Raw genomic sequence first — 42,986 nt, 5'->3', positions numbered from 1 at the left:
CGCCGATTCCGCTTGCGCTCCACCCTTGACAGGCCCGCCTCCACCGCAGTGACCTTCTTGACCGGGCGGCCCAGGGGGTGGGGCTCACGGGGAGGACCCATCGTGTGCCCGGTCTTCCTGCCGGGTGCGGACTGGTTCGTTTGGGGCTCGGTCATGAGGGGAGGGCGCCGCCTGCCAGGCCGGCTTGGCTCCGGATCCTGGGCGGCCGTCGTGCCGTCTGCGGACTGGTTCGCGCAGGGCGCCGCCGGATGGAAGGAGCGGGGGTGCGCGATCGGTCCGGGAATGGGTCCCGGTCTCGTCAGGCGTCAGGCGGACGGTGAACTGGCTCACTGGCCAGTGTGAATCGGACCGGGCCACCTCATCGGCTCCGGTCGGGCCGGAGGGGGTGGGGACCTACTTCGGCAAGGTTGCGTTTGCCTGTGCCGTGCGCCCCCCTTGTGCCAGAACACAACTTTGCCGAAGTAGGCCCCCGACCCCCGGGGCCTGGCCCCCGAGTCTGGCAAACGGTCAGCGGCAATCGCGCTAGTGAGGATCCGGGTGCGGCCGGGCCAGCGTTGACCGATGCCGGATGACGGATGGTGGATGACGCGTCGCGGGTCGGGGGGCGGCGGCGATGAAGGGGAGGCGGCCGGGGTGTGTGTGACTGGCGTGGTCTCGCAGCCCTCCCACACCCTCACTCCATCCCGGCATATCGGTCATATCGGGTGCCGAGAGGGCTGATTGGGGGCGGGATCCAGGAAAGTCCCGCGGAATGGCCCCAGATGGCGGCGTGTCGTGGGACTTTCCCCCAAGCCTGCACCAAAGCCCCCTTCGGGAAGCCCCTTCAGGAAGTCCCCTCGGGAAGTCCCCTCGGGCGATCCCTGACCCCCTCACGGGACCTCTGCCGTCTGCCACCGAAGCAGCCCTGCCCTCCCTCCGCCGGTCGCCGGGCGGCCTCACCGGGTGACCGAGCTCCACCGAACCAGTCCGCAGACGGCACGACGGCCGCCCAGGGTCCGGAGCCAAGCCGGCCTGGCAGGCGGCGCCCTCCCCTCATGACCGAGCCGCACCGAACCAGTCCGCAGACGGCCGGACGGCCCGGCACCGCCACCGGAGCCAGGCCGGCCTGTCGGGCGGCTCCCCCTCGCCTGACCGAGCCGTACCGAACCAGTCCGCACCCGGCACGAAGACCGAACCGCCCCACCGGTCCTCCCCGTGAGCCCCACCCCCTGGGCCGCCCGGTCAAGAAGGTCTCTGCGGTGGAGGTGGGCCTGTCAAGGGTGGAGCGCAAGCGGAATCGGCGAAGCCGACGCCCGTAGGGCGCCCTTTACAGGGGCGCCGGAACCGCCACACTCCGCAGAAGCCGGGCGGCCCCGGCCACCATCAACGACACCGGCCCACCCAAAGCACCCTGCCCCTACCGAGCCCCGCCTGGCTCAGCGGGGCATCCAGTGGGCCATTTCCCGGGCCCGTGTGTCGAGCGCGGTGATGTCGGGTGACGGGGCGGCCCAGGGGCGGCCGGGCGTTTGAACGTCCTGCTGGGCGTCGCCGCACGCGTGGGCGGACACCGATTCGGGCATCTCCACCTCGATTCCCGCACGCCACGCAAGCGCGAGCGCCGTCGCCGCGAAACCCTCGGAGAGCGCGAGGATCACGGAGTGCCCCGTCCGGCAGTGCCAGGCGACCAGGCCCCGTGTGAACTCCGCGTACACCGCCGGATCCACCTCGAGCGTGTCCGGGTCACCCCAATGCCTTCCCTGGCCGATTCCCGAGGGCAGGCCGAGCTCCGCCTCGAAGACCTCTAGCTGCCGCAGGAAGAGGCGGCCGGCACCGTTCGATGGGTTCCACAGCGTTTCGTCACCGATGTCGAAGTACATGCTCATCGCACGTCCCCCTGCTCAGCGGTACTCCATCTCGTACTCATCGCCCACCACCGCCGTCCGCTCGAACCCCGCCCTGCGATACGCCGCCTCCGCCCGGGCGTTGTCCACGTGGACGAAGAGCCGTACGCGGGTGATGTCCCGCTGGGCCAGGGCCCAGGCGACGGCCGCGCGGAACAGGTTCGGGGCGACCGTGCCGCCTCGGTGTTCCTCCCGTACGAAGACGGCGACGACGTGCGCCTGACGGTGCTCGATGGGCCGCCCTGTGAAGTCCTCGGTCCCGGGCTCCTCGACGAGTACCGTCACCGAACCCGCCCAGTCGCCGCGTGGCCCCTCCGCCACGAACTGCCTGTTCGGCCCGCCCTCGGAGCTGCCGGCAGCGCGGTCCTTCCAGAACTGGTCCGGCTGGGCCGCCGCCTGCTCGTACGTCTCCAGGAACGCGATGGGCGCCGCCGGGTCGCGCAGGGCCTCCAGGCGGAGCCGCTTGGCCGCGGGCCAGTCGTCGGCGTGGATTTCCCTGACCGTGTAGTCGCTGGTGATGGCCTAGATCCCTTCGACTCCCTCGACGAAGTGGTCGAACTCGCCCGCCTGTACGCCGAGTACGAAGGCGTCCCACTTCTTCTGGGTGGTGGTGACGACGTTCTCCGGGTCGCTGGTCTCCCGGAGGTACACCGCGTCGCCCGGGCCGAAGGCGATTTCGATCCAGGGGCCGGGGCCTTGCTCGCCCTCGGGGGCGGCGCGGATCCAGTCGAGGTCAGTGGGGATGGATTCGGGCATGGGGGCCTTCCTGGGGGCGAGGGTTCGCAGGAGCACCTCGAAAGCCGCCGGTCGTGCGGCGAGTATCGCTCCGCTGGGGTCGGCGCTTTCGGTCAGATGGAGTGTTGTGCCGGTGGGGGATGCGGCCATTTGTACGCAGGAGTCACCTTGGCCGCAGTACGAGGAGCGCTGCCAGTCGAGGGCACGGGGCATGTTGTTCCCTTCAGAGTTCGTGGATCAGGTTGCGGATGAGATCCCGTGACTTCGTCGGGTCCAGGGAGAGGTCCTCAACTCTGTCGAGAAGCACGCGGTACATCTCCAACTGGGCCTCGGCATCAAGGAACGCGGGCCCGTGCGACTGGTCCAGGTGGACGGTGTCCAGCTGCGGGACCTGGCCGCTGGAGTAGAAGAGCGACTGCCCCGACCCGGGGAAGGACCCGGCGGCGAACGGAAGGACCTTGACCGTGACGTGGTCCCGCTCGCTCATGTCCAGCAGGTGCTGCAACTGCCCCTTGGCGACGACAGCTCCGCCGAACTGCATCCGCAGGGCCGCCTCGTGGATGATCGCCAGGTACGGGCTCGGCCGATCTCCGAAGAGGACGGCCTGCCGTTTGACCCGGAACGACACCCGGTGCTCCACGTCCGGCGGCGTGAACTCGGGGACGACCTGCCGGAACAGCTCGCGGGCGTGCTCGGCGGTCTGGAGCAGCCCGGGGATGTGAACCGTGATGGCCGTACGCAACCGCGTGGCGTGGTGCTCGACTTCGGCGAGATCCAGCAGTCCGGCGGGCAGGATCTCTCGGTACTCCTCCCACCACCCACGCTTGCGGTCGCCCGTCATGTCGGCGATGGCCTCGATGAGTGCCTTGTCCGAGCACTTGTATTGGCGGGCCAGCACCCGCACACGCTCCGGGCTGACGCCAAGCCGCCCGGACTCCATGTTGCTGACCTGGTTCTGCTTCACGCCGAGCAGCTTTCCTGCCTCCGTCGACGTGAGACCGGCACGTTCACGGAGCTTGCGCAGCTCACTGCCCAGCCGGAGTTGACGTCCCGTCGGGTTGGTTCTCACGGGCGCGCTCGCCTCTCCTCTGTCCAGTCACTCACACGAGTGGCCGTGAAGAACTTTGCAGGGTTTCGATTAACAGCTTAACCAGACGTCGCTACGTTACGAGTGGCGCCAACCCCCGGAAGCACCCCGCTCGACGGAGCGGCAACGTCACCGGACACAGATCCGTACCGCGACCAACTGCCATCCCTGAACGGAGAGTTCCATGCTCCCCACAACCGTATCCCCGCCCTGGGCCTACACCCTCCAACTCCCCCACGACCCCCGCGCCCCCTCCGTCTCCGCGAGGCCGCCCCGCAGGGGATCCGCGTCGCCGTGTGGGACTCCAACCCGCAGATCCCGCCCGGATTCGGCGGCACCGGTGGGCCGCCCGCCCCCGTGGACGCCGAGAGCGGGCGGGGGCTGGAGCTCGTGCGGGCCTGCGCGGACGCATGGGGCGCGGTTCCGCTCGGCGGTGGGCCCAGCGGCAAGCTGCTCTGGGCCGAGTGCGCCCGGAAGTGACCTGGCGCGCACGGGCCAAGATCACCCTTAGGCGTAGGCGCCCCCTCTACACTTACCCGCGGTGGACTCCCGTGTGCTGAGGGGTGGTTGACGGTGCGTAAGGCTTGGCTGGTCGCAGCCGTCAGTATGGGCGGGGCGATGAGTTTCGTCGCCCTGCTCGTCGTGGGGACGTACATGGCCGCCGGGAGCATCGCGAGCGGGGCCGGGCAGGGGAACGTCGGGCTGGCGAAGGGGGCCGTGCCCGCCACCTATCAGCCGCTCGTGCAGAAGTGGGGGAATCTCTGCAAGGCCATCAACCCCGCGCTGCTCGCCGCCCAGCTGTATCAGGAGAGCGGGTTCAATCCCAACGCCAAGAGTCCGGCGAAGGCTCAGGGGATAGCGCAGTTCATTCCGGGGACCTGGGCCACGCACGGGCTTGACGGGGACGGGGACGGGGACCGGGATGTCTGGGATCCGCAGGACGCCATTCCGTCCGCCGCTTCGTACGACTGCAAACTCGCCAGTTATGTGAAGGACGCGCCCGGCAACCCGACCAAGAACATGCTCGCCGCTTACAACGCCGGCGCGTACGCCGTCATCAAGTACGGCGGCGTACCCCCTTACCGCGAGACCCAGAATTACGTGAAGACCATCACGACCCTGGAGAAGAGCTTCGCCCGGCCCGTCGGACGGGTGCAGCCCTCGCAGCAGGCCGCCGGAGCCATCTACTACGCGCAGAAGAAGCTCGGCACCGAGTATCTGTGGGGCGGTAATGGAACCGCCGAGCAGAACGGAAGATTCGACTGTTCCGGACTTACCCTCGCCGCCTATCGCAGCGTCGGCATCACGCTGCCCCGCGTCGCCAACGATCAGTACAACGCGGGGCCGCATCCGAAACGGGACGAGCTTCTCCCCGGTGACCTGGTGTTCTTCTCCGACGACCTCACCAATTCCCGGGCCATCCGGCACGTCGGGATCTATGTCGGCGGCGGCTACATGATCGACGCGCCGCGACCGGGCGCCGTGATCCGCTTCGACCCGATCGATACGCCGGACTATTTTGGCGCGACTCGTGTCACGGAGGACGGGGCGAAGGCCCTGCCGGACAAGCCGTCGGCCGCCTGAGGGAACACCCGAGGGAACGCCCGAGGGAAGCCGAACCGGGGGCGTGCGCTGGGTGTACGCGGGGTGTGATGTGGCTTGAACTCTCCGTCAGCGCGCCCCCCTGAGCTGCGGTGATGAGTCTCTCTTCGGTAACGTCTGAGTGATCATTCGGTGGAGAGCGGAACGTAGTGGAGGGGGCCATGCGTTCCCTTGACTGGACGCGACTGAACGTGACTGAACGGCGAGACCCACCCAGCAGGCAGCACTGACCACGCAGCGAGCGGCACTGATCACGGGGGTTGATGGAGGGCGTACGAAATGTGCGCCCACAACTAGTAGACCGATGCGAAGACAAGGGGCCGCGGCACCATGGCTGGACTCGATACAACCGGGTCGAACCCCGACGTCAGCCTGCTCTACGACATCAACGGCCTGGCCGAGGATTCGCCGGGCTGGTTGGCGAAGTCGATGGAATTCATCGGTGAGTACGGGCTGTTGCTCGCGCTCGTCCTGCTGGTCGTCTGGTGCTGGTGGGGGCAGCGGAAGAGAGGGTCGCTCGATGAGGCGGCCGCTTCCGTGGCCGCCGTCGTATGGGCGCCGCTTGCCGCCGGGATCGCGGTGCTCGTAAATGTGCCGATCCGCGGATTTGTGGAACGGCCTCGGCCTTTCAAGGTCCATGACGGGCTTGAGGTCCTTGTCGACGGAAAGACCGACTTCTCCTTTGTGAGCGATCACGCGACGTTGGCGATGGCTCTGGGTGCCGGGCTTTTCGTCGCCAACCGGAAGTTCGGTCTGGCGGGCATTGCGATCGCACTGGTCGAAGGGTTCTGCCGGGTCTTCATGGGCGTGCACTATCCGACCGATGTCGTGGGCGGGTTCGCGCTGGGCACTGCCGTGGCGTTGCTGCTTTCCCCGCTGGCCATGGCCCTGCTGACGCCGCTGGCTAAGGCTGTCGGGCGGTCCGGGCGGGGTGCGTGGCTGGTGTGGGCCGGGCCGCGGGAGGTGGCGGCGGTGGCTCAGCCCCGCTCGGCGTCGTCGGCTGTGGCGCCGGACGACCGGGACCTGGCGGCCTAGCGTCGTCCGCCGCCTCGCGGCGGCGGCGCAGCAGCCACCAGCCGGTGCCGGCGGCCGCGGCAGAGACGCCGGCCGAGGCGGCGGCGAGGGGGCCGGCCTCGGGGTGTTCCCGGGTGGCGGCGTGGGCGGTGGGCGCGGAGAGGGCAAGGACGGCCGCGGTGGCCGCGGCCGAGGCCGCTATTCGTGAGGTCATGCCTTCAGGGCAGCGGGGTCCTGCGCAGTGGGCCACCCGAGGGCGTGTCGCGGGGGCTGTTCGAGTTGCGGTGTCGTTCGTCTGGGGTACCGGCGACTCTCCCGGCCACGGAGGACCGAAGAGCCAGATCGCCTGCTTGCAGAAGAGCTAGATCGCCTGCTTGTAGTCGAACACCCGCGACGGGTCATACCGCCGCTTCAGCTTCTGCAGGCGCGGTGCCGCATCCCCGTAGTACGCCTTGCGCCAGTCGCGGAGGGTCGGGTCCGCGTAGTTCTGGTAGGCCGCGCCCGAGGCGTAGCGGGACATCGCGGCATGGGCGGTTTTCAGCCAGGCCTGGGCGCCGGTGCCGGAGGTTCCGGGGCGCCACGACGCGATGTACTGGGCCAGCATCCGCGAGCGGCGGTGGACGAACGCCGTGGCGCCCGGATCCACCCGGTTGATCGCGCCGCCGAGTGCCGTCAGCGCGATGCTGCCCGCGCTCGCCCCCGTCACGTTCTCGATCTGCGTCAGCATCGCCCGCACCCCGGCCGAGGACAGCGAGCGGTCGAAGAAGTCCGAACTCGCCGCGTACGTCTCGCGGTTGAGCGCTCCCTGCGGGCTGCGGCCCGGCGTCGAACCCGGCAGATGACACTGCGCGTCCGAGGAGAAGGAGGCGCAGCCCGCGTAGACCTCCATCGACTCCTCGTAGGAGCGGCGCTTCAGGGACACGCTGCGCGCCGGCGCGCCGATCTTGTCCGCCAGGCGGTCCACCGCGTTCTGGAGGTCGCCGTACGTGCCCAGGGAGAAGCACGCGACCGACACCGTCGGCGTACCCCCCGGCGTGTTCGCCAGGTGCGCCGAGGACCATATTTCGTCCGGCTGGTCCGGGCCCCACTCCTGCCACGCCTTGATCACCGCGGCCGCCTTCGACCACGGCCACGTCATGTACGCAGAGACCCCCTGCGGAGCGGCGTGCGTGCGGAACTCAAGGCCCGTCACCACCCCGAAGTTCCCGTTCCCCGCGCCCCGCAGCGCCCAGAACAGGTCCTTGTTCTCGCTCTTGTCGGCCCGCAGCTCCTTGCCGTCCGCCGTGATCAGCGTCGCCGCCGTCAGGCTGTCGCAGGTCAGGCCGTACGCCCGGGAGACCACACCGTGGCCGCCGCCGAGCGTCAGGCCCGAGACGCCCACGGTCGGGCAGGAGCCCGCGGGAATCGTCACGCCCTTCGCGGCGAGCGCGCGGTAGACGTCGATCAGCTTCGCCCCCGCGCCGACCGTCGCCGCCCCGCCGCCCGCGCGTATCTTGTTCAGCTTCGATACGTCGATGATCAGGCGGCCCGTGCCGGAGGACCAACCCCCGTAGGAATGGCCGCCGTTGCGGATCGATATCGGCACGTCATGGGCCCGCGCGTACTTCATCGTCGTACGGATGTCGTCCGCGTTCGCCACGTACGCGACCGCCGTCGGCTTCAGGCTGTCGTAACGGGTGTTGTAGAGCTGACGGGCCGCCGCCCACTGCGCCTCGCCGGGCTTGACCAGCGTGCCGTCCAGGTCCTTGCCGAGGGCGGTCAGGTTCGCCGCGGCCGACGTGGCGGCGCTCGACGTGCGGATGGGGGTGCCCGAGCGGGACGCCGAGCCACGCGGAGCGGCACCGCCGCCCGAACCACTGCAGCCCGCCACTGTCAGTGCCGCCGCTGCCGCAGCCGTCGTACCGATGAACGTCCGTCGCTCCATGACGCGCCTCCCCGTTGCTTCCCGGAGTACGAGACGGCGTACGGGGCGCCTGGGTTCCGCGAGCCGGGGCTACGCCTCCGAGGCGTGCGACTCCGCGTCCGTCCGCGCCTTGCTGCGTGCCCTGCGCGCCGGTCCGCGCCAGCCGCAGCTGCAGCGCGCCGCGCAGAAGCGGCCCTGCTCGATCGTCGTCGTGCGGTGCGGTTCCTGTCCCTGCTGCTCGGCCACCGCTCCACCGTACCCACCCTGGGCCGACGCTCTTCCGCGTGACGGGTCAACGTACCGGTCGTTACACGAGGCGACAGGGGGACACGGCTCCGCACGGGAAGGCTTGGGGGTAGGCAGGCGATGGGTCAGCGGCACAGGCGCACAGGCGGGGCGGTGGTCACGGCCGCCGCGGTGGGTCTCATGGCTGTCGCCACGGGCTGTTCGGGCAGCGGGGCCGCCGCCGACGACAGCCCGAGCGCCGAGGACGCCGTCGACGCGGTGCGCGGCTCCGCGGACACGCTGGTCCGGGCGGGCAGCTCCAAGGCCCGTACGTCCATGGAGATGGCGAGCGGCGGGACCCGCGTCACCATCCGAGGGCATGGTGCGTACGACTTCAGGAAGCAGCTGGGGCGGTTCGTGGTGGTGCTGCCGAAGGACCCGGCGGGCGCGGAGGAGCACCGGCCCATCACGGAGCTGATGGCGAGCGGCGCGCTCTACATGAAGAACCGCGGCGCCGGGGTGCCCGCCGACAAGTGGGTGCGGATCGACACGGCGACGCTCTCGGACGGCAATCTCGTCACCGGCGGCGCGACCGATCCGCTGGCCGCGGCGGAGCTGCTGCGGGGCGCGAGCAAGGCGACGTACGTGGGCGAGACGAAGGTCGCGGGTGTGCCGGTGCGGCACTACCGGGGCAGCGCCGATCTGCCGCGTGCGTCGCGGGCGGCCTCGGAGGGGCAGCGGAAGGCGCTGGGGGCGGCGGCGAAAGGGTTCAGCAAGGGGCGGGTGCCGTTCGACGCCTACCTCGACGAACAGGGGCGGCTGCGGAAGCTGCGCCAGGAGTTCAGCGTCTCGAACGCGGCGGTGGCGTCGACCACTCTGCTGTACGACTTCGGGGTGCGGGTGGACGTGCGGCTGCCGGCGAGCGAGGACATCTTCGCGGGGAAGATCGCCGAGAAATAGCGGCGCGCACGGCGGCTTGCCGGGGCGGGTACGGGGTACGCGGCTAGTCGCGTCCGGCGGTATGGAAATGGTCCGTCCGTGCCATGCGCGGCGTGTAGGGCGCTCCCTACTCTAGGAAGTCGGTACCGCCAGGACCGCCGGGAAGCACGGTCCGAAGGCCACACGGCCGTCAGGCCGACAGGTCGCAAGGTCGCAAGGTCGCAAGGTCAGGAAGAGGTGATGCACGTGGCTCTGGGACGCGGTACGACTGTTCAGGACCACGTCGCCCTCGCCGAGATCGAGTTGTGCGGCGAACTCATCATCGCTGCGTCCGCCGCGCGGGGCGAACGGCTCAGTGCCGATCGCATCGACGAGGTTCTGAATGTCTCCACGGAGAGCGTCTCCAGGGAGACGGAACAGCGGGCCGGGGAGCGGGACTAGTCCCGCCACCACCCTCGGCCGGGGGGGGCACGGCCCGGGCCCCGCCGTGTCTCACGTACGCAGCCGGTGTCTCACGTACGCATCATGCGGGCGATGGCCTTCGTGGCCTCCTCGACCTTCGCGTCGATCTCCGCGCCGCCCTTGACCGCCGCGTCGGCGACGCAGTGCCGCAGGTGCTCCTCAAGGAGCTGGAGGGCGAAGGACTGCAGGGCCTTCGTGCTCGCCGACACCTGCGTGAGTATGTCGATGCAGTAGGTGTCCTCCTCGACCATGCGCTGCAGGCCGCGGATCTGGCCCTCGATGCGGCGCAGCCGCTTGAGGTGCTCGTCCTTCTGCTTGTGGTAGCCGTGCACGCCCTGGTCGTGGCCCGCGTGCTCGGAGGGCGCCTCGGTGGTGGTGGCCACGCCGGCCGCCTCGGTGGTCGTCATCGCGTCCTCCTGCTGGACAGTGCCTGGACAGTCACTGGCTTCCCTATACCCCGGGTGGGTATAGGATACTCGATTCCCCGGGGGGTGTGCTGATCACTGTGCCTGATGGGCGACACTGGGGTCTGGCCGGTTAGCCGTGGCCGGATGATGCGCCTAGCATCAGCCTGACCGAATCCAAAGCACCCCGAGGACCCCACGTGCGCTTTCGTCTGACCCCCAGGGAGACGAGCTTCTACGACATGTTCGCCGCATCCGCGGACAACATTGTCACGGGCTCGAAGCTCCTTATGGAACTGCTCGGGGCGGACGCCTCCGCCCGAGCCGAGATCGCAGAGCGTATGCGGGCAGCGGAGCACGCTGGAGACGACGCGACCCACGCGATCTTCCACCAGCTGAACTCCTCCTTCATCACGCCGTTCGACCGCGAGGACATCTACTCCCTCGCTTCGTCCCTCGACGACATCATGGACTTCATGGAGGAGGCCGTCGACCTGGTCGTCCTCTATCAGGTCGAGGAGCTCCCCAAGGGTGTCGAGCAGCAGATCGAGGTCCTTTCGCGGGCCGCCGAGCTGACCGCCGAGGCCATGCCGAATCTGCGGACCATGGACAACCTCACCGAGTACTGGATCGAGGTCAACCGTCTGGAGAACCAGGCCGACCAGATTCACCGCAAGCTCCTCGCGCACCTTTTCAACGGCAAGTACGACGCCATTGAGGTGCTGAAGCTCAAGCAGATCGTCGATGTGCTCGAAGAGGCAGCCGACGCGTTCGAGCACGTGGCCAACACGGTGGAGACCATCGCGGTCAAGGAGTCCTGATCCCCTCCATGGACACCTTTGCTTTGATCGTGACGATCGGCGTCGCGCTCGGATTTACGTATACGAATGGCTTTCACGACTCCGCGAACGCCATCGCCACGTCCGTTTCCACGCGTGCGCTGACGCCGCGCGCGGCGCTCGCCATGGCCGCGGTGATGAACCTCGCCGGTGCCTTCATGGGCAGCGGGGTCGCCAAGACCGTCAGTGAGGGGATCATCGAGACCCCGCACGGCGACAAGGGGATGTGGATCCTCTTCGCGGCGCTCATCGGCGCCATCGTGTGGAACCTCATCACCTGGTACTTCGGACTCCCCTCGTCCTCGTCGCACGCGCTGTTCGGCGGAATGGTCGGCGCGGCGCTCGCGGGCGGCATCGGGGTCATCTGGTCCGGGGTCGTCGACAAGATCGTCATTCCGATGTTCCTGTCGCCGCTGGTCGGCCTCGTCGCCGGTTACCTGGTGATGTGCGCGATCATGTGGATGTTCCGCAAGTCCAACCCGCACAAGGCCAAGCGCGGATTCCGTATCGCGCAGACCGTGTCGGCGGCGGGAATGGCCCTCGGTCACGGTCTGCAGGACGCCCAGAAGACGATGGGCATCGTGGTAATGGCCCTCGTCATCTCCGATGTGCAGAGCGCGGACGCGCCGATCCCGGTGTGGGTCAAGATCGCCTGTGCGGTGATGCTGTCGGCCGGTACGTACGCGGGCGGCTGGCGCATCATGCGCACCCTCGGCCGCAAGATCATCGAGCTGGACCCGCCGCAGGGCTTCGCCGCCGAGACCACCGGCGCGGGCATCATGTTCACGACCGCGTTCATGTTCCACGCGCCGATCTCGACGACTCACGTCATCACCTCCGCGATCATGGGTGTGGGCGCGACGAAGCGGGTGAACGCGGTGCGCTGGGGTGTCGCCAAGAACATCATCCTGGGCTGGTTCATCACGATGCCCGCGGCTGCTTTGGTCGCTGCGCTCAGCTTCTGGATCGTGAATCTGGCGTTCTTGTAGTTCTTTGGCTGCGGGCCCGTTTCGGCTGGTCGCGCAGTTCCCCGCGCCCCTGCGGGGCACGGAAAGGCCCGCCCCCCGGGAGCCAGGGGGCGGGCCTTTCTTGTTGCCCCTGCGGTGGCACCGCCATGCAGCACCGCGGGGAGTCGGGGGATCTGCCTGACGGCCTAGCCGAAGCGGCCCGAGATGTAGTCCTCGGTCGCCTGCACCGACGGGTTGGAGAAGATCCGCTCCGTCTCGTCGATCTCGACGAGCTTGCCGGGCTGGCCGACCGCCGCGAGGTTGAAGAACGCCGTACGGTCCGAGACGCGCGCCGCCTGCTGCATGTTGTGCGTCACGATGACGATCGTGAAGCGCTCCTTCAGCTCGCCGATCAGGTCCTCGATGGCGAGGGTGGAGATCGGGTCGAGGGCCGAGCAGGGCTCGTCCATCAGGAGCACCTGCGGCTCGACCGCGATGGCGCGGGCGATGCACAGACGCTGCTGCTGACCGCCGGAGAGGCCCGAACCCGGCTTGTTCAGGCGGTCCTTGACCTCGTTCCAGAGGTTGGCGCCCTTGAGGGACTTCTCGACGATGGCGCTGAGTTCGGCCTTCTTGTACGAGCCGTTGAGCCGCAGGCCCGCCGCCACGTTGTCGAAGATCGACATCGTCGGGAACGGGTTCGGGCGCTGGAAGACCATGCCGACCGTGCGGCGCACCGCGACCGGGTCGACCCCGGTGCCGTACAGGTCCTCGTCGTCCAGGAGCACCTTGCCCTCGACGCGGCCGCCGGGGGTGACCTCGTGCATGCGGTTCAGGGTGCGCAGGAAGGTGGACTTGCCGCAGCCGGACGGGCCGATGAAGGCGGTCACGGAGCGCGGCTCCACGGTCATCGAGATGTCCTCGATGGCCTTGTGGGCACTGTAGTAAGCGGTCAGGCCCGATACGTCGATTCGCTTGGCCATGGGGATCACTGCTTTCGGGGGGTACGAGAGGGTCGCTGAGGTGGCTCCGTTTCCGTGGAGCCGCCCTATGGCCGCGTCAGCGGCCCGTCTTGGGGGCCTTCCAGCGGGCTACGCCGCGGGCCGCCAGGTTGAGGATCATGATGAAGCCGATGAGGGTGAGCGCCGCGGCCCAGGCACGGTCGTAACCGGCCTCGTTGCCCGCCGCGTACTGCTGGTAGATGTACAGCGGCAGCGACGCCTGCGAGCCCTCGAAGGGGTTCGTGTTGATCAGGGGGTTCACCCAGACCAGGAGCAGCACCGGCGCGGTCTCACCGGCGATACGGGCGACGGCGAGCATGACGCCCGTCGTGATGCCGCCGATCGCGGTGGGCAGGACCACCTTCAGGATGGTCCGCCACTTCGGTACGCCCAGGGCGAGCGAGGCCTCGCGCAGCTCGTTCGGTACGAGCTTGAGCATCTCCTCGGTGGAGCGCACGACCACCGGCATCATCAGGATGGCGAGCGCCATGGCGCCGGCCCAGCCGGAGAAGTCGAAGCCCAGGATCAGGATCCAGAAGCTGAGGACGAACAGGCCCGCGACGATCGACGGGATGCCGGTCATGACGTCCACGAAGAACGTGACGACCTTGGCGAGCCTCCCGCGTCCGTACTCGACGAGGTAGATCGCGGTGAGCAGGCCGATCGGTACGGCGATCACGGAGGCCAGGAGCACCTGCTCCAGGGTGCCGATGAGGGCGTGGTAGACACCGCCGCCCACCTCGTCGTCGGCGACGACACCCATCGAGTGGGTCAGGAAGTAGACGTCGAAGACCTTGATGCCGCGCTGCACGGTCTCGTAGATCAGCGAGGCCAGCGGGACGACGGCCAGCAGGAAGCCGACCCACACCAGCGAGGTCGCGAGGCGGTCCTTGGCCTGGCGGGCGCCTTCGACACTCACCGCGAGGACGTACGACGCGACGATGAAGAGGAGGGCGGCGATCAGGCCCCACTGCACACGGCTGTCCAGGCCGGCCCCGACGCCGACGGCGATCGCGGCGGCGGCCGAGCCGACGGCGACGGCCACCGGCGACCAGCGCGGCAGTGTCGCGGCCTTGAGCGTCGAGGGACGCTTGACCAGCGGATTGGGCGGGGTGGGTGTCGTGGTGCTCATGCGTTGGCCCCCGAGTACTCCTTGCGGCGCGCGATGATCATGCGGGCCGCGCCGTTGACCAGCAGCGTGATGATGAAGAGGACCAGACCGGACGCGATCAGGGCGTCCTGGCCGTACTCGCTCGCCTCGTTGAACTTGCTGGCGATGTTCTGGGCGAACGTGCCGCCGCCGAAGTCGAGCACGGAGGCCTGGATCACGAAGGTCGGGGAGAGCACGGTGGCGACGGCGATCGTCTCGCCGAGCGCGCGGCCGAGGCCCAGCATCGAGGCGGAGATGATGCCCGAGCGGGCGAAGGGGAGCACCGACATGCGGATGGTCTCCCAGCGCGTGGCGCCGAGCGCGAGCGCGGCCTCCTCGTGCATCTTCGGGACCTGGAGGAAGACCTCGCGGCTCACGTTCGTGATGATCGGCAGGATCATGATGGCGAGCAGGATGCCGACGGTCATCAGGGAGCGCGGGGCGCCGCCCTGGTACTCGAAGATCCCGGTCCAGCCGAAGTAGTCGTCGAGCCAGCTGTAGAGGCCGGTCAGGTTGGGCGCGACCACGAGGGCGCCCCAGAGGCCGTAGACGATCGAGGGCACGGCGGCCAGCAGGTCGATCACGAAGGCGATCGGGGTGGCCAGCCTGCGTGGCGCGTAGTGCGAGATGAACAGCGCGATGCCGATCGCGACGGGGACGGCGATCAGCAGGGCGATCACCGAGCTCACGACGGTGCCGAAGACCAGGACGGCGATGCCGAAGTACGGCTTGCCGCCGGTGGTGGCACCGGCCGGGTCCCACTCGAAGGTGGTGAGGAAGTTGCCGGTGTTGTCGGCGAGGGCGATCGTCGTGCGGTACGTCAGGAACACGGCGATGGCGGCCATGATCGTGAGCAGCGCGATGCCGGAACCTCGGGAGAGGCCGACGAAGATCTTGTCGCCGAGACGGCCGGCGCCTCGGGCGGCCGCCTTGCTCAGGGGAGCCGCGGGCTGCACGTCGTCGACGGGTGGAGGTGCGGTCGTATTGCTTGGTATATCCATGGGGTTCTCCGGTCTGCGGAGGCGCACTGCGCTTCAGGCAGGCGCTCCGTGGCGGCGGTGCACCGGACGGTGCGGCCGGCCCGGTCCTGCGGGGCCGGCCGCACTCGGTTCAGCTAGCTCAGGCCCGCGACGGTCGTGCGGACCTTGGCGATGATCTCGGCCGGGATCGGCGCGTAGTCGTTCTCCTTGAGGACGTTCTGGCCGTCCTCGCTGGCGATGTAGGTCAGGAAGGACTTGGTGGCGGCGAGGGTCTCGGCCTTGTTGCCCTTCTCGCAGACGATCTCGTACGTCACGAGGGTGATCGGGTAGGCGCCCTCGGCGGTGGGCTTGTAGTTCAGCTCCAGCGCGAGGTCCTTGCCCTTGCCGACGACCTTGGCCTCGGAGATGGCCTTGGAGGCGTTGTCGACGGTGGCCTTCACCGGCTCCTTGGCGTCCGTCTTCAGGTCGACGGTCTTGATGCCCTCGCCCGCGTAGGAGAGCTCGAAGTAGGAGATGGCGCCGGCGGTCTGCTTGACCTGGGCCGAGACACCGGAGGAGCCGTTGGCGGACTGGCCGCCCTTGGCCTCCCAGGACTTGCCCGGCTCGTACGACCAGGCGTCGGGAGCGGCGCCCTTGAGGTACTTGGTGAAGTTGTCCGTGGTGCCGGACTCGTCCGAGCGGTGGAAGGCCTGGACCTTGGTGCCGGGGAGCTTGGCGTCGGGGTTCAGCTTCTGGATGGCCTTGTCGTCCCAGGTCTTGATCTTGTTGTCGAAGATCTTGGCGAGGGTCTCGGCGTCCAGGACGAGGTTGTCCACACCCGGCACGTTGTAACCGACGGCGATCGGGCCGCCGACCATCGGCAGGTCGATGGCCTGGCTGTCCTTGCAGACCTTCTTCGACTTCTCGACCTCCTCCGGCTTGAGCGCCGAGTCGGAGCCCGCGAAGGCGGTCTGGCCCTGCGTGAACGCGGTGATGCCGGCGCCGGAACCCGTCGGGTTGTAGTTCAGCTGGACGTCCTTGCAGGCGGTCGAGTAGACCTTGCGCCAGGCGTCGATCGCGTTCTTCTGCGCGGACGAACCGGAGGCCGCGAGCTGGCCCTTGGCGTCATCACACTTGATGTTGGCGTTGGCGTTCGTCTCCTTGCCGCTGCCACCGCCCGAACTGCTCGTGTCGTCGGAGCCGCACGCCGTGAGGGCCAGGGCGCCGGAGACGGCGATGGCGCCGAGCGAAAGGGCGCGGAGCCGGTTCTTGCGCTGAAGCTTCACTTTCGGAGTTCCTTCCGGGAGCCGCCGTCCTTGGGGTGGCGGCGTGCGAGGTCTTACGTCGTTTCGGTCTTACGTCGTGTTGTAAGGCCGAAATTAGGCAGGGCAGGTGAAGCGGCCGATGGGCACGAGTGAACGGCGGGTGAACCTCGGCGGTCGGCCTGGTTAGAGAATCTGCCACGGAAAGTGACGGCGTAATCACGCAGGGTTGAGAACGCTGAGCAGGGCGTCGACGAGCCGCTGGTCACGCGGCTGGGTGAGGCGGTTGCGGGCGGCGGCCGGGGGCAGCCAGCGGATGCGGTCGACCTCGCTGTTGGGCACGAAGCGGCCCTCGGCCGCCTCGGCGGCCCAGTAGCTGACTTCCTTGGGGCGGCCCTGGGCGAGATAGCGGACCGTGGGGAGGCGGGCGCCGGGGACGCAGCGGTGGCCGGTCTCCTCCTCGACCTCCCGCAGCGCCCCGGCGAGGGGGTCCTCGGCGCGCTTCAGCTTGCCCTTCGGGTGCGACCAGTCGTCGTACTTCGGCCGGTGGACCAGACAGATCTCCAGCTCCCCGTCGAACGGGGAGCGGCGCCACAGGACGCAGCCCGCGGCGCGGATGGGGTCGCTGCCGGTCGTCATGGCGTGCGGACCGCCTCCCGCAGCCAGGCCTGGTGGAAGTCGAAGCGGGCCGCCTCGACCTCGTGCCGCTGGTCGGCGTGCAGGACGCCGAGCGCGTACGCCGTCGCGGGGGCGATGCGGGGGGTGCGGGCCGCCGCCGCCGCTGCCGCCGCGGCTTCGGCGGCCTCGCGGTGGCGGTCCAGGGCGTGGCCCGCGTCGGCGAGGCGGAGGTCCGGCTGCCGGTCCGCCGCTTCCGTGCTCAGGAGGACTTCCCGGGCGTACCGGTGCAGGCGGAGGAGGGCGCGGGTCTTCAGCCAGGGGGCGTCCTGGGCCTCGGGGGCCTCGGCCGCGGCGAGGCCGTGCACCAGGGCCTCGGCGTTGTACGGGTGGCCCGCCTGGCCGAGGGGGAGGGCGGCGACGGCTTCGGCGAGGTTCTCCTCGGCTTTCGCCGCCAGCTGTTTGAGGTCGCCCCTGCTGCCGCTGAGGGGGACCTCGCTGGCGAGTACGGCCACGTTGTCCGCGACGGCGTGGAAGCGGGAGGAGCCGAAGGCTTGCAGCGCGGTGGAGTGGGCCCGCGTCCGCGCGAGGGTGAGCTGACGCTCCAGGAGGGCTGCGGCTTTGGCCGCGCCGACCGTCAAACCCCTTGGCGCACCGCCCTGTTGATCGGCGCCCGGCGCTTGGGGCTGTGCCCACCCTCCCCCACTCTCAACTCCGTTCGAGCGGGGGGACCCCCCTCGCCTTGCGGAACGCCTGCCCACAGCGATGGCGGCCGCCTCCTCTGTAGGAGGTGGAACAGTCGGCGTGCCCGACAAGCGGTGCAATGCCTCCAGCAACCGCTCCAAGCGGGACGCGTACGCGTGCTCGCGGGCCAACGTGCCGGAGAGCCACGCCAGTTCGGGGCGGAGTTCCGTCGCCCACTCCTGGTCCAGGAGCGGGCGGAACGTGTGCAGCGTGCCGCCGATGCGGCGGGCCGCGCGGCGCAGGGCGCGGGCCGCCTCCAGGGACTCCTCGGCGCCCTGCGCGTCCGTCGTCGACTCACGGTGCAGCCGCAGCGAGCGGAGGAACTCCGTTGCCTGGCCCCGCAGATGGGCGGCGAGGACCTCGCCCGCCGTCGACTCGTCAAGGTGTAGCTGTGCCACGCCGGCGCCTCCGGGCGTCTATGAGCATCTCCTGTACGTTGCGCAGGGGCTGGCCCTCCGGATCCAGCGCGTGCCGGGTCCAGTTGCCGTCCGCGCCCAGGTGCCAGGAGGCGGTGGTGTCCGACATGCCGGTCTCCAGGAGCCGGTTGAGCGCCGCCCGGTGTGCCGGGTCGGTCACCCTGACCAGTGCCTCGATACGACGGTCGAGGTTGCGGTGCATCATGTCGGCGCTGCCGATCCACACCTCGGGCTCCCCGCCGTTGCCGAAGGCGAAGACGCGGGAGTGTTCGAGGAAGCGGCCGAGGACCGAACGCACCCGGATCGTCTCCGAGAGCCCGGCCACGCCCGGCCGCACCGCGCAGATCCCGCGTACCCACACGTCGACCGGGACTCCGGCCTGCGAGGCGCGGTAGAGGGAGTCCACCACCGCCTCGTCGACCATCGAGTTGACCTTGATGCGTACGTAGGCGGGGCGGCCCGCGCGGTGGTGCTGTATCTCCTTGTTCACGCGGGAGATCAGACCGTCGCGCAGGGACTTGGGGGCGACGAGCAGCCGCCGGTAGGTCTCGCGGCGCGAGTAGCCGGAGAGCCGGTTGAAGAGGTCGGACAGGTCGGCGCCCACCTCCTGCTTGGCGGTGAGCAGCCCGAGGTCCTCGTAGAGCCGGGCCGTCTTCGGGTGGTAGTTGCCCGTCCCTACATGGGAGTAGCGGACGAGCGACTCGCCCTCCTGGCGGACCACGAGCGACAGCTTGCAGTGCGTCTTCAGGCCGACCAGGCCGTAGACGACATGGCAGCCCGCCTCCTCCAGCTTGCGCGCCCACTTGATGTTGGCCTGCTCGTCGAAGCGGGCCTTGATCTCGACGAGGACGAGCACCTGCTTGCCGGACTCGGCGGCGTCGATGAGCGCGTCGACTATCGGGGAGTCGCCGGAGGTCCGGTACAGCGTCTGCTTGATCGCGAGCACGTCCGGGTCGGCGGCCGCCTGCTCCAGGAAGGCCTGCACGGACGTCGAGAACGAGTCGTACGGGTGGTGCAGGAGTACGTCGCGTTCGCGAAGGGCAGCGAAGATGTCGGGGGCGGACGCCGACTCGACCTCGGCCAGGTCGCGGTGCGTGCCCGCGATGAACTTGGGGTACTTCAGCTCGGGCCGGTCGAGCGCCGCGATGCCGAAGAGCCCGGTCAGGTCGAGCGGGCCGGGCAGCGGGTAGACCTCGGCCTCGCTGATCTTCAGCTCGCGCACGAGCAGATCGAGCACGTTCCGGTCGATGGACTCCTCGACCTCAAGGCGCACCGGCGGCCCGAAGCGGCGCCGCATGAGCTCCTTCTCCAGGGCCTGGAGCAGGTTCTCGGCGTCGTCCTCCTCCACCTCCAGGTCCTCGTTCCGGGTGAGCCGGAACATGTGGTGCTCCTGGATCTCCATGCCCGGGAACAGCTCCGCGAGGTGCGCGGGCGCGGCGATGACGTCCTCGATGGGGACGTACCGCTGAGGCGATGCCTCAAGGAAGCGGGAGAGCAGCGGCGGAACCTTCACACGGGCAAAGTGAGTGTGCCCCGAGACCGGGTTGCGCACGACCACGGCCAGGTTCAGCGACAGCCCCGAGATGTACGGGAAGGGGTGCGCGGGGTCCACGGCCAGCGGGGTCAGGACGGGGAAGATCTGCTGCCGGAAGAGCGTGAAGAGGCGGGACTGCTCCTTCTCGGTCAGCTCGTTCCAGCGGACCAGGTGGATGCCCTCGTCGGCCAGTCCGGGGGCGACGTCCTCCTGGTAGCAGGCGGCGTGCCGGGCCATGAGCTCGCGGGAGCGGTTCCAGATCAGCTCCAGGACCTCACGGGGCTGCAGGCCTGAGGCCGAACGGGTGGCGACACCGGTCGCGATACGTCGCTTCAGGCCGGCCACCCGGACCATGAAGAACTCGTCGAGGTTCGAGGCGAAGATCGCGAGGAAGTTCGCCCGCTCCAGGAGCGGGGTGTGCGGATCCTCGGCCAGCTCCAGGACGCGCTCGTTGAAGGCGAGCCAGCTGCGCTCCCGGTCCAGGAAGCGCCCCTGCGGAAGCTCGGCGCCGTCGTGTCCTACCTGGCCGTCCTCGTCGTACGCGTCGAGATCCGCGTCGATGTCGGGGTCGAGATCCGACACCGCGGCGGCGAGCGTGTGCGGGCGGTGCGCGGCGATCGAGCCCACGGAGGGCTGGGCGTGCTGGACCTGTCCTTGCGTGCTGGGCTGGCTCATGGCCCCATTCTTCCGCGCGGGGACCCCGATGGGCGCGTCGGAGAGTGCCGGGGTGAGGCGAAGCTTCCCGTTCATGGGGGGAGGGTCGGGCACGGCGGGCTGCATTGAGCGAGGGTCGCAAGCCAGTCTGAATCGTTGGTTACGGAGACATGACGTGTGGGACATGTGCCGGGGACTCCCGGACGTCTACACGTCCGGAGGTCTGTCCGTTGCTCGTCCGGGGGTCGGTCCGATCCGCGTCCGGGGGCCGGCCCGCACCGCCCAACTCCCCTTCTTCTACGACATGTTCGGCGAGGGCCGCGTGCCGCTCCGCGCCGCGGCGGGGGCGTCTTTCGTCAAGGGCCCGGCGATCTTGTAAGGTCTGCGGCTCAGCATTGACGTGAACACGCACGGAAGTCGGGGGACTTACCTTGTCCAATTCATCCTTCAGCCGCCAGTCGCCCCTGATGAAGGTGGTGGTCCTGCTCATCGCGGCGGTCATCGCCGGCGTCTGGTGGTACACGAGCCGCGGCAACACCACGGGCCCCGGCAGCGAGTCCGCCAAGGCGCCCGCGGTCGCCGAGGTCGGTGACTGCGTAGAGAACAAGGGGTCCGACGGCAGCCCCGACATGGAGCTCATCGACTGCTCTAGCGCCAAGGCCGAGTACAAGGTCGCGAGCAAGTACGAGGCCGAGTGCAAGCCGGGCCAGTCGCAGTACCAGGAGACGCGGCGGGGGCGGGTGCAGTTCGAGATGTGCCTTACGCCGGTTGAGCCGAAGTAGCCGAAGCGGCCGAAGCAGCGGTGGCCGAAGGGGCGCGGGAGAGCCCGCGCCCCTTCGGGGTGCTCAGGACTCCGTCCGGTACATCAAGTCCGTCTCGTGCGTGATGAACCCCAGCCGCTCGTAGACGCTCACCGCCGCCTTGTTGTCCGCGTCGACGTACAGCATCGCCGTCGGCAGCCCCGCCGCCGCGAGGTGATTCAGGCCGATCGTGGTCAGCGCCTTGCCGAGGCCGCCGCCCTGCGCCCCGGAGCGCACGCCGACGACATACACCTCTCCCAGGCCCTCCTCGGTGTGCACCTTGGTCCAGTGGAAGCCGACCAGCTCGCCGTCCTTCTCCGCGAGGAAGAAGCCCGCCGGGTCGAACCACGGCTCGGCCTTGCGGTCGTCCAGGTCGCGCTGGGTGAGGGAGCCCTGCTCGGGGTGGTGCGCGAACGCGTCGGCGTTCACCGCGAGCCAGGCGGCGTCGTCATCGCCGGGCACGAAGGTACGTACGGAGACACCCTCGGGGAGCACCGGCTCGGGCAGGTCGAGATCGCCCAAGGAGCGCCGCATCTGCCGCAGTTCGCGGAAGAGCGTGAGCCCGAGGACCTGCGCCAGATGCCGGGCGGCGGAGTGCCCGCCGTGCGCCCACACCCGCAGCCGGCGGCCGGACTCCGCGAGCAGCGCCGTGCCGAGCGCGCGGCCGTGCCCGCGGCCCCGGTGCGCGGGGTGCACGACCAGCTCGGCGGCGGGCGCCTCGATCGGGTCGGTGTCCTCCAGCTGCGCGTACCCGACGAACTCGCCGTCGACCGTCAGCAGCAGATGCCGCACCCCTTGCCGCGCACCTCCCCGCAACTGCAGCCGCCCCTGCTCGGAGACGGCCTGCTGGCCGTCCGCGCGGGCGGCGTCCGCGATGAGCCCGAGCACGGCTTCGGCCTGGTCGGGGGCGAGGGCGTCGACGGTGTCGATCTGCCGCATGGGGGCGGGAGGCTGCTGCTCGTCAGTCATGGTGTCGAGGGTACGGCGAGCGCAGGTCCCGGAGCAGTTCACCGGACGTACGCGATGCCGTCCGGGGCCGGTGTCCGGGGCCGGTGTCCAGGGCCGGTGTCCAGGACCGGTGTCCGGTTCGCCCCGAGCGTCCGGAACGCCCCCGATGGCAACCGGCCCGTAACCCGCAACCCCCTGTCGTGCTACGCGCGTTGACCCTAGGCTGCGCACGGAGTTTCACAGCCTCCAGCCGCCTCTCACCTCACCCAGGGGGACACGTGTCAACCACAGCACAGCCACCACAGCCGCCCCGGCCCAGACGCCGGACCACGCGCGTGCTCGCCGCTGCCGCCGGTCTCGCGACGCTCGGCGCACTGGCCGCGGCGCTGCCGGCGAACGCGGGGCAGGACCACGCGGGCGGGGGTACGAAGAAGCGCACGGTCGACGTGCAGCTGCTGTCCTTCAACGACTTCCACGGCAATCTGCAGCCCCCGGCCGGGTCCTCGGGCCAGGTGACGGAGAAGCAGCCGGACGGGACCGAGAAGAAGATCGACGCGGGCGGCGCCGAGTACCTCGCCACGTCCCTCCGCACGGCCCGCAAGGACAAGCCGTACACCGTCACGGCGGCGGCCGGCGACCTCATCGGCGCGAGCCCGCTCCTCTCCGGCCTCTTCCACGACGAGCCGACGATCGAGGCGATGAACAAGCTGGACCTCGACGTCACCAGCGTCGGGAACCACGAGTTCGACGAGGGGGCCAAGGAGCTGGCCCGTATGCAGAACGGCGGCTGTCACCCCAAGGACGGCTGCTTCGAGGAGGGCAAGGAGTTCAAGGGGGCCGACTACCCCTATCTCGCGGCGAACGTGACCGACGAGAAGACGGACAAGCCCATCCTCAAGCCGTACTGGGTGTGGAAGCACAAGGGCGTGAAGATCGGCTTCATCGGCGTGACCCTTGAGGGCACCCCGGACATCGTCTCCGCCGACGGCGTCAAGGGGCTCAAGTTCCACGACGAGATCAAGACGGTCAACAAGTACGCCAAGGAGCTCGACAAGCAGGGCGTGAAGTCGATCGTCACGCTGATCCACGAGGGCGGTTCCCCGGCCTCGCAGAGCTACAACTACGACTGCGACTCCCCGGGCGCGGGCGACGGCATCTCCGGCCCCATCACCGACATCGCCAAGGGCATCACGCCCAAGGTCGACGCCCTGGTCACGGGCCACACGCACTCCGCTTACGTCTGCACGATCCCGGACCCGGCGGGCAAGCCGAGGATGGTCACGTCGGCATCGTCGTACGGAAAGCTGTACACGGACACGACGCTCACGTACGACCGCAAGACGAAGGACATAGTCCGTACGTCGGTGAAGTCCGCGAACCACGTCGTCAGCCGCGACCAGGCCAAGGCGGCGGACATGACCTCGCTGATCGGGCGCTGGAACAAGCTCGCGGAGCCGGTCGCCAACAAGCCGGTCGGCTACATCTCGGCGGACATCCCCGGCCGCGGCTCCGGCGCCCCCGAGGCCCCGCTCGGCGACCTGATCGCGGACGCGCAGCTCGCCCACGCCAAGTCCCTCGACCCCGAGGCCGACCTGGCGCTGATGAACCCGGGCGGCATCCGCTCCGACCTCGTCTTCAAGGCGAGCGGCAGTGAGGGCGACGGGGTGGTGACGTACGGCGAGGGCTTCACCGTGCAGCCGTTCAGCAACACGGTCAATCTGGTCGACCTGACCGGCGCGCAGATCATCACCGGCCTGAAGCAGCAGGTGAGCGGCCCGAACGAGGCATCCCCGAAGATTCTCCAGGTCTCGGACGGCCTGACGTACACGCTCGACCTGACCAAGTCGGGCGCGGACCGCGTCGTCACCGACTCGATCAAGCTGAACGGCAAGGCGATAGATCCGGCCACGACCTACCGTGTGGCGATGAACTCGTTCCTCGCGGGCGGCGGCGACGGCTTCGCGGAGCTGGGCAAGGGCGCGAAGCCGCTGGTCGGCGGCGATGACCTGAAGGCGCTCAACGACTACCTGACCGCCAACTCCTCGGCGGACAAGCCGATCGCGCCGCCGAAGGCGGACAGGATCACGGTCGTGAAGTGACAGGATCACGGTCGTGAAGTGAGGGGTCGAGCGGGCCGCTGAGTGAACGGCGCGTAAATAAGGCGCATTCGTAAGTGGCCGAAACCGGCTCTTACTGGTGGTAAGGCTTGGGGTGGGGTGTGAACGTATGGTGAAATCAGCTGATGCGTTCCCCCCACCGCATAGCCACGCTTCCGTCCGATCACAACCAGGCCTACCCGTCTGATGGTTGGCAGGACGAATCGGTTCCCCCGGAAGCGCAGGCGATGCCCGAAGCGCCCGCCGAGACGACCGCTCCGCTCAATCCGTACGACGAACTGGGCGCCCTCGCACCGAACCCGCTGGAGGAGTTCCTCCACGAGACGGCCGACGACGACGCCGACGACTCCGAAGCGCCTTGGCAGCCCCCGAACCACCGCCGCGGCAGCCGCCGCCGCAACCGGTTCGCCGGGCTTCCGATCGCCGGAAAGCTGGTCGTCGCGCTGCTCGTCGCCACCGCCTTCCTCGCCCTGGGCGACCGCTGGGCCCTGCTCTACGCCGAGCACGAGGCCGCGGAGAAGCTCAAGGAGTCCATGCACCTGAGCGCGGCGCCCGAGGTCGACATCGAGGGCTTTCCCTTCCTGACCCAGGTGCTCGACCAGCGCATCGACAAAGTCAAGGTCACCGTCCCCGACGTCGCGGCCGACCGGATCTCGCTGGCCCAGGTGACGGCGACGGCCAACGACGTACAGATCAACGGCGACGGCCCCACCGACATCAAGGGCGCCCTCATCCGGGAGATGCACGGCGAGGTGCTGCTCTCCTTCGAGGACCTCAACCGTGAACTGGGCGCGTCCCAGGTCACGTTCAGCGGCCATGGCCGCGACCAGGTGCTCGCGCGCGGTACGTTGCCCGTGGCGGGCCATGACCTGAAGGTGCGGGCCGACGCCCGTATCCAGCGCAACGGCGACCGCGGCATCTCCACCGACATCGGCCGGATGAGCCTGCAGATCGGCGACCTGGCGACGTACCGTCCCGGCGTCCGCGACTCCGAGGGCCTGCACCTGAGCCGCAGCTCCGTGGAGAAGCTCAACGAGGAGACGGCGAAGGCGAAGGCGCTCCTCTCCGTCCCCTCGATCGTGAAGCGGATCGGCGTGCCGGACTCGGTCATCAGCGCGGCGCTCCAGAGCGACGCGAAGCTGAACGAGCTGGTCGGCTCCCCGAGGTTCATCAACGACGTGATGGGCCTGAACCTCATCGACGTGGCGATGGGTCACCCCGAGCTCCTGAAGAAGCTGGGCCTGGACCCCGCCCTCCTGAAGGGCCTCTCCGAGCTGACGCGCCCGGTACTCGCCGACCGCCTCACGCTCGCCTTCCGGCTGCCGAAGCTGCCGGGGGCGGGGAACGTGTGGCTGAAGGACGTGAGCGTCCAGAAGGACGGGATCAGGGTGCAGCTGATCGGTGCGGGCCTGGGAATCGGCAACTAGCCCCGGCTCGTCCCAGTCGCCTCAGTCGCCTCGGTCGTCACCGGTACCGCTGACGGTCTCGCCGGCGCGGGCCTGGTGCCTTCGATCGTGGCCGGGGCCGATGCACCACCGGCCCACCAGAAGCTCCCGCCCGACCGGCGTTCACCGGTGGGGAGCAGGCGGAGCCCCGAGATGCAGGGGCAGCGCGCCCCGGGACAGCGCGCAGAGCCCTGCCCGCGCCGCCAGCCCCTACTGCTCCACGAACTCGTCCGTCAGTACGCAGCCCTCCACCAGCGCCGGGGCCGTCCTTACGTCTCCGTACGGCTTGAAGTTCGGGTTGCAGTTCAGTTCCAGGAGGCCCGAGGCCGAGAGGTCGCGGACCGTGTCGTCGTCCGGGGCTATCACCACGAAGTCCCTGCCGATGGCGAAGCCGCCCTCGACGTCCGCGAGTTCGTCGTCCTTCATCTCCTCGGCGAGGTCCGCCTTGTACGCCGTCTGGAACTGCTTCATGTCGCTGGTCTTGAAGACCCGCATATAGCTGCCCCCGCCGTCGTCGCAGGTCCCCCGGAACTGCACGCCCCACGACGCGTCGAACTTCTCGTCCATCGGGTAGTAGCGCTCGTCGGAGGGGTCGATGCTGTACCGCTCGCACGTGGTGAACCGCTGGAGGTACTCACCCGCCGCCATGACGGTCTTCGCCTCCGGCAGGTTCTCCAGCATCATCTTCTGACGCGCCTCGGGGCCTCCGCTGGCACCGCCGTTGCGGGCAGACCCCGCACCAGAATCAACGCTGGGCGTCGGAGCGGTCGAGCCACCGCCCGAGCCGGAGCCCGAGCCCGAGTCCGAGCCGGGGTCCGAGCCGGAGTCCGAGCCGGAGCCCGCCACCGCGCCGGCTATCGCCCCCGCCTCCGACGCCCCCGCGGCCTCGTCCTCCCCCTCACACCCCGTCACCGTCAGAGCAAGTACCGCCGCCGCACCGACAACTGCCGCCCGCCTGGACCTCGTACGCATGATGGTGTGATCCGTTCCCCCGCCGATTCATGACGCCGGGACCTTAGAGCAAGCGCATGTGCATGATCAAACCGCCCCCCGCGCGTCCCACTCCGGCATTCCAGGCAAGGGGCGTTTCAGCAGGTCAGACCCCCTGGAAGCATTCCAGCGTCCCGGATGGGACGGCAGCTCTTGCCGCCGCGGGGGACCGCCCCGTTGGCTGTGATCACGACAGCCCAGCAGCACCAGCAGCTACTCCGGGGGGACCCATGAACAAGCGCACCCGCAAGTCCGTCATCGCCGCCATCGGCCTCGTCGCCGCCCTCTCGCTCACCGCCTGCAACGGTGACGACAACGCCTCGTCGGACACCTCGGCCGACACCTCCGCCAGCTCCCCCGTCGACTCGGGCGGCAAGGGAAGCGACAACAGCGGCAACAACGGCAGCGGAGGCAACAGCGACGACAAGGGCAGCGGAGGCACCGGCTCCGGCGAAAGCGGCGGCAACACCGACCAAGGCTCCAGCGACCAAGGCACCGCCGGTCAAGGCACCGCCGCCGGCACCGGCGACAACAGCGACGGCGAGATCGACATCTGCCGTACCGACGAGCTCGAAGTGAACGCCCTCGACAACTCCACCGACAAGACGGAAGGCGTCGTCACCGTCGTCTTCAAGAACGGCGGCGGGCGCGACTGCTCCATCAGCGGCTACGCCGGCGTCGACCTGAAGGCGTCCACGGGCGACACCCTCTCCGTCGACCGCAACGGCGAGGCCCCGCACCCCGACATCCTGAAGGACGGCGAGTCCGCCGCCTTCAACATCACGTTCCCGATCAACAACTCCGGCGGCTCCGGGGTGAACATCACCAACCTCGTCGTCACCCCGCCGAACGAGACCAAGCACGTCACCCTCGACTGGCCCGCGGGCTCGCTCCCCGTGACGGACGGCGAGAGCGGCGGCCCGAAGCTGGAGATCAGCCCCGTCGGCAAGGTCAGCGACTCCCCCGCCGGCTGAAGAGCCCGGCCGGGACAGCAGCGGCCGCCCCGCCACCTCGCTAAGAGGCGGCCCGCTGAGGCACCACCCGGATGCCGAACTCGTACGACCCGATGGACTGCGCGATGCCGATGAAGAGCAGCGCGAAGTGCTCCTGACCCCGCGCCGTCCTGATGCCTCCCAGATCGAGCTGGGAGGCATCGGGCCACCCCAGGTCGCCCAGCAGCCCCCGCGTCGTGCCCTTGGCGGCGTCGTCCTCGCCCGAGAGGAAGACCGTGCTCGGCCCCTCCAGGCTCTCCGGGGCCGTCATCACGACCGAGTCCACTGTGGCGAGCGTCTTGACCACCCGCGTCTCGGGATAGGCCGCCTGAATCTCCTCGCTCAGGCTGTGGTTGGGGTGCGAGAGGTCCATGTCCCCGATGAAGCCGACACCGATGTCGACCAGCACCTTCCCGGCGATCGCGGCCCCGCCGATCTCCTTCAGTACGTCCATCGAGGCCGTACCCGGCGTCGCGTTCACCACCACCTCGCCGTGCGCGGCGGCCTCCCCGACCCCGACGACGGCGAACCCCGCCAGCTCCCCGGCCGCACCCCGCTCCTCGGGCGAACGCGATCCCAGTACGACGTCGTGCCCCGCCGCGCTCCAGCCGGTCGCCAGTGCGCGCGCCACATTTCCGGTACCCAGCAGTCCAATTCGCATGGCAGCGACGCTAACCAGCCCTGGGGGAAAGGTGATCGGGCCGCGGCCCCAACCCCGGTCGGCCCGGCGGCGTACTCCCGAAGACCGAGCCGCGGCTAGGCGGCGGCCGGGCTGAAGATCTTCGCCAGGTGGTAGTCCAGCGTCTCGCGTACGTCCTCCAGCGTGCGCCGCCCGTGGAGCACGTCGCCCCCGAGCCCCACCGCCCCCGCCACCAGCAGATCCGCCTCGCGTCGCGCGTTCAGGGACGGTGCCGTCTGCCCGTCCGCCTGTGCCGTCGCGATGAAGTCGGCGACCAGGTCCTCCAGGGGGTGGTCGTCGCTCAGGAAGACCGCCGCGATGGCGGGGTCGGTGAGGCTGCGGGCGTAGTACGCGGAGAACACCCGCAGCGCCATGGTCCGTTGGGCGTCCAGGGGGAGGAACTCGTCGAGCAGTCCCCGGAGCACTCCGCGCAGGTCCGCCGGGTCGAAGCGGATGCGGGTGCGGGCCAGGCGTTCGTTCTCGCCGTGCAGCATGTGCAGGGCGGCGACCAGGAGTTGGTGCTTGCTGCCGAAGTGGTACTGCACCACGCGCAGCGACACCCCCGCCTCCGCCGCGATCTCCCGCATGCTCGCAGCGTCGAGACCCCGCTCGGCCGCGATGCGCCAGACCGCCTCCGCGATCTGGCGGCGCCGCTTGTCCGACCGCACGCTCGTCGGCGTGGGCGCGGGGCGCTCGGCCGCCGGCTCGGGGGGCAGCTTGCGGCGCCGGTACGCCCTCGCCTGACAGCTGCGGGAGCAGTAGAGGGCGGGGCGGCCACGCTTGCCCGCGGGGCTCATCTCGGTACGGCAGAGGGTGCAGCGGGTCTTGCCGCGGGCCCCGCCTCGGGCCTCGCCAGGAGCCATCTTTTCGTCACGCACATCCCCCACTATAGAACTTAGAATGTGTGACGTAATAGAGAGTTCAAGGCTTCAGCAAAGGGAATTCCGTCACCCTCGCTGATACGTTCGTAACGTGAAATTCGACTTCCTGCAGATCGTCGGCGCGGTTCTGATGTGTTTCTCCGCGCAGGGCGGCATCCGACTGTTCCTCGACCACGACTACGACGGCATGCTCGGCTGGCTCCCCGGCGACTTCCCGGTCCTCATGGCCGCGTACGTCGTCGCCCTCGCCGCCGGCGTCCTCCTGACCGGCTGGTCCCACACGCGGGCGAAAGCGCTCGGCCGGCGCGGTTGACGGGTGTCCAACTTTCCCCGATCGTAGGGGAATTGGGCGTAAATCAACGCCCTGCATGCACGGCTGGGGGGAGCCGAAATGCAACCTGGGGACCAGCACGACCGGCAGGGCGAACAGAGCCAGCAGGACCAACAGGGCCAGCACGACGCCGTACCAGGCCAGTTCGGCCCGCCGCCACCCGCCACACCTCCGCCCCCGCCCCCGCCTCCCCCAGCCCCACCCACCATCGGCCCACCACCACCCCTCGCACCCCTCGCACCCCCGGCACCCCCACCGCCCCCACCCGACGCCCTCCACGCCCTCTCCACCGCCCTGCTCAACCTCAGCGGCCTCGGCCTCGGCTACGTCCTGCTGAAGCGGTGGCTGCCCGCCGCCCTCTGCTGGGCCGCGACCGCCGCGCTCCTCTTCGTGGCGCTGCCCGCAGATGTCGACGGCGTCCCCGGCGGCGTAGTCATCGGCTACGTCGCCTTCCTGGTCCTCGCCGCCGCCGACGGAGCCCGCCGCGCCCTGCGGACTCACCGGCACTGGCCGCTGCGCGCACCGCTCGCCGTCGGGCTCGGCCTGGTCCTGCTCGCCGTACCGGCCGGCGGCGTCGTCGCCTACGACGCCGCCCGTGACGACGCCGTCGAGGAGATGCTGCTCGACCGGCTCGACAAGGCCGACAGGAAGGTCGCGGCCGCCGACGGCCGCCCCTTCGGCTCCGCCGAGGACGACTACCGCTCCGCCCTCGCCGTCTACCGCGACCTCGGCGACGACCACCCCGGCTCCAAGGCCGCCGAACGCCTCCCGGACAGCCTGAAGACGTACTACGAGACCGTCGCCACGCCCTACGAGAAGCGCGAGTACTGCGACGCCCTCGAACCCCTCAAGTACCTCCGAACCCTCCCCGACGACCTCGGCAAGGACCGCCTCGGCGCCCTCGCCACCTGGCCCGACGACCGGCTCGCCACCTCGCTGTACGAATGCGGCGCCCAGGGCCTCGGCACAGGATCGGGCGGCAGCGACGAGTTCGGCGAGCTGCTGCGCACCTTCCCCGACTCCGACCAGGCCGGGAAGGTCGAGCCCGCCATCCGCGACGCCATCGACCGGCGCGCGGCGGACCTGAAGGGCTCCGACCCCTGCAAGGCCACCGACGAGCTCCGCAGCATCGGCTCCACCGCCGAGGCCCTCCCCGACGACGCGGGCAGCACACTCTCCGGCGACGCCGACAGCGCCGTCGAGTCCGGTACGTACGCCTGCGGGGTCGACGAATTCGAGGACGGCAGGTTCGGCGAGTCCGCGAAGACCCTCAACGACTTCGCCGACACCTACCGGGGCAACGGCAAGCGCGACCGCGCCAAGCAGATCGCCATCGCCGCCGAGATCGCCGCCGCCCGCCCGCAGGCCGGCCGCAGCCTCCCGCCGACGAAGAGTCCGGGCGGGTCGAGGCTCCAGTACGTCGTCGAGAACGGCGGCCCCGGCGAGCTGGAGGTCCTCTACACCGGGCCCACCACCGGCACCCTCAAGCTGAAGTCGTGCGGCGGCTGCAAGACGTACCCGACCAAGGCCCAGGGGAAGAAGGCCTGCCTCGCGGGCAACGGCTACCCGAAGAAGACCCTGCGCCTGCCGCCCGGCGACTACCACTTCCTCTACAAGCGCGGCTCCAGCGGCGTCGGCAGCGTCCGCAACAACACCGAGGGCAGCAAGGTGCAGCCCGGCTACCGGTACACCGACTGCTCGTACGTCGTGACGGGCGGCGGGGGTCTGGGGGACCTGGACGACCTCGACGGCCTCGACGACCTCGACGGCCTGGAGGACCTGTAGGGCTTGTGGGGCTTGTGGGGCTTTAGCGCCGGGAGGACCACCTGTCGGACCCGGTTGGCCCCGACGGCCGTACGTGACCGATGATGTGAGACCTGGTCAGAGGGCACGCCGGGCCGTCATTGCCCGGCGTCACCCAGCGTGATACACAGAGTGACCATACGTTTCAGCCAACGAATGACGCCAAGTCGACATGCACTGGCCCGTTTGTCGGCGAGAATGAGCTGTCCTCTGTACTGCGGTAGGCAGAGGTGACAGAACAACCCACTAGGGGCGGTGAGTTACACATGCTTATGGCAGCCGAAAAGGGCGACATCACCACCATCATCGGCGGGATCGCCCCCGACTGGGGGCCCTTCGGGAGCCTGGGCAACGAGGCGCGGGTGATGATCGAGGTCGTGATGGCGATCGCCATCCTCCTCTGCCTCGGCATTGCGATCTGGGGCGCGGCCAAACAGCGCATCGGCGCGACGGCCCTGCGCGACACGTTCAGCGCGGAGCAGGGCAAGGGGCTGATCATCGCGGGCCTGACCGGCGTGTTCATCATCGGCTCACTCGGCACGGTCTTCACCATCGTGTACGGGATGGCGGTCTAGCCGCCTCTTCCCCTCCCTCAGGCCTCGTCCCCACGTCCCCTCTCCCTGTCCCCCTCCACACCACCCATCCGTCGTGCCCACCGGCTGAGGTTGCAACTCCCTGATGTCGAGTCACCACACCGCGCCCGCGCGGGAACCAGCACGGCTACCGTCGTACGTGGCGGTTCACCGAGAGGTTGAGGGGGCGTACGCGGCATGAGTCCCGACGACGAGCGGAACGACGGCCTCTTCGGCGGATCGGGCGAGACGCGGACGCGGCTCCCCGAGGGCGAGGGGGGCGGCCATGACGTGTACGGGGGGGCGCGCAGATCCGGCCGTTCTTCCCGATCCTCGTCACGGAGTCTGGTGACGGTGGTGGGGGTGGTCGTGCTGCTGGTTGCGGCGATCGCATTTGCCAACCGGAGCGACGACGATTCCTCTTCAGGGGACGGGGACGGCAAGAAGGCGGGGGCGGCGGCGACGGCCCCCTCCGGGGAGCGGCCTGTCGATGGGAAGACGTCGGGGATTCCTTCGGGGTTCGCGAAGAGTGAGCAGGGGGCGCAGTCGGCTGCGGCGAACTACGCGGTGGCGCTCGGCTCGGCGGACATGTTCAAGACCGACCTGCGCCACACCATCGTCGACACCGTGTACACGCCGGAAGTCGCCGCTCAGCGGCAGGGTTCGCTGGACAAGGTGTACTCCGGCAAGGAGTTCCTGACCGGCATCGGCCTGAACCCCGACGGCAGCGCGCCGAGCGGCACGACGTTCGTCTCACGGATCATCCCCGTGGGCACCAAGGCCACGAAGCTCAGCGGCGACTCCGCGACGGTGGAGATCTGGTACTCCTCGCTCTTCGGCCTCGCCGGGGAGAGCGCCAAGAACCCCGTATCCGAGAGCTGGTACACGAACACGTACGAGCTGCGGTGGGTCGGTGGCGACTGGAAGGTCGCCGACTTCAAGCAGAAGGACGGGCCCGTCCCCGTCGGGCGTGACCAGAGGGCCTCAACAGCCGACGACATGGCGAAGGCTGTGGAGGAGTACGGAGGGTTCACCTATGCCCGTTAGCAATCGCCGCCGCACCCTCACGCTCGCAGCAGCCGTCACGACTGTGCAGACCGCAACCGTGCTGTTCGCGGCGCAGGCCTTCGCCGCGCCCGAACCCAAGGACGACGATCCCTGCGATCTGATCCGGGGCCCTGCCAAGGAGTACTGCGAAAAAGGCCAAGACGGCGGCAGCGCCGGCGGTGACGGCAAGTACCCCACCGACGACCCCATCAGCTCCAACCTCGACCCCCTCTCCTCCCTCGCGAAGGGCTGCGCGGACGCCGCATCCTGGACCGTGGACAAGCTGTCCTCCGCCGTGAAGGAGACCGCCGAGGTCGACTTCACGAACCCGAACTTCCTCCAGCAGTACGCCGTCGTCTTCGCCGCGTCGACCGTCCTCACCCTCCTCCTCTGGCTCCTCGCGGTGGCGAAGCGCGCCGTACGCGGCGTCCCCCTGCACACCGCCCTCTCCGAAGCCATCGGCTTCCTGTGGCTGACGGTGCTCGCCTCCGCGTTCACGCCGCTGATCCTCTACACCGTCGTATCCGCGACGGACGGCATCACGGACGTCATCGCGAAGACGACGGGCGGTCAGACGGACACGTTCTTCGGGACGTTCTCCGGGGCGCTGAAGAAGGGCGAGGACATCGGCGGCGGGCCGATCATGCTGATCGTCGTCTCGCTGGTGTCGATCCTCGCCGCGGGCGTGCTGTGGCTGGAGCTCGTGCTGCGCGCCGCGCTGTTGTACGTCGGCGCGCTGCTCGGCACCGTCGTCTACGCGGGGCTCGTCGACAAGAACCTGTGGACGCACGTCCGCCGCTGGGCGGGGATCATGATCGCGGTGATCCTGGTCAAACCCATCATCGTGATTGTCCTCGGCCTCGCCGGGGCGCTCTCCGCCGATGACGGGCCCGACTCCTTCTCCGCCGTCGTCTCCGGACTCTCGATCATCCTGCTCGCCATCTTCGCGAGCGCCATGATCTACCGGTTCGTCCCGGGCTTCGGGGACGAGATCGCCAATTCGCGGAACAACCGGATCATGCGCGGCGCCGAGAACAAGGCCGCCGCCGTCATCAGCTCCCCCGCGTCCCTCGTCTCCCAGGGCATCAAGACCCACAGCTCCCGTGGCAGCGGCGGAGGCGGCGGCAGCCAGGCGCAGCCCGCCAACGCCGCGAGCGGCGGCATGGCCGCCCACAGCAGCCGCAGCTCCTCAGGCGGAGGCGGCGGCTCCTCGAACGGCGGCGGATCTGTCCCCTCCGCCGCACCCGCTCCCCGCAACAGCGCGACCAGCACCCCGCACGCGCGCAACCGCGGCTCAGGCGGCGGAACAGGCGGATCAGGAAGCAGCTCACGCAACAACCGCTCAGGAGGTGAAGGGCGTTCATGACCACCCAGTCCCACGTGTCCCAGCCGGTCGCGCCCCGCCGCACATATCTCATCGGCCGTGCGCGGCCGAACGCGATCGTCGGCAAGAACCGGGAGACCGGAGAGATCGCGCTGATCATCGCGGGGGCCTTCCTCGGGATGATGTGCGGACTCCTCGTCCCCGTCCTCTCCCTGCGCATCGTGCTGCTCATGGGCTTCCCGATGCTGGCCATCGCGGCGGTCTACGTCCCGTACAAGGGGCGGACGTTCTTTAAGTGGTTCGAGATCAATCGCAGTTACAAGCGGTCGCTCAAGCGCGGGACCGCCTATCGCTCCGCCGCCCCCGAAGCGGGCGTCCGCTTCGACGGCAAGGAGGTCGAGGTCGGCCCGCCGCCCGGCATCGGGCGCATCAGCTGGCTCGCCGCGCCCTTCGGGCCCGACGAGATCGCCGTACTGCTGCACGCCGACCGCAGGACCGTCACTGCCGCCATCGAGATCGAGGGTCCTGGCGTCGGCCTGCGCGACAGCGAGGACCAGGAGGCCCTCGTCGACCGGTTCGGGACGCTGCTCAAGCATGTCGCCAACGGGGACGGGTTCGTGACCCGGCTTCAGATGCTGGCCCGCACTCTGCCCGCCGACCCCGACGCGCACGCCAAGGACGTCAGCCAGCGCGGCGACGACCGCGCGCTGCCCTGGCTGCAGCAGTCGTACGACCAGCTCCAGTCGATGGTCTCCACCAGCAGCGAGCAGCACCGGGCGTATCTCGTCGCCTGCATGCACTACTCACGCGACCTCGCCGCCGAGGCCCAGGCGATGGCCCGCGCGGCCCGCCCGCACGGCGGCCGGAAGCTCGACAAGGACGCCGGACTCGCCGTCGTCATGGCGCGTGAGCTGACGGACATCTGCTCGCGGCTTCAGGAAGCCGACATCCGGGTGCGCCAGCCCCTCGGGCAGGGCCGCCTCGCGTCCCTGGTCCACTCCATGTACGACCCGGACCACCCCATCGACCACATCCAGGCGATGACGAAGCGCAACGCCTGGCCCGCCGAGCTCGACGCCATGGAGCCCACCTACCTCCAGGCCAAGACCCGCGAGTCCTCCACCCGCGCCCCCTGGTGCCACGCCACGGCATGGGTGAAGGAGTGGCCGATGACGCCCGTGGGGGTCAACTTCCTCGCGCCGCTGCTCGTCCACACCCCGGACGTCATCCGGACGGTCGCCGTGACGATGGACCTCGAACCCACCGAGGTCGCCATCGAGCGCATGCTGACGGAGAAGACCAACGACGAGGCGGAGGCCAGCCGCCAGGCCAAGCTGAACCGCACGGTCGACCCGCGCGACATCGCCTCGCACTCCCGCCTCGACCAGCGCGGCGAGGACCTGGCGAGCGGCGCGGCGGGCGTCAACCTCGTCGGCTACATCACGGTCTCCTCCCGCTCCCCGGAGGCCCTCGCGCGCGACAAGCGCACCATCAGGGCCTCCGCCGGCAAGTCGTATCTGAAGCTGGAGTGGTGCGACCGCGAGCACCACAGGGCCTTCGTCAACACGCTGCCGTTCGCGACCGGCATCCGACGCTAGAGGCGAGGGCTGCCACCATGCGGGATCCGCTGACCATCCTCACCGACTCCTTCACGTCCTTCCTCTTCGGGAAGGTCGAGACGACCAGACTCCCCGTGCGTACGTCGACGGGGCAGGCCCAGGCGGTCTATCTGCCGACGGCCGCGCCGGGCCTCGGCGACTCGGGCGTGATCATCGGGCGCGAGGTGTACTCCGGCAAGGGGTACATCTACGACCCCTTCCAGCTGTACGGACAGCAGCTCCCGGCCCCGCACTGGCTGGTGCTCGGCGAGTCCGGCAACGGCAAGTCGGCGCTGGAGAAGACGTACGTCCTGCGGCAGCTGCGCTTCAAGGACCGGCAGGTCGTCGTCCTCGACGCGCAGGGCGAGGACGGGGTGGGCGAATGGAACCTCATCGCCCAGGAGCTGGGGATAACCCCCATCCGCCTCGACCCGACGGCCGCCCTGGACATGGGCATCCGCCTCAACCCGCTCGACCCGGCGATCACGACCACCGGGCAGCTCGCGCTGCTCCGGACCATCATCGAGGTCGCGATGGGGCACGGCCTGGACGAGCGCTCGGGCTTCGCCCTGAAGGTCGCCCACGCGTATGTGAACGAGACGATCGTCGAGCGGCAGCCGGTCCTCACGGACATCGTCGAGCAGCTGCGGCACCCGGAGCCGGAGTCGGCCGAGGCCATGAACGTGGCCATAGACGACGTACGGGCGTGGGGTCTGGACGTCGCGCTTGTGCTGGACCGCCTTGTCGACGGTGACCTCCGGGGCATGTTCGACGGCCCGACGACGGTGGGAATCGATCTCGATGCCCCCCTGATCGTCTTCGACCTCTCCCACATCGACCGGAACTCCATCGCCATGCCGATCCTGATGGCGATCGTCGGCGTATGGCTGGAGCACACCTGGATCCGGCCCGACCGCAAGAAGCGCATCTTCCTGGTGGAAGAGGCGTGGCACATCATCAACTCGCCCTTCGTGGCGCAGCTGTTCCAGCGCCTGCTGAAGTTCGGCCGACGGCTCGGTCTGTCGTTCGTGGCGGTGGTCCACCACTTGTCCGACGTGGTGGACGGAGCGGCGGCCAAGGAGGCCGCGGCCATCCTCAAGATGGCCTCCACCAGGACGATCTACGCCCAGAAGGCGGACGAGGCGAGGGCGACGGGGCGGGTGCTCGGCCTGCCACGGTGGGCGGTCGAGATCATCCCGACGCTCACGCCGGGTATCGCGGTGTGGGACGTCAACGGCAACGTCCAGGTGGTCAAGCATCTGATCACCGAGACGGAACGGCCCCTGGTCTTCACCGACCGGGCCATGACGGAATCCTCTGCGGACCTCCCGGACGACGACCCGCTGCGGGCCGCCGAACTGGAGGCGGAGGAGCGGGCGGCGTACATGGAGCAGCAGATGAACGGTCCCTCGTCGTCACGTTCCGGGGTGGCATGAGCCATGGGATACCGCGAGCCTGAACCCGACTACCGCGACCGGGGCGGGCGCCGCGAGTCCCGCGAACGCGGCATCCCCGACGGACTCCTCGTCGGCGGCCTCGCCTTCATCCTCGGCATGACGGTCCTGGTCTGGTCGGGCACGGGCCTCGCGGGCTTCTTCGCCCACGGCTCCTGGCCGGACAACGTGACCTTCGGCCATACGCCCCCCGCGGTCCGCCACCTGGTCCAGCAGCCGCACGACATCGCGGGCGCGTGGCCGGAGACCCCGAGCGCCCAGCTGTCGGGGTACGGCCTGTTCTGGGGCCTCCTGATCGGCCAGTTCATGGTCCTGGTCGTCCTGACGATCTTCGTGATGGGGACGTTTGCGCGGTGGCGGGCGGTGCGGAGGGCCCGGAGGACACAGCCGGCCGTCCCTGCTGCGCGCAGGCGTTCCGCAGAGCGGGACGAGGAGGACGAGCCCACCCTCACCCCCACCCCCACGCCGGCTGTGGGCAGGCGTTCCGCAGGGCGAGTGGGGCCTCCCCTGGTCGAGCGGAGCCGAGAGCTTGGGGAAGGGTGGGCACAGCCCCAAGCGCCGGGCGCCGATGAAACGGGCGTCGAGCAAGACACAGGGGACGGCACCCCGCCAACCCCGAGCACCGTCCCAACTCCCCGCACCCCCCTCGTCCTCGGCCCCAAGGAAACCCGCCGAGCCCACTCCCTCCAAGCAATCCAGGACGCCGAATCCGCCGCCCTGGTCATCACCTCCGACCCCACCCTCTGGGAAGAAACCAAGGACGCAAGATCCAAGCTGGGTCCGGTCCTGGTCTACGACCCCACCCACCGCTGCGACACCCCCGCAAGAATGCACTGGTCCCCCACCAGCAACTGCGAGGACAAGGAAACCGCGGCCCACAGAGCCACCGCCCTGCTCGCCCCCATAAGGCCCAGCGCCAAACTGGACGGCGCGGTGGCCGACACCGCGGAAACCCTCCTCCGCAGCTTCCTGCACGCCGCCGCGGTCGACGGCCGCCCCATCAAGCACGTCCACCGCTGGGCCCAGGGGAACCAGGTCCAGGACGCCGTACGCGTCCTCCGCGCCCACCCCAAGGCCGCCTCCGGCGCAGCCGGCGAACTGGAGGCCGCGCTCACCGCGTACCCCGAACGCCGGGACATGGCCCAGGAGTTGACCGCCCGTGCACTCTCCTCTCTCTTCACCGTCAACGTACGAGAATCCTGCGCCCCAAACCGAACTGATGCCCTCACGCTGGATTCCTTCATCGATGAAGGGGGCACGCTTTTCGTGGTGGGTGAAGCCATCGAGGACCCCAAGTCACCCCATGGACCCGGCGCGATGCCGTTCCTGACGGCTCTCGCCGCAAGCGTGGTCGAGCACGGCCGGCGCATGGCCGAACGGTCATCCTCCGGTCGGCTCGACCCACCAATGACGCTGGTCCTCGACGACGTCGCGGCCGTGGCCCCGCTCCCCCAGCTCCCGGAACTCCTGTCCACCGGCGCCGACCGCGGTCTGCCCACGCTGGCCCTCCTGCGCTCCCGCGAACAGGCCCGCACCCGCTGGCCGCACGCGGAACTACAGGACTAGCCGGCCGGTTGGCTCAGGGTCGAGGTCGTACCCCGGTACTACCCCCACCGCCCACATCCCGCCCCAGGTCCGACGCCCCGCGCCCCCGCGGACGCCAGCATCAAGGACATGATTCGGGCATACGAACTGACCAAGCGCTACGGCGAAAAGACCGTCGTGGAGGACCTGACCTTCACGGTCAGGCCCGGCACCGTCACCGGATTCCTCGGCCCCAACGGCGCCGGCAAGTCCACCACCCTGCGGATGCTCCTCGGCCTCGACGCCCCCACCCGCGGCCGCGCCACCATCGGCGACCGCGCGTACGCGGCGCACCCCGCGCCCCTGCACGAGGTGGGCGCGCTCCTGGAGGCGCGGTCCGTGCATCCCGGCCGCACCGCCTTCCACCACCTCATGGCCCTCGCGCACACCCACGGCATCCCGCGCAGCCGTGTCGACGCGGTCCTCGACCTCGTCGGCGTACGCGAAGTCGCCCGCAAGCGCGTGAAGGGCTTCTCGCTCGGCATGGGCCAGCGGCTCGGCATCGCGGCCGCGCTGCTCGGCGACCCGGCCACGATCATCCTCGACGAGCCGGTCAACGGCCTCGACCCCGAGGGCGTCCTGTGGATCCGCAACCTCCTCAAGTCCCTTGCCGCGGAGGGCCGTACGGTCCTGGTCTCATCGCACCTCATGAGCGAGATGGCGCTGACCGCCGAGCACCTGATCATCATCGGCCGCGGCCGGCTCCTCGCGGACACCACCGTCGAGGCCTTCGTACGGGACTCCGGCACCGGCTCCGTCAAGGTCGTCACGCCCGACGCGGGCCGGCTCGGCGAACTGCTCGCCGCACCCGACGTACGGATCACGAGCGACACGGCGGGCGTCCTCGACGTACGCGGCACGGACGCCGTGCACATCGGCGACACGGCCGCGCGCAACGGCATCACGCTGCATGAACTGACCCCGCACGCCGCCTCGTTGGAGCAGGCGTTCATGGACCTGACGCGCGACTCGGTCGAGTACGTGGCGTCGGTCGACGGACCGGCCGCCGAGAACAACGAGCAGGCCGACATCAAGGAAGGAGCAGCGGCATGACCACCGCGACCACCACCCTCAGGTCCACCCTCAGGTCCCCCTACCGCCTCACCTCGCGCGGCATCCTCCGCTCCGAATGGCACAAGCTGTGGACGCTCCGCTCGACGTGGATCACGCTGACACTGGCGAGCGTCTTCACCGTCGTACTCGCCATGATCCTCGCCGCGTCCTACTCCCCGTCCTCCGACAACGACCTCGACCCCGTCACGTACACCCTGCTCGGCACCCAGATCGGCCAGGTCGCCATCGCGGTCCTGGGCATCCTGATCACCGCGGGCGAGTACTCCACGGGCATGGTGCGGGCCACGATGACCGCGGTACCGCGCCGCGTGCCGGTGCTCCGCGCCAAGACCGCCGTCTACGGCACGATCGCCCTCGGCACGCTCCTGGTCACCAACTTCCTCGCGTTCCCGCTGGCCCAGCCCTTCCTGGAGGGCACCGACCTGGAAGCGTCCCTCGGCGACCCCGGCATCGCCCGCGCCCTGGCGGGATCCGCCGCCGGGACCACCCTGATCGGCCTCATCGTGCTCGGCCTCGGCTCGATGCTGCGCAGCATCCCGGGCGCCATCAGCGCGTACGTAGGCGGACTGATCCTCCTTCCCCAGCTCGCCACGGCGATCCCCGGCGACACCGTGCAGGACGTCCTCAACTACTTCCCGCTGCCGGCCGCCGAGTCCCTCGCCGCCCTGCACACCGCCCCCGGCGACCTCTCCCCCGGCATGGGCCTGCTGACCCTGTGCGCGTGGGCGGTGGCGTCCCTGGCGGGAGCGGCGTATCTGCTGAAGCGGCGTGACGTATGAACCCACTCTTCCTTCCCCCGCCTCCATTCCGTACGAGGATGAATCCCTTCCGTACGAGGATGAATCCGTGAAGCCACGGACAACCCGGCACGACGACGGCAAGGGCGCCCCGGACCGCGACTGGTCCGCGGGCGCCCAACCGCTGACCCGGCACGTCGAACGCGGCCTCCAATGGGTCCGCTCCTTCGACCGGCGCCACCCGCTGCCCTGGGACCTGCACCTGGCCGGGTTCTTCGTGTTCGCCGCGCTCGTCGACCTGCTCGGCGACGGCTGGCGCAACATCGCGCAGAACGAGGACGTCGCACCCTGGCTGCTGCTCACGATCACTCTGGCTGCCTCGGTGCCGCTCCTCTGGCGCCGCACACATCCGCTCGCGGTCTACACGGTCATGTACGTGGCGATGCTCGCCAACTACTGGACCGGCGCCGTCATGCAGGCCTCGCTGACGATGCTCATCGTCCTCTTCAACATCGCGATGCGCTGCCCGCTGCGGACGCTGGCATGGACGTACGGACTGCTCCTGGTGCCCTTCGTGACGGGCCATCTCCGCTATCCGCAGGGCAGTTGGGACCAGCAGGTCATCCCTACGATGATGAGCTTCGCGATCGTCGCCCTGCTCGGCATCGCGGTCCGCACCCGGCAGGACTACACGGCCTCGCTGGTGCAGCGCGCCCGCCAGCTTGAGGTCGAACGGGACCAGCAGGCGCAGCTCGCCACCCATGCCGAACGCAGCCGCATCGCCCGCGAGATGCACGACATCATCGGCCACAACCTCTCCGTCATCACCACCCTGGCCGACGGCGGTTCGTACGCCGCCGCCAAGTCCCCGGAGCGCGCGGCCCAGGCGCTCACCGCCATCGGCAGCACCAGCCGCCAGGCCCTGACGGAACTGCGCCGCCTGCTCGACGTACTGCGGGAGGAGGAGTCGGATGCCGGGGCCGCCGAGCTCTCCCCGCAGCCCGCCCTCACCGACCTGGACCAACTCATCGCCGGCGTACGGTCCGCGGGCCTTCCTGTACGCAGCACGGTGCGCGGCCGGGCCGACTCGCTCTCGCCCGGGCGGCAACTCGCGGTGTACCGGGTGGTGCAGGAGGCCCTCACGAACACGCTCAAGCACGGCGGCCCGGAGGCAACGGCGACGGTCGACGTCGAGTACGGGGACGGGGGTGGGGTGCGGGTGGCGGTGACGGATACGGGCGTCGGCACTGGGACTGCCACGGGCACGGGCACGGGCACTGGCACTGGCACTGGCGGCAGCTCACCGGGGCTGGACTCCGGCGGCCGGGGTCTCACCGGAATGCGCGAGCGAACGGCCCTCTACAACGGGACACTTGAGGCAGGCCCCCGGCCGCACCCACCGGGCGGCTGGCACGTAGAACTCCGTCTCCCCGAGGAATCCGCCCAGTGACGACCGTGCTCATCGTCGACGACCAGCCGATGCAACGCTTCGGCTTCCGCATGCTCCTGGAGAGCCAGGACGACATGAGGGTGGTGGGCGAGGCGGGAAACGGCAGCGAGGCGATCCGTATGACCGCCGAACTCCACCCGGACGTCGCCCTGATGGACATCCGCATGCCCGGCCTCGACGGCATCGAGGCCACGCGTCGCATCGTGGCGGCCGGCGACCGCACCCGCGTACTGATCCTGACCACCTTCGATTTGGACGAGTACGCGTACGCGGGCCTGCGCGCCGGCGCATCGGGTTTCCTCATCAAGGACGCCCTCCCGGAGGAACTCCTCTCCGGCATCCGCGCAGTCGCTACGGGAGACGCGGTCGTCGCCCCCAGCCTGACCCGCCGGCTCCTGGACGCATACGCCGACCAGCTCCCGGTCCGCACAGGAACGGACGGCACGGACCCGACCCGCCATCCCCGTCTGTCGTCCCTCACCGAGCGGGAACTGGAGATCCTCACGGTCATCGGCCAGGGCTGGACGAACGCGGAAATCGCCGGGCGACTGCATCTCGCCGAGTCGACGGTGAAGACCCATGTGGGCCGCATTCTCGCGAAGACGGGGGCGAGGGACCGGGTGCAGGCGGTCATTCTGGCGTACGACACGAAGCTGGTGCGGCCGGAATAGTGGTTCGGATACAACGGTTCGGATATGGCGACCCTAAACGCAGAAAACCCCCGCACCGTATCCCGGTGCGGGGGTCTCCATTCAAAAATAGTTCGGCGGCGTCCTACTCTCCCACAG

At 69.6% G+C, this 42,986-nt stretch carries 41 protein-coding genes and 1 pseudogene; 23 read left to right on the top strand and 19 right to left on the bottom strand.

The features are described from left to right. Positions 1-1,415: 1,415 nt before the first annotated feature. The 5 genes and pseudogenes from ACIBKX_RS40075 to ACIBKX_RS40055 all read right to left on the bottom strand — a co-directional run bounded on the left by ACIBKX_RS40075 (position 1,416) and on the right by ACIBKX_RS40055 (position 3,684). Positions 1,416-1,862 carry a DUF6086 family protein gene (locus tag ACIBKX_RS40075; RefSeq protein WP_363277490.1) on the bottom strand — a complete coding sequence of 149 codons (447 nt, stop codon included), beginning with the start codon at positions 1,860-1,862 and terminating at the stop codon, positions 1,416-1,418. A gap of 15 nt (positions 1,863-1,877) precedes the next feature. Further along, on the bottom strand, positions 1,878-2,372 hold the full coding sequence (locus ACIBKX_RS40070) for a GNAT family N-acetyltransferase (protein ID WP_399377303.1): 495 nt from the start codon (positions 2,370-2,372) through the stop codon (positions 1,878-1,880). 30 nt (positions 2,373-2,402) lie between these two features. After that, positions 2,403-2,636, bottom strand: coding sequence for a DUF397 domain-containing protein (locus ACIBKX_RS40065; RefSeq protein WP_363277532.1), 234 nt, complete (start codon positions 2,634-2,636; stop codon positions 2,403-2,405). Positions 2,637-2,666: 30 nt separating this feature from the next. Then, a pseudogene (locus ACIBKX_RS40060) lies at positions 2,667-2,828 on the bottom strand (DUF397 domain-containing protein); the annotation flags it as partial. A gap of 10 nt (positions 2,829-2,838) precedes the next feature. Then, the gene (locus ACIBKX_RS40055; protein WP_363277491.1) at positions 2,839-3,684 is read right to left on the bottom strand and encodes a helix-turn-helix transcriptional regulator; all 846 of its coding nucleotides are present in this window, start codon (positions 3,682-3,684) and stop codon (positions 2,839-2,841) included. A gap of 312 nt (positions 3,685-3,996) precedes the next feature. On the opposite strand from ACIBKX_RS40055, the gene ACIBKX_RS40050 reads away from it, so the two are divergent. The 3 genes from ACIBKX_RS40050 (at position 3,997) to ACIBKX_RS40040 (ending at position 6,339) form a co-directional block, all read left to right on the top strand. Continuing rightward, positions 3,997-4,182 (top strand): hypothetical protein, encoded by a 186-nt coding sequence (locus ACIBKX_RS40050; protein ID WP_363277492.1) that lies wholly within the window; start codon positions 3,997-3,999, stop codon positions 4,180-4,182. A gap of 93 nt (positions 4,183-4,275) precedes the next feature. Further along, positions 4,276-5,286 (top strand): NlpC/P60 family protein, encoded by a 1,011-nt coding sequence (locus ACIBKX_RS40045; RefSeq protein ID WP_363277493.1) that lies wholly within the window; start codon positions 4,276-4,278, stop codon positions 5,284-5,286. A gap of 348 nt (positions 5,287-5,634) precedes the next feature. Further along, complete coding sequence (locus ACIBKX_RS40040) at positions 5,635-6,339, top strand: phosphatase PAP2 family protein (protein ID WP_363277494.1); 705 nt, start codon at positions 5,635-5,637, stop codon at positions 6,337-6,339. A gap of 340 nt (positions 6,340-6,679) precedes the next feature. Here the strand turns inward: ACIBKX_RS40040 and ACIBKX_RS40035 are convergent, their stop codons facing one another. Then, positions 6,680-8,242 (bottom strand): FAD-binding oxidoreductase, encoded by a 1,563-nt coding sequence (locus tag ACIBKX_RS40035; RefSeq protein WP_363277495.1) that lies wholly within the window; start codon positions 8,240-8,242, stop codon positions 6,680-6,682. 69 nt (positions 8,243-8,311) lie between these two features. Continuing rightward, a complete protein-coding gene (locus tag ACIBKX_RS40030; RefSeq protein ID WP_363277496.1) occupies positions 8,312-8,467 on the bottom strand; it encodes a hypothetical protein in 156 nt (51 codons plus the stop codon). Between the two features lie 120 nt (positions 8,468-8,587). On the opposite strand from ACIBKX_RS40030, the gene ACIBKX_RS40025 reads away from it, so the two are divergent. Together ACIBKX_RS40025 and ACIBKX_RS40020 are read left to right on the top strand one after the other, a co-directional pair. After that, positions 8,588-9,406 carry a hypothetical protein gene (locus tag ACIBKX_RS40025; RefSeq protein WP_363277497.1) on the top strand — a complete coding sequence of 273 codons (819 nt, stop codon included), beginning with the start codon at positions 8,588-8,590 and terminating at the stop codon, positions 9,404-9,406. A 225-nt stretch (positions 9,407-9,631) separates the two neighbouring features. Next, on the top strand, positions 9,632-9,826 hold the full coding sequence (locus tag ACIBKX_RS40020; RefSeq protein ID WP_399377298.1) for a hypothetical protein: 195 nt from the start codon (positions 9,632-9,634) through the stop codon (positions 9,824-9,826). A 71-nt stretch (positions 9,827-9,897) separates the two neighbouring features. Here ACIBKX_RS40020 and ACIBKX_RS40015 read toward each other — a convergent pair whose 3' ends face one another. Then, complete coding sequence (locus ACIBKX_RS40015) at positions 9,898-10,254, bottom strand: metal-sensitive transcriptional regulator (protein ID WP_363277499.1); 357 nt, start codon at positions 10,252-10,254, stop codon at positions 9,898-9,900. A 197-nt stretch (positions 10,255-10,451) separates the two neighbouring features. Between ACIBKX_RS40015 and ACIBKX_RS40010 the strand changes: the two genes are divergently transcribed. Together ACIBKX_RS40010 and ACIBKX_RS40005 are read left to right on the top strand one after the other, a co-directional pair. Further along, complete coding sequence (locus ACIBKX_RS40010) at positions 10,452-11,072, top strand: DUF47 family protein (RefSeq protein WP_363277500.1); 621 nt, start codon at positions 10,452-10,454, stop codon at positions 11,070-11,072. An 8-nt stretch (positions 11,073-11,080) separates the two neighbouring features. After that, a complete protein-coding gene (locus ACIBKX_RS40005; protein ID WP_363277501.1) occupies positions 11,081-12,079 on the top strand; it encodes an inorganic phosphate transporter in 999 nt (332 codons plus the stop codon). A gap of 164 nt (positions 12,080-12,243) precedes the next feature. Here the strand turns inward: ACIBKX_RS40005 and pstB are convergent, their stop codons facing one another. The 7 genes from pstB to ACIBKX_RS39970 form a co-directional block, all read right to left on the bottom strand. Then, positions 12,244-13,020, bottom strand: coding sequence for a phosphate ABC transporter ATP-binding protein PstB (gene pstB, locus ACIBKX_RS40000; RefSeq protein ID WP_363277502.1), 777 nt, complete (start codon positions 13,018-13,020; stop codon positions 12,244-12,246). 76 nt (positions 13,021-13,096) lie between these two features. Next, the gene (gene pstA / locus ACIBKX_RS39995; protein WP_363277504.1) at positions 13,097-14,170 is read right to left on the bottom strand and encodes a phosphate ABC transporter permease PstA; all 1,074 of its coding nucleotides are present in this window, start codon (positions 14,168-14,170) and stop codon (positions 13,097-13,099) included. Beyond that, entirely contained in the window at positions 14,167-15,189 is a 1,023-nt protein-coding gene (pstC, locus tag ACIBKX_RS39990; protein WP_363277505.1) for a phosphate ABC transporter permease subunit PstC, read from the bottom strand. The genes pstA and pstC overlap by 4 nt, the downstream gene beginning before the upstream one ends. Positions 15,190-15,302: 113 nt before the next feature. Continuing rightward, the gene (gene pstS, locus ACIBKX_RS39985) at positions 15,303-16,433 is read right to left on the bottom strand and encodes a phosphate ABC transporter substrate-binding protein PstS (protein WP_363277506.1); all 1,131 of its coding nucleotides are present in this window, start codon (positions 16,431-16,433) and stop codon (positions 15,303-15,305) included. Positions 16,434-16,628: 195 nt separating this feature from the next. Beyond that, positions 16,629-17,048 (bottom strand): NUDIX hydrolase, encoded by a 420-nt coding sequence (locus ACIBKX_RS39980; protein ID WP_363277507.1) that lies wholly within the window; start codon positions 17,046-17,048, stop codon positions 16,629-16,631. Further along, on the bottom strand, positions 17,045-18,166 hold the full coding sequence (locus tag ACIBKX_RS39975; protein WP_363277508.1) for a CHAD domain-containing protein: 1,122 nt from the start codon (positions 18,164-18,166) through the stop codon (positions 17,045-17,047). The genes ACIBKX_RS39980 and ACIBKX_RS39975 overlap by 4 nt, the downstream gene beginning before the upstream one ends. Continuing rightward, complete coding sequence (locus tag ACIBKX_RS39970; RefSeq protein WP_399377294.1) at positions 18,147-20,498, bottom strand: RNA degradosome polyphosphate kinase; 2,352 nt, start codon at positions 20,496-20,498, stop codon at positions 18,147-18,149. The genes ACIBKX_RS39975 and ACIBKX_RS39970 overlap by 20 nt, the downstream gene beginning before the upstream one ends. 305 nt (positions 20,499-20,803) lie before the next feature. On the opposite strand from ACIBKX_RS39970, the gene ACIBKX_RS39965 reads away from it, so the two are divergent. Then, complete coding sequence (locus ACIBKX_RS39965; RefSeq protein ID WP_363277512.1) at positions 20,804-21,154, top strand: hypothetical protein; 351 nt, start codon at positions 20,804-20,806, stop codon at positions 21,152-21,154. A gap of 63 nt (positions 21,155-21,217) precedes the next feature. On the opposite strand, the gene mshD is transcribed toward ACIBKX_RS39965, so the two are convergent. After that, a complete protein-coding gene (gene mshD / locus ACIBKX_RS39960; protein WP_363277513.1) occupies positions 21,218-22,141 on the bottom strand; it encodes a mycothiol synthase in 924 nt (307 codons plus the stop codon). Between the two features lie 257 nt (positions 22,142-22,398). Between mshD and ACIBKX_RS39955 the strand changes: the two genes are divergently transcribed. Both ACIBKX_RS39955 and ACIBKX_RS39950 read left to right on the top strand, forming a co-directional pair. Further along, entirely contained in the window at positions 22,399-24,219 is a 1,821-nt protein-coding gene (locus ACIBKX_RS39955) for a bifunctional metallophosphatase/5'-nucleotidase (RefSeq protein ID WP_363277514.1), read from the top strand. Between the two features lie 143 nt (positions 24,220-24,362). Further along, a complete protein-coding gene (locus ACIBKX_RS39950) occupies positions 24,363-25,664 on the top strand; it encodes a DUF2993 domain-containing protein (protein WP_399377291.1) in 1,302 nt (433 codons plus the stop codon). Positions 25,665-25,892: 228 nt separating this feature from the next. Here the strand turns inward: ACIBKX_RS39950 and ACIBKX_RS39945 are convergent, their stop codons facing one another. After that, complete coding sequence (locus ACIBKX_RS39945; protein WP_363277516.1) at positions 25,893-26,654, bottom strand: hypothetical protein; 762 nt, start codon at positions 26,652-26,654, stop codon at positions 25,893-25,895. A gap of 248 nt (positions 26,655-26,902) precedes the next feature. Here ACIBKX_RS39945 and ACIBKX_RS39940 point away from each other — a divergent pair, with 248 nt between their 5' ends. Continuing rightward, positions 26,903-27,646 carry a DUF4232 domain-containing protein gene (locus tag ACIBKX_RS39940; RefSeq protein ID WP_363277517.1) on the top strand — a complete coding sequence of 248 codons (744 nt, stop codon included), beginning with the start codon at positions 26,903-26,905 and terminating at the stop codon, positions 27,644-27,646. 40 nt (positions 27,647-27,686) lie between these two features. Here ACIBKX_RS39940 and ACIBKX_RS39935 read toward each other — a convergent pair whose 3' ends face one another. Together ACIBKX_RS39935 and ACIBKX_RS39930 are read right to left on the bottom strand one after the other, a co-directional pair. Continuing rightward, positions 27,687-28,325 (bottom strand): NAD(P)-binding domain-containing protein, encoded by a 639-nt coding sequence (locus tag ACIBKX_RS39935; RefSeq protein ID WP_363277518.1) that lies wholly within the window; start codon positions 28,323-28,325, stop codon positions 27,687-27,689. A 95-nt stretch (positions 28,326-28,420) separates the two neighbouring features. Continuing rightward, positions 28,421-29,221, bottom strand: a complete 801-nt coding sequence (locus tag ACIBKX_RS39930) for a TetR/AcrR family transcriptional regulator (RefSeq protein ID WP_363277519.1) — start codon at positions 29,219-29,221, stop codon at positions 28,421-28,423. A gap of 94 nt (positions 29,222-29,315) precedes the next feature. Between ACIBKX_RS39930 and ACIBKX_RS39925 the strand changes: the two genes are divergently transcribed. From ACIBKX_RS39925 to ACIBKX_RS39870, 12 genes are all read left to right on the top strand, one after another. After that, entirely contained in the window at positions 29,316-29,537 is a 222-nt protein-coding gene (locus tag ACIBKX_RS39925) for a hypothetical protein (protein ID WP_363277520.1), read from the top strand. A 78-nt stretch (positions 29,538-29,615) separates the two neighbouring features. Then, on the top strand, positions 29,616-31,340 hold the full coding sequence (locus tag ACIBKX_RS39920) for a hypothetical protein (protein WP_363277521.1): 1,725 nt from the start codon (positions 29,616-29,618) through the stop codon (positions 31,338-31,340). A gap of 284 nt (positions 31,341-31,624) precedes the next feature. Beyond that, positions 31,625-31,933, top strand: coding sequence for a hypothetical protein (locus ACIBKX_RS39915; protein ID WP_160505898.1), 309 nt, complete (start codon positions 31,625-31,627; stop codon positions 31,931-31,933). Positions 31,934-32,128: 195 nt separating this feature from the next. Continuing rightward, positions 32,129-32,977, top strand: coding sequence for a hypothetical protein (locus ACIBKX_RS39910; protein ID WP_363277522.1), 849 nt, complete (start codon positions 32,129-32,131; stop codon positions 32,975-32,977). After that, the gene (locus ACIBKX_RS39905) at positions 32,967-34,343 is read left to right on the top strand and encodes a hypothetical protein (RefSeq protein WP_363277523.1); all 1,377 of its coding nucleotides are present in this window, start codon (positions 32,967-32,969) and stop codon (positions 34,341-34,343) included. The genes ACIBKX_RS39910 and ACIBKX_RS39905 overlap by 11 nt, the downstream gene beginning before the upstream one ends. Beyond that, the gene (locus tag ACIBKX_RS39900) at positions 34,340-35,899 is read left to right on the top strand and encodes an SCO6880 family protein (protein ID WP_363277524.1); all 1,560 of its coding nucleotides are present in this window, start codon (positions 34,340-34,342) and stop codon (positions 35,897-35,899) included. The genes ACIBKX_RS39905 and ACIBKX_RS39900 overlap by 4 nt, the downstream gene beginning before the upstream one ends. 17 nt (positions 35,900-35,916) lie before the next feature. After that, positions 35,917-37,335: an ATP-binding protein gene (locus ACIBKX_RS39895; protein ID WP_363277525.1), complete on the top strand. Its 1,419-nt coding sequence runs from the start codon at positions 35,917-35,919 to the stop codon at positions 37,333-37,335. 3 nt (positions 37,336-37,338) lie between these two features. Further along, positions 37,339-38,919, top strand: a complete 1,581-nt coding sequence (locus tag ACIBKX_RS39890) for a type IV secretory system conjugative DNA transfer family protein (RefSeq protein ID WP_363277526.1) — start codon at positions 37,339-37,341, stop codon at positions 38,917-38,919. A gap of 108 nt (positions 38,920-39,027) precedes the next feature. Beyond that, positions 39,028-39,990: an ATP-binding cassette domain-containing protein gene (locus tag ACIBKX_RS39885; protein WP_363277527.1), complete on the top strand. Its 963-nt coding sequence runs from the start codon at positions 39,028-39,030 to the stop codon at positions 39,988-39,990. After that, positions 39,987-40,790: an ABC transporter permease gene (locus ACIBKX_RS39880; protein ID WP_363277528.1), complete on the top strand. Its 804-nt coding sequence runs from the start codon at positions 39,987-39,989 to the stop codon at positions 40,788-40,790. The genes ACIBKX_RS39885 and ACIBKX_RS39880 overlap by 4 nt, the downstream gene beginning before the upstream one ends. A 67-nt stretch (positions 40,791-40,857) precedes the next feature. Next, a complete protein-coding gene (locus ACIBKX_RS39875) occupies positions 40,858-42,198 on the top strand; it encodes a histidine kinase (RefSeq protein ID WP_363277529.1) in 1,341 nt (446 codons plus the stop codon). Beyond that, positions 42,195-42,869: a response regulator transcription factor gene (locus ACIBKX_RS39870; RefSeq protein ID WP_363277530.1), complete on the top strand. Its 675-nt coding sequence runs from the start codon at positions 42,195-42,197 to the stop codon at positions 42,867-42,869. The genes ACIBKX_RS39875 and ACIBKX_RS39870 overlap by 4 nt, the downstream gene beginning before the upstream one ends. The last annotated feature ends 117 nt before the right edge of the window (positions 42,870-42,986 follow it).

Source organism: Streptomyces sp. NPDC050658, assembly GCF_044457025.1.
GTDB lineage: Bacteria > Actinomycetota > Actinomycetes > Streptomycetales > Streptomycetaceae > Streptomyces.
This window is presented reverse-complemented; position numbering and strand designations above follow the sequence as displayed.

Bases quoted from the DNA above. Each gene is read 5' to 3' on its own strand.
- ACIBKX_RS40075 (WP_363277490.1), bottom strand. From the start codon at position 1,862: ATGAGCATGTACTTCGACATCGGTGACGAAACGCTGTGGAACCCATCG.
- ACIBKX_RS40065 (WP_363277532.1), bottom strand. From the start codon at position 2,636: ATGCCCGAATCCATCCCCACTGACCTCGACTGGATCCGCGCCGCCCCC.
- ACIBKX_RS40040 (WP_363277494.1), top strand. From the start codon at position 5,635: ATGGCTGGACTCGATACAACCGGGTCGAACCCCGACGTCAGCCTGCTC.
- ACIBKX_RS40035 (WP_363277495.1), bottom strand. From the start codon at position 8,242: ATGGAGCGACGGACGTTCATCGGTACGACGGCTGCGGCAGCGGCGGCA.
- ACIBKX_RS40025 (WP_363277497.1), top strand. From the start codon at position 8,588: ATGGGTCAGCGGCACAGGCGCACAGGCGGGGCGGTGGTCACGGCCGCC.
- ACIBKX_RS40015 (WP_363277499.1), bottom strand. From the start codon at position 10,254: ATGACGACCACCGAGGCGGCCGGCGTGGCCACCACCACCGAGGCGCCC.
- ACIBKX_RS40005 (WP_363277501.1), top strand. From the start codon at position 11,081: ATGGACACCTTTGCTTTGATCGTGACGATCGGCGTCGCGCTCGGATTT.
- pstB (WP_363277502.1), bottom strand. From the start codon at position 13,020: ATGGCCAAGCGAATCGACGTATCGGGCCTGACCGCTTACTACAGTGCC.
- pstA (WP_363277504.1), bottom strand. From the start codon at position 14,170: ATGAGCACCACGACACCCACCCCGCCCAATCCGCTGGTCAAGCGTCCC.
- pstC (WP_363277505.1), bottom strand. From the start codon at position 15,189: ATGGATATACCAAGCAATACGACCGCACCTCCACCCGTCGACGACGTG.
- ACIBKX_RS39980 (WP_363277507.1), bottom strand. From the start codon at position 17,048: ATGACGACCGGCAGCGACCCCATCCGCGCCGCGGGCTGCGTCCTGTGG.
- ACIBKX_RS39970 (WP_399377294.1), bottom strand. From the start codon at position 20,498: ATGCAGCCCGCCGTGCCCGACCCTCCCCCCATGAACGGGAAGCTTCGC.
- mshD (WP_363277513.1), bottom strand. From the start codon at position 22,141: ATGACTGACGAGCAGCAGCCTCCCGCCCCCATGCGGCAGATCGACACC.
- ACIBKX_RS39950 (WP_399377291.1), top strand. From the start codon at position 24,363: ATGCGTTCCCCCCACCGCATAGCCACGCTTCCGTCCGATCACAACCAG.
- ACIBKX_RS39945 (WP_363277516.1), bottom strand. From the start codon at position 26,654: ATGCGTACGAGGTCCAGGCGGGCGGCAGTTGTCGGTGCGGCGGCGGTA.
- ACIBKX_RS39940 (WP_363277517.1), top strand. From the start codon at position 26,903: ATGAACAAGCGCACCCGCAAGTCCGTCATCGCCGCCATCGGCCTCGTC.
- ACIBKX_RS39935 (WP_363277518.1), bottom strand. From the start codon at position 28,325: ATGCGAATTGGACTGCTGGGTACCGGAAATGTGGCGCGCGCACTGGCG.
- ACIBKX_RS39920 (WP_363277521.1), top strand. From the start codon at position 29,616: ATGCAACCTGGGGACCAGCACGACCGGCAGGGCGAACAGAGCCAGCAG.
- ACIBKX_RS39915 (WP_160505898.1), top strand. From the start codon at position 31,625: ATGCTTATGGCAGCCGAAAAGGGCGACATCACCACCATCATCGGCGGG.
- ACIBKX_RS39910 (WP_363277522.1), top strand. From the start codon at position 32,129: ATGAGTCCCGACGACGAGCGGAACGACGGCCTCTTCGGCGGATCGGGC.
- ACIBKX_RS39905 (WP_363277523.1), top strand. From the start codon at position 32,967: ATGCCCGTTAGCAATCGCCGCCGCACCCTCACGCTCGCAGCAGCCGTC.
- ACIBKX_RS39900 (WP_363277524.1), top strand. From the start codon at position 34,340: ATGACCACCCAGTCCCACGTGTCCCAGCCGGTCGCGCCCCGCCGCACA.
- ACIBKX_RS39895 (WP_363277525.1), top strand. From the start codon at position 35,917: ATGCGGGATCCGCTGACCATCCTCACCGACTCCTTCACGTCCTTCCTC.
- ACIBKX_RS39890 (WP_363277526.1), top strand. From the start codon at position 37,339: ATGGGATACCGCGAGCCTGAACCCGACTACCGCGACCGGGGCGGGCGC.
- ACIBKX_RS39885 (WP_363277527.1), top strand. From the start codon at position 39,028: ATGATTCGGGCATACGAACTGACCAAGCGCTACGGCGAAAAGACCGTC.
- ACIBKX_RS39880 (WP_363277528.1), top strand. From the start codon at position 39,987: ATGACCACCGCGACCACCACCCTCAGGTCCACCCTCAGGTCCCCCTAC.